Raw genomic sequence first — 57671 nt, forward strand, 5'->3', positions numbered from 1 at the left:
AAAAACTGTTTAATGAAAAAGATACCATGTTCTAGGGCTTTTATAGAATTAAACAAACCAAGACAGTAAGTGTTTGAGAAGTAGCTGCCTCAATATTTTATTTTGAAACAGCTACTTTTCTTATAATATCTTCCCTATTTCATTCCAATCCTCTATTATCCCCGTAGGCTGAAAAGGAAACTTTGTCGTTTTATTCACATTATAAAATATCTGTCCGAGTCCTGCATCTTTGGCACCGACTACGTCATTTTTCCAATTATCTCCTATCATCAAGGAAGTATGCAATTCCGACTGCGTGGCCGACATCGCAAAATAAAATATTTCAGGAAAAGGTTTATGTACACCAATATCCTCTGACAAGACTACTTTCTTAAAGAATTTATCAACTCCTGCCGAACGCATTTTTTGCTCTTGTAACTCTCTAAAGCCGTTGGAAAGAATATACAGATTGTATTTTGAAGATAAATACTCCAATGCTTCAACAGCATGCGGCATTGTCTTTTTCTTATACACTATCTCAGCAAAGAAATCATCTGAATATGCTTTTACCAATGTTTTATCTTCCACACCGACCTGCTGCAGAGGGTATGAAAAGCGCATATCATTCAATTCATCTTTTGTGATATGTCCGGCACCATATTCTCCCCAAAGAATTTCATTTCGTTCACTATATATAGTATAAAACTGATGAAAAGAATCAAAGTATCGTTCAAAGTGATACTTCTCATACATGTCCTGAAACGTATCGCAGGCATTCTCGGAGAATGCCCAAACCGTATCGTCCAAATCTATAAATATGCTCTTATACATATACACTCAAAAAGATTAAAAAAGGGGTTGTGTCTGATGGAGACGCAACCCCTTTACAGGATAATTATTTATTATTTTATTTTACCTGAATAACAAGATATCTTGATACACTCCAAAACTGATTAGGATTGGTTATCTTCAGAATTAACTGACCTTTTGCATCTTTTACCAGTTCGTAAGAACCTGCAGGATGAGTAGTCAACAGTTCTGCGCGTTTTGAATACAATTTGATTTCCTTGTCTGTACGGATATCAATCTGAGTAAAATAATCTTTATTGAAATCGTCATTCTTTAGTACGTCACCATTCTTAAGAATCTTCTGATCTTTCAATTCCGATTTTGTACCAAACACAAACCATGCAGTGTTCAAAGCCTTATCCTGACTGGCAACAGTGGCAGATTTAGCTTCATTTTCAGCAGTTAAATCACTTACATTCTGACTTAAACCGGCTACTGCGTCATCCAATTCCGCTATACGAATATTCTTTGAAGCAAGCTCTGTCTGCAAAGTTTCAATTTGTTGTTGTTTAGCTTCCAACTCCTTAGTCAAATTAGCAATAGCTTTCTTCAACTGTGCGGAATTATACCTGCTGTTCTTCAATTGCTCTTCCAACTTAGCAATCTGTTCGCGATTAGCCTGCAATTTTTCACTAATAAAACGAATATCATCTTTTATCTTATCTGCACTATTTTCACGAATAGAACCACTCTGCAAGTCAACACGGTTTTCTGCTTCGTTTATTTGTCGAAAACCTTCTTGAACCTCATTGAATGCACCCATAATCTCGTCCAATTCAGCATTTCTGTTGGACAGTTCCACCATTAAAGAATCATTCTGAGCCTTCATAGCCTCATTTTTTGCCCCATTACCACAAGAGCTTAACAGGGCAACAGACAACAATGATAAAATTACTAACTTTTTCATCTGCTTTACTTTTTAAAGTTCATTATTTTTAGTCCTCTTTTCCACCGAGCACAATAACAATCTCGCCACGCGGTTCGTTCTCTGTGAAATGCGCTATAACTTCTGTCAATGTACCCCGTACACTTTCTTCGTGTATTTTAGAAATCTCACGACATACGGAAACAGGCCTTCCGGCACCGAAAAACTCGGCAAATTGAGTCAAGGTTTTCACTAAACGATAAGGCGACTCATAGAATATCATCGTTCTCTTCTCTTCCTGCAGAGACGTGAGTCGAGTGACCCGACCTTTCTTTTGAGGCAGAAAACCCTCAAAACAAAAACGTTCATCAGGCAATCCGGAGGCAACCAATGCTGGCACAAAAGCGGTGGCTCCCGGCAAACATTGCACTTCAATACCGTTTCTTACACATTCCCGCACTACCAAAAATCCGGGATCTGAGATACCAGGAGTGCCGGCATCGGATATCAATGCCACAGTTTCGCCCGCCTTGATTCTATTAACAACGCCTTCAACCGTTTTATGTTCATTGAATTTATGATGGGACTGCATTGCATTCTTTATTTCATAATGTTTCAAAAGAATGCCGGAAGTACGAGTATCTTCGGCCAATATGAGGTCAGCCTCCTTCAGCACGCGAATAGCGCGAAAAGTCATATCTTCCAAATTTCCTACGGGAGTAGGCACTACATACAGTTTTCCCATAAAACACTCCTAATTCTGTTATATGGTGACAAATGTAGAAAGAAATCGAATGTACAAAGTTAATTGATGCTATTATTTAACAGATGTTGCACATTCCTTTAACATTATATCTTTTATTAATAAAAATATTGGGGATTATAGTCCTTTTTTGGGGTACAAATAGTACATTTGCATTCATAACTAAAATCAATTATCACTATTTATCATGGTAGTTTTTTCAGAAGACCACATACAAGAGACACGTAGAAGAGGAAGGATAGAAGTAATTTGCGGTTCCATGTTCTCAGGCAAAACGGAAGAACTTATCCGACGCTTGAAACGCGCCAAGTTTGCTCGCCAGAGAGTAGAAATATTCAAACCGGCTTTGGATACCCGATACTCGGAAGAAGAAGTCGTGTCACACGATAGTAACTCCATTGCCTCCACTCCTATCGACACTTCTGCCAGTATATTATTATTCTCTTCAGATAAAGATGTGGTAGGTATAGATGAAGCACAGTTCTTCGACGATGGTTTGGTAAGTGTATGCAACCAGCTGGCCGACAGTGGCATACGTGTTATTGTAGCCGGACTGGATATGGATTTCAAGAGAATCCCATTCGGGCCTATTCCGGCTCTTTGTGCCATTGCCGATGAAGTGACCAAGGTACATGCCATCTGTGTAAAATGCGGCAATTTGGCTTATGCTTCGCATCGTATAACAAAAAGTGAAAAAAGAGTACTTCTCGGCGAGAAATCCGACTATGAGCCGCTATGCCGCGAATGCTACCGGAAAGCTATTGAAGAAGAACAAACCATCAAATAAGTCCATACAATTATGTTACAGAAGAAAATAACATTTGACAGTTTTATCCGTGGAATTCTAAGCGGAATTGTCATTATAGGGATACTCTATTTGGTCAATCGTTTAAGCGGAGTGTTACTCCCATTTTTCGTTGCATGGCTCATTGCCTACCTTATTTATCCTATGGTTACTTTCTTCCAATATAAATTGCGTTTAAAGAATAGGGTTATTTCTATTTTTGCAGTCATGCTGGTATTAATATGTATCGGTGTACTGGCATTTATCGGACTGGTCCCTCCTATTGTAGAAGAATTCGGGAAATTAAAAGAATTGCTTGCCGATTACTTTGTGGAAGGCTCAAAACAAGCAGCCATTCCCGGCACTGTGGCCAATTTTATCAAAGAGCATATCGATATGCTCAAAATAAATGAGGCATTGAATGAAGATCGTATTGCTCAAACCATGCGCGACGTACTGCCACAGGTATGGGCTATCTTTACGCAATCTGTCAATGTTGTCGTAAGCGTATTCACTTCTTTCATAATACTGCTTTATACCTTTTTCATCCTGCTGGATTATGAAGCTATTGCCAAGGGCTGGATAAAACTGGTTCCTGTAAAACACCGCGATATGACCGTTAAAATAGTAAATGACGTGCAAGAAGGTATGAACAAGTATTTCCGCGGACAAGCAGTGGTAGCTTTTTGTGTAGGCATTTTGTTCAGTATCGGTTTTCTGATTATTGACTTCCCATTAGCTATCGGCTTCGGATTGTTTATCGGTTTACTCAATATGGTACCTTATTTACAACTCATCGCTTTTATCCCTACTATATTATTAGCACTACTCAAAGCCGCTGATACCGGAGAAAATTTCTGGTGGATATTATTCTGTGCATTTTTAGTCTTTTGCATTGTACAAATAATACAGGACGGACTGATTGTTCCCAAAGTAATGGGGAAAATAACGGGTCTGAACCCCGCTATCATTCTCTTGTCCTTGTCTGTTTGGGGAGCATTGATGGGAATTGTAGGAATGATTATTGCCTTGCCATGCACCAGCTTAATGCTTTCCTACTACCAACGATACATCCACATAAAAGAAAAAGAATTTTCGAGAGATGACAATACGCCTGATAATCAAGGAGAAAACAAATTAACTGAAAAATAATTCAAAAAAATTAGGTAGTATATTTGGAAGTTTAAATAAAAACCTCTATCTTTGCACTCGCAATTCGGAAGAAAAGCAATAATAAAGGATTGATTCGCTAGCTCAGCAGGTAGAGCACAACACTTTTAATGTTGGGGTCTTGGGTTCGAGCCCCAAGCGGATCACTGAACGAAACGGCATAACGCCGCAAATCGCTGAAACTAAAACAGTTTCAGCGATTTTTGTAATACCCCTATCCAGCAGAATAGTGAACATTGTGAGGTTAAGCCGTGTGCAATTCGTGAACAGCCACGACCGTGAACAGTTTTGTTCACGATTTTGAGTTGCGGTTTGTAACTTGCTTGTATTCTGTGTTTTTCTGCGATTTGACAATTAAAAAGTGGGGCTTTGATACGCCTGCGCAGGTTCAAGGCCCCACATTTGAGTGAAAAATGGGCAAAATCAGATGAAATTTAACTTTCATTTTTAATTTTAACTGTTATATCGGCTCAAATCGCCTGTTTTTAACTCTTTTCACGTTGGATTGCCATTCTCCATTCGTGAACAAAACGGTAAAAATGGAGAAAAACGATGAAAATGCACCATCTTAAGCCGTGAACAGTTTTTGAACGACCGGCCGATGTTCACGGTCCTGTTCACGAATTCCGACATACGGCACTGATTTCCTTGCTCTTGCCTATTGTGTAATCGGGAAATAATGATTATATTTATGTAACCATTAATCCACAAACAGTATGTTACACGATTCTTATTTCACCCTCTCCTTCATCGCAAGGAAAGCCCGTGCGCTCCGCAACGGGGAGTATCCAATCTTCGCCAGAATATCAGTCAGCGGTCAGGTGGCGGAGATGAACATCGGTCGCAGTGTCGTTCCTGCTAACTGGGACCAGAAACGCGCCATGTCAACCGGTCGTGGCAGGCGTGACCTTGAACTGAACAAGTACATCGAGGTCGTCCGCGCCCGCTTCCTTGAAATCCACAATATGCTCGTACGCGAGGGCATGATGGTAAATCCGAAGATACTGCGTGACCATTTTCTCGGCACTGTGGAGAAACCAAAGATGCTCTGCGAAGTGTTCCGCGAGGCCAACAAACAACGCCGTGCTGAATACGAGCGAGGCGATATGGGCAAACCCACATACGAGCGGTGGGTGCGCTGCGTTGTCTATCTGGAAGAATTCATGCAGTTGACACGCAATGTGAGCGACATCCCGATAAAGGATGTTACCAAAGGCTTCGTGCTGGACTTTGAACACTTCTTGAGGATGAACAAAAATGCCGCCAATAATACCGCAGTACGTTATCTGCGCTATCTTAAGAATGTGATGCAGTATGCCATCGCAAACAAATGGACGACTGAAGACCCGTTTCTCGGAAAGCGTTTCAAACGCACTGTCGCTGACCGCGAGGCCATTACGGAAGCTGAGTTGAAACGGATGATGGAGCTTGACCTGAAATCGTTTCCACGGCTTGAAGTCGTGCGCGACACGTTTGTGTTTTGCTGCTTTTCGGGCCTCGCGTTCATTGACATACAAACACTTAAGCGAAACGACATCTCAACGGATGCAAACGGGAATATGTGGATACGCAAGAAACGCGAGAAAACCAATGAGTTGAGCGTGGTACCTCTGCTTGAAGTACCGCGACAACTCATGGAGAAGTACAAAGGGCATCCGAAAGTGATGCTTGAAGGTGTGGTCATACCTGTAATCTCCAACCAGCGCACAAACGCATATCTCAAGGAGATTGCCGATCTAGCCAAAATTGAACGGCACTTGACCACACATCTGGCGAGGCACACGTTTGCCTCCATGTCGCTGAACAACCATGTCCCGATTGAAACAATCTCAAAGATGCTTGGCCACAGCGATATCAAGACGACGCAGATCTATGCGAAAATGATTGACAGCACAATTTATGAGGATATGGCAGCAATGCGTGACAAATTTGATTGCGTGATGATGAACTGACATCATCTGACCCACTAAGAAAAATGGCAACCGGGCGATATTGTTGCTCGGCAGCCATTTTCTTTTTGGTGGTCGCCCGTCAGGCAAAACGCGGACAATAGTTGGATTGGAGGAATTTTTCTATGTCGTCCTCGGCATAGAGGATTTTACCGTCGATACGGTAATATGGTATGTAACCTTTATCGCGGTAATCCTGAGTGGTACGTCGGCTCACTCCGAGAGTGGCGGCGAGTTGTGCATCAGTGATGAAGCGTTTGCCGTTGAGCAAAGGATGATAATTCTCCCTCAAATCCCGGCATTTGGCCATTATGTCATCGGCTTGAGTGTGGAAACGCTCTATGCGTGGGTCTTTGGATGTTATCAGCTCCTTCATACGCTATTTGTGCATTTGGTTATCAATCCGACCACATCTGAGCCTCTGAATTGTGTCAGTCGGCCAGTATGCGAATAGCCAATCCTGCCGTGTTCTTTCAGTGAACGCAACTTGCGCTCCGAGATATGCAGGAATTCACAGGTCTGTTCTGTTGTAAGCCATTCCGACAGTCTGCGGTCGCGCAGTCTGTCGTGAAGAGCCGTAACTGTTTTATGCAGGATGTCAACCCGGTCAAGCAGGGAGAAAAACACATCCTTTTCGATTTCAATTGTTTCCATAATTTATTGAGTGTGGAGTTAGTGGGTGCTTGGGATATTATATGAAAAAGCAGGCGGGTATCCCTCCCGCCTGCCACCACTAAATCCACAATCAAATGTTTGAAAAACAATATATGACTGCGATTCAGTGGCAAAGGTACGGATTTATTTCGGGATTTTTTCTCGGTGGTGTCAGAATCTACGGCGCATACCTTTCTTTTTTCGCTGCAAACGGCGGCGGAAATCTTCCTCGTCGGGATTTACCGACTGCCCCGGCTGGAACAGGTCAAGACCGGGAATAATCGGGTCGTAATCGTTGGCGAGATTCTTAGCGGAACGGGGTTGCGCGGTGTTTGTAGTGTTTGCCGTGCCGGAGGTGGTATTGCTTGGCGAAGATGGCGGGGGGACAACAGTCGGTACAGATGTCGGCTGCCGGTTCGGTTGCTGTTGTATCGGCTGTTGTGGCTGAGCCTGACTGAAACGTGTCTGGAGCGCGTTTGCCGAAAACTCTTTGCCCAATCGTGAACCGTTCAAGGATGTCTGCGTGCCGTGATCCACGAAGGTAACTCCGTAAATCCTGCCCTCGTCGGTGTAGCGGAACACAACATCAATATTGCTCTCTTTCAGTTTGGCAATGAAACCATCCTTGTCTGATGATCGGGCAAGTGCGTCGGCAACACTGCGTCTGGTCGGTGCGATGTCGATTTTATCTTTTGCCCGTTCAAACCGGCTGTCAATGGCGGTACGGCTTGCGAATTTACCGAGGCGCGAGGCTTTCAAAGGTGTGACGATGACATTGCCGTTGTCGTCAGTGGCGAAGTAAACAAGTCCGTGATATTCGCGTCCGTTGACACGCCCGTCGGTCTGCTCACATTTGATGTTGTATAATCCGAGTATGGCGTTGTATTCGCCAATGCTCTGGAATTTCCAACGCATACCAACCATCTTGACCGAGTTGGCAACCTGTCGCTTGATGTCGCCGTCGGGGTCAACCTTGCAGATGGGAGTATCCGGTGAGAGCTTTTCGCGCTGTGCCTTGTGAAGATGATATTTTTCTTCAAGCTCGGTAGTAATCTTTTTGCTGCGACGGTAGAGAAAATCCTGATTGAGCCGCTTGCCTTCCTCGTTCACGTTGACAGTGACAATATGGATATGGTGGCGGTCAATATCCTCGTGCTTGTAGATTACATAGGGCTGCTCTCCGAAGCCGAGTCGGTCAATGTACTCACGGGCAAGGCTCTCAAAGTCTTGGTCGGATAATTTGTCGTCAGGGTGCGGGTTAAGGGAGATATGCAGCACCGGTTTCTTGGTCTTGCCCATTTTCGGCATGAACAGCCGGAAATTATCCGCCATCCTGCCTATGTCGGCACTGCCGTCAACCGGTACGACAATCTTGTTAGAGCCTAATATGCGCCCCTCGGTCTTGTTGATTTTCTCACCGTTGTAAGACAACGCCCCGTAGAGTGACGCTCCTATTGAGATTTTTGCAACCATCGCTCCTCGAATTTCTGCGACAACTTCATCACGTCATGGGTTATACCCACAAGCTCAAGAGTGGCTCTTTCCAGTCTTGAAACGTGTGCCGTTGCTTTCTTTTCTGAAAAATTTGCACGGAGTTCCTTTACGGCGAGGTCGTAATTGATCCCGACAGTGCGGTACTGGCTGAAAAATTCAGAGAGTTTTGCGCAGTATGCGGCAAGCGATCTGTCGGTGGTGAGCACCCGGAACGGCTTTCCAAAGATAAGCTGCTTGATGAAAGTTGCCTTCACGGTGGTGTCGGCTTTCTCCATCATGCGGGTAAGTTCATCCCATTCGGCGTTGTTGAAACGCACTTTGACACAGTGGTCGCATCGGTCGATAAGCGGCGGTCGTCCGCCTTTGTTGAAATCGGTCATATTATTAGTGGATTAAGTGGTGATGCCTCACGGGTTCTCATGCCAACGGCGGTTCGGTCGCGGGATATTCGACTTCGGAGTAGTATCCTTACATAGCAAGGTTGTTTTGTGGGAAGGCCGGTTCCCCAAAACCTTTTCGGTTCCCGAAAAGACACCTTGCTATGTCCATGTGGACATTCCTCATACTATGAAACTGCGAGTTTTGTGTCTGCGGCGGCCGGTATTGCCAACAGTATCATGCAACCCTGTGTTTCATCGTGCCTGCGGATTGAAATCTCCGTGTTGCCTACATAAATTTACGAAAAATCCGGCACAAATCCTAACCGATAAAAAGAAAACCGGAGATTTTTCGGCATGATATATCAGGATTATCGTGTCTGAAAATTCTGTCAAGAAAAAAATGATTGGCGAAATGTTAAAAATTAAACCGTGTTTTATGGACATACTCGGACATTCCCGGACATAGCCGGACAATCTGTTTCAGGGCCGGATATCGGGAGGTTCAAGGACTTGACAATCCGCCGATTTTTTTGTTTCTTTGTGTAAGGATTGGCTGATTTACCTGCCGTCAAGGAGTTCGGTTGACAGGTATATAAAGGAACATTCCGATGACCCGCCGGTCAAATCAGACACTCTTTCAGTAGTACATTCATTTATTCAACAGACTAACTTTACAGCAAGTCAATGAATATCCTTCCCGAAAGTTCAAATCATCTATCATATTACGGGGCTGTTCGCTGAATGATGTTTTCATAGGCTTAATGCATTGTTGTATTGATGATAGAATGAACGTATTACTAACAGACAGGCTTATCGCCGGATCATTCAATAAGCGACTGAAGGATCCAAGGCTTAATGGCCATTAGGCTTAAAAGCCGTGTCCGAAGGAAGCAAGCGATGATGCCGCGTAAGTCACACCACTAAATCCATATCCAAAAAATTAAAGAAAATGACTGACGACACCAACTATTCCGGCTGACAGAGCCGATGCCCTCCTCGCAGCGGAGGAAGGTCGCCATCCGCGACAGAGATAGCTGCACCTATACAATCAAGCATGGCAGGCAGTCAATGCGACTGCCACGGCAGGATAAAGGCCGGTATATCCCGTGTCAGGTCATACGCTGACAGCCATCGCCATGCGTTTTTTCAACATAAACACCTCCTATAAATAATGGCAAAAGTTTATGAGTCACAGGTTGACCCCGATGAATTCATACGGTCATTCCGGGAAGACACCTCACAACTCTCGAAATTGAAACGTAGTTCCAAACCGGAAACGACAACTGCCCCAACGTCCGATGCTACTTCACCAAGTGGTAGCGGGAGTCCGCCTGCGTCGGATCGCGAAAAAGAATACATTGAAAAGTTCGTCACCAACATGGCTTTCATGTCGCCGACCGAAAAGTTCACGACAGTGGAGATATGCCCCGCTTTCATCAAGAAAATCAAATACATTCTCTTGGCACAGGACGGACGCAAATGCTCACTGAAAGCATATATCAACAACGTACTTGCCGAACATTTCAAGCAATACGAGGACGTGATTGCAAAACGACTGTAATTAAACTTATAAGATAAGAACACTGATCAGACTTATAACTTGACAAGAAGTTATGCCTTGTTTTTTAGCACTGACTTAATCGGTGCTAAAAAACGCGATTTTATGATTTCCGTTGACGATACTCGGCTGGAGTCATCCCGGTCTGTTGTTTGAACAGCCGTGTAAAATATTGAGGATATTCAAATCCCAATTCGTATGCAATTTGGCTTATTGAATGGGAGTCTAATGCAAGTTTGTCTTTCGCTGTTTCAATTATCCGGTTTTGGATATGTTTTCGGGTATTCATCCCTGTTTCTCGTTGTAATATGGCTGTCAGATAATCGGGAGATAAGCTCATTCTGTCGGCAAAATATTTAACCGTAGGCAGTCCGTTTTGAACAAGTGCATTTGTGAGAAAATAGTCACGTAATAACTTCTCAAAATGGCTTACAATATCCATATTTTCACTATGTCTCATTTTGAACTGGCGGTCGTAGAATCTGCGGCAATAGCTCAATAACGTGCCTATGTACGAACACACAATTTCAGGGGTATACTCATCAATTTGTTTTTCAAGTTCCTGTCTGATATGTTTGAAAATGTCAAGAACTTGCTCTATTTCATCTTCTGATAAATGTAACGCTTCGTGAATCTCATAAGAGAAAAATATGTAATTCCCGATATCACGTCCAAGCGATGTTCCTCTAATGAAATCAGGATGCACCATAATGGCCCAGTTGTCTTCAGCCGGACAGAATGGCTCCCCATATTCTTGAAACTCCACTGTTTGCCCCGGACTCGTAAAAACCAGTGTGCCATCTGAATAATCATATTTGTTTCGGCCATACTTCACATCGCAAGATAAATTGCCACGGCAAAGAGCTATGACATAGTAATCTTGTTTCCAACCTTGCGGATGGCGGTATTCAGCGATCTGCGAGAAATCAATCACGGAAATAAGTGGATGATATGTCCTGATTCCTATAATGCGGTTAAAAGCCTGTGGTGTTTCGCAATGTATGATATTACTCTTGTCTTCCATTCGGCAAAAATAATGCAAAACCAATTCCTCTACAACATCATCTCGGATTTATATTATACAAACACGGATTTGTTTATGCAATATATTGGGAGTAAGGACTACTTTTGCCAAAATTTTATTAGCGGACAGGTTCATAAAGTAAAATAAGACATTATGACTCAGATTGAAAATAAAGAAACAGTGTCGCCGGTTACGATATTACTCTTTACCGGGGCTATATTGTTACAGATTATCGGTATGGCCTTATTTCCATTGACCGCGGGATACACAAATTTTTGGCCGACAATAGCATCTGTTTTGTCGCTGTTGCTCGGTTCGCTACTTTTCTGCCGTATGCTTTACAAAGGTGTCAAGCTCAGTTTACTTATACCTTTGGGATCTGCTGTGATGCCGCTTGCAGTAAGCGGATTGGGGATGATTGTATATGGAGAGAGTGTATCAGTATGGAAAGTTTCACTTCTTGTTGTGGCCTGCATTTTGATAGGGGTTGCTGGCAGAATGAAATGAGAAAATTATGGATAATATCTCAATAACCGGAGTTGTACTTTTTATAATCGCAACGGTGTTTTCACTTGGAGCGACAGCACTTTGGCCAATGACAAAAGGCTTTACCAAGCTTGTGCCAACAGTGTTGTCACTATTGATGCAAGTGGTATGCCTCATACTGATGAATCGCATTGTCTATTCAGGTGTTGAATTGAGTTTTCTGATACCGCTCAACGGGGCATTTTCTCCGCTTGTAATGATTTTTGTAGGTGTATTTTTATACAAGGAGAAAGCATCATTTGGGAAAATAGCCTTATTGACTGCATCATGCGTGTTGATTGGGTGTGCAAATTTTTTATGACATTAAAATTATGAATGACAAACTTAAAACAACCCACAAAGTATGGCTGATTACGGGAGCCTCGCGTGGTATGGGTCATGCAATCATGGAGGCTGCACTTGCAGATGGAGATTGCGTGGTGGCTGTTTCTCGAAGAGGAGATATCACAACAAATATTGAGGATGCTGCTTCACGACTGTTGCCGTATGCCCTTGATGTGACCAACACTGACCAGTCGGCATTTGACTGTATGGTAGACATGGTCATACAAAAATTTGGGCGTATAGACGTATTGGTAAATAATGCGGGACACGGGCAGTTCACCTACTTCGAGGAATCTGATGAAAATCAGATACGCGATGTGTTTGAAACCAATCTTTTTGGATTGATGCGTGTAACTCGCGCTGTTTTGCCTGTTATGCGCCGACAGCGTTCGGGCCATATTTTCAACGTGTCTTCCGCAGCGGGATATTCGGGAGTCGGACCATCAATATATCATACGAGCAAGTTCGCGGTAACCGGTTTCTCAGAGTCGCTTGCTTTTGAAACGGAGCAATTCGGCATCAAAGTAACGATAGTTGCCCCCGGTTTATTCCGCACGGACTTCATGAATTTTAATTCATCGTATCATATTCCTGCCAATCCCATTGAGGATTATAACACGTTCAGAGAACGTATGAGCGGATTTGTGAAGTATATGAACGGGCGAGAGCCGGGCAATCCCGAAGCATTGGGGAAACTCATTGCGAAAGTCGCGTGTTGTACCAATCCTCCTTTACATCTGCCTATGGGTGCTGATGCAATTGAAACACTGGAAAAGCATCATGCAGCCCAATTAAAGGATGTGGAAACATGGCGTGCTGAAATCTGCGGCACTTCATTTCCTCCCGAAAATACAGATGTCAATACACAGGCATTCTTTCAGTAATCCGATTTTGGCATTAAATATTAGCGTAACCCACAAAGCATAAATGAGAACGAATCATTTTTGATTATAATATTTTATGAATAAAATCCTTATCGTAGATGCTTCCGCATCCGATAGCAGGGTCATGTCAAGTCTGCTTTCGCGGGCTGGATATGACCCCGTTTGTGCGGAGAGCATTGAAGCCGGGAAACAAGAGGCGGTGGAGCTGCCACCCGGTGCGGTCATCGTCACGGCCTTGCGCCTGTATGATGGAACTGCAAGAGAGTTGATAGACTGGTTGAAGACCGAAGGATACAAATTCCCGGTCATTGTCGTGATGGATCTGCTTAATCCTGCCGACCTGCTGGAGGTAATGAGCGGAGGTGGTGCTGTCGATGTGATACAACGTCCGGCCATTGACAAACAACTTGTGGAAACCGTTGGCAAGTATGCCCGACCAGAGCATATCGTGCTGACGCTTGACAACCAGCTGATACCGCGCATCAGTGAGGCATGGAAGAAGGTGGAGGCAAGAATTGACGCGATAGCGGCCACTAATGCCAACGCAATTATTTTCGGCGAATGCGGCACAGGCAAGGAACAGATTGCACGGCAGATATATCAGCGCAGCTCACGCGAACAGAAACCGATAACTGTCGTGGAATCAGGAAGCGCGGCATTCATCGGTGTGCATAGCCCATCATCTGACAGAAGCGAGATGTATAACCGCATCAAGAGCTATTTCTCAAAATCGGCAGGCGGCACAATCATAATAAAGAATGTGCATCTTCTGTCAATAGACAAACAGTCAGTCCTGATGCACATTCTTGAAAACGAACACCCCGATGTGCGTGTGATATGCACAGCCGAGCCGGAGTTGCTGAAGATGGTAGCCAACAAGTCTTTCCGTCCGAACCTGTTTTTCATTTTAAGGCAATCCGACATAGCCGTGCCTGCCTTGAAAGATGATACGGAGGATATTCCTGTTATCGCGGACTACTTTCTGAAACGCTACGCCGCTAAGACCGGCAAACAGCGAAAGAGGCTTGACGCATCCGCAGTCAAGGCATTGAAACTCTATCCGTGGCCCGGCAATCTTCGGGAATTGAAAGATGTTGTTCTTTTCGCCGCCTTCCATGCCAAAGATGAAACAATCTCGGCTGAGGATATAAACTTCAATCTCTCTGAGCCTGAAACCGTCGATGAATTGAACCGCAAGAATCCACGGCAGGAGAAGGAAAATATCATCAAGGCATACCAGCGTGCAGATTCATGGACAGGAGCGGCGAAACTGCTCGGCATCTCCGAAAGGGCTCTCCTTGAACTCCGTAAGAAGCTGGGAATTGACAAGAACGGCCAACCGCTCCCTTGAAATATCGCTAAAAATGCGTAACTTTGCAGCGCAAAATAGCAAAGATACCGTCTGAAGAGTCAGACGGATACAACAATATAGGATAACATAACTTCCGCATAAATTCTATTGTAAATCTGGACCATTTATAAAAGACGAATTTGGCGTGATGCTTATGCTATGCTCTCAGCATAGCGTGCATACACACTATATCGTCTTAGGCAGTCCAGAGCCATCAATAGAGATAGCGTGAATTGCACGCTATTTTTTGTCTTTTGAAATACACATTTTTTCTTTTCTTAATCTATATTTCAGTCATTAGAAATGTTGTATTGAATAAAATACACACTTTTTTATTCAACACAATGATTTGATTGAATAAAAAGAGCTATATTTGCAGTCTAATATAGCGACAATGAAAAATATAATCTTTAATCAGAAGGCAGAGCGTGATGAGCTGATGGCACGTCCATATCAGCAGCGGCATACTAAGTACAATGTTGATGAATTACTCGCCAATCCGCTTATCAAACTTATTACCGGACCTCGGCGTGTCGGCAAGTCTGTGTTTGCGCTGTTGATGCTGCAAGGCAAAAACTTTGCATATCTGAATTTTGATGACAGCCAATTATTAGACAATTGGAATGAGGATTTGGTAATGGCCGTTCTTGATGACGTATATCCCGGTTACGATTATTTGTTGCTTGACGAAGTCCAAAATCTTCCTGATTGGGATTTGTGGGTAGGCAAGTTGTACCGTCGAGGAAAGGACCTTATTATCACCGGCAGCAATGCAAAGATGCTGAGCAGTGAGATGGCAACTGCACTTACAGGACGTTATCTTCAAATTGAAATGTTCCCGTTCAGCCTTGACGAGGCTATGCGCTGGAATGACATAGACATCAGCAATCCGAGAGAAGAACAGGCTACAAAGGCTGTGGCATTGGTAGATGATTATATGCGTAATGGCGGTTATCCTGAAACCATAAAGGCGAGGAATATAACAAAGAGTTACCTTTCGACTCTGTTTGACTCTATTTTGCTGAAAGATGTTGCGAAGCGTCATAAAGTAAGGAATACATCAGACTTGTATAATCTTGCATCCTATCTGCTCGCCAATTTCTGCAATCCGATATCTGCCAATGATCTCGCATCAGAATTAGGGTTGTCAAGCGTGGCTACAACAAAGAAGTTCTGTGACTATCTTGCAGAGCCGTATCTGTTTTTCTATCTTCCGCGTTTCAACAACAAACTGAAATTGATGAATAAAGCTCCGCGCAAGGTCTATGTCGTGGATAATGGATTTGTGCAGAGTACGGCTTTCAATCTAAGTGAAAACCTCGGAAGACTATTGGAAAACCAAGTGTTTGTCGAACTGTTGCGCCGTGGATATGAGCCGGGCAACACTTTGTTCTACTACCGCACCCGTAACGATAAAGAGATTGACTTCGTTACTCGCCGAGGTACAAAAGTCGAGCAACTGATCCAAGTATGTTACGATATGACCTCCGAGAAAACCCGCAAACGCGAACTCGATGCCCTCGTCGAAGCCGCCGATGAACTCCACTGCGACAACCTCCTCGTCATCACTAATGACCAAGCGGAGCAAATCGAGTGGAAAAGTAAATTGATTAAAATTATTCCAGTTTATAGAATTTGAAGATTGATGCAAAAGAAAGAAAAGATAGATGTCTATTTTAGAATGAACAACAGGTACTACCTTTTATTTAGTGTGATTCAAATGAAAGGAAATGGAGTTGTTGATCTTAAAATCACTGATTTTTATAATGGATTTGTGATAGAAACTCCAGATAAGTCCCATGAAGATGGATGTTTGACAGAGCAGGAGATGGATAAAGCTAATTTTATATATAACGCTGAAATATCCTATCATGCAGACGGTTCTTTTCTGCGAAAAAATAAAGATTATAGTACCCCCAAATATTATAATCCATATGGAGAGGGTGTCAGATGGACTCCAACTGATAGTATTGCAGACTTTCAGCCAATTATGAATATAGCAATTAGGCGAATGGAGATTTACAATAAAAGTATTTCAATCATTCCTGAAGACACTGCAAAACGTAAGTCACATATTTGTTTATGTGATGAATTGTTTGACTTGAAAGGAAGTTATTACCTTGTATTGTTTATTAGAAATAAGTCTTTGCCGTTCTGTTTGTGTGGCAATAGTCAGAACTATAGCAATAAAATAGCTGAGTTAAATAATGAATTAGATTTGTGTATATTTATACAGCGGCATTCTTTTCCGCATCCAAGTCCCTACTATTCTAAATATTTTAAGGGATGGATAACTCCATATGCACAGAACTCAATAAACTTCTGTAATAAAGACAGTGCTAAAGATGAAATGATGGATAAATTGGGCAAAACGATGTTTGACCCTCAGTTTTATGCTTTTCTCCAGATGTTAAATGATGGGGAGTATTATTATTTTTCTGAAAACAAATTGAAAGTTATTGATGAAATTGATCAATTTTTTCATGGCTTTGAAAATCGAAGAAGTCTTCCTAAACCATTATTTATTAGAGTAGTTTTTCAATTATTGGGAAAGGAGATTGATTCATTTAATGCGTTAGTGGCAACAGAAAAAGCCCTACTGTTGTCCCAAATTGACACCCATATCAAACAAATAATAAAGAATTCAAATAATAAAGAATTCGAATAAACCATCCAATTAGAATCCATAAAACATTGTGGAATTAAAGAAAGTTTCGTACCTTTGTAATACCCCGATGGCATAATTGGGAAGAACATTGAAATAGTGCCGTGTGCAATTCGTGAACAACGGATGGCGTGGCATTACAACAATCTGAATGCTACTTAGTTAAAGCGATAATCCGCAGCCCCAGGCGGATCACCAGAAAATCAAGCGGTTATCTAAATCAGATAATCGCTTTTTTCTTTCCATATACTACCTTTTGGCGCATTTGTGTAAACCAGTGTGTAAACCGGAAAACCGAATGAGCGAAACAATTAAGGTACTGTGTTATAAATCAAAAACTCTTAGTAATGGAGAACATCCTCTGATGTTATGCGTCTGCAAAGACCGCAAAAGAAAGTTTCAAAGCCTTGGCATATCCATAAAAGCGGAATTATGGGACTTCAAGACAAACCAGCCAAAAGCTAAATGTCCGAACCGTGAGAGAATCATTCTCATTATAAACGAGAAGATTAACGAAATACAGAAAGCCGCATTGGATAAAAGGATAGCAGGCAAAGACTTTACGGCTACTACTCTCATTGAATCCACCAATAACAATGTCAGCTGCAAAACGGTGGGCGAATACTATCTGACCTATATTCAAAACTTGCGGAAAGAGAACAGAATCAGATACGCAGGAATGTTCGAGGTCTCCTATTCGTCCTTTATAAAGTTCAACAAGCGTCTTGATATTCCATTTTCTGATATAGATGTCGCTTGGTTGAAGCGGTATGAGAAATGGATGAAAGAGCAGAATCTTTCAGTAAGCACCATAAGCACACGAATCAGACACCTGCGAGCCGTCTTTAACTTGGCGATAACAGAGCATTCTATAAAAAGCGATTGTTATCCGTTCCACTCCTACAAAGTCTCAAAGTTGAACAGGCAGACCGCTAAAAGAGCATTGACTAAGCAAGACATACTGAAAGTCATGCAGTACAAAGGGACTTCCCCTATGGAATGCCTTGCTATTGACATATTTATATTCTCTTATCTAAATGCTGGCATTAATTTTATTGACATAGCCAAATTGAAACACTCCAATATAATAGAGAACCACCTCACCTATAACAGAGAAAAGACAAAGAAACTGATAAGCATACCCCTGCAAACGGAAGCATGGGAGATAATAGCCAAATACAAGAATGTGAAATCGCCGTACCTGTTTCCTATACTCTCACCGTTCCACAAGACAGAGGTACAGGTTGCCAACAGGCTACATAAAGTCTTGGCAAAGGTAAACAAGCATCTGAAAGAGATAGGCGAAAAGTTAGAGCTACCTATACCGCTTACGACATACATAGCAAGACATAGCAAGTTTTCTTTTTTGCTAAAATTCAAGCACTTGCAAAATATTTCAGCTTAATAGGTAACGATGTGGAAACCAGCGAAATTCTGTGTTTCACCTCGTTTTGCAGTAATTCAAAAGAACGCTTTTCCTAAATGCAAAGATAATATTATTTTTTGAATAATAAACCTTTGCAGATAGTCAAATTCAACAAAATCGGCTATGGTTGCCTGAATTTATATTTAAGTCCATACTCTTCAAGTTTGCCGTATAGAGTTGTTCTGCTTATTCCCAACAGCTCGGCGGCGGCACACCGATTGCCGTTTGTCTGTTTCAACGCACGCATTATCCGCTCCTTATCCTCCGCGTCATTACGCAGGGCGAAGCTGACGGGTGAGGTCGGCTTCGGCACGGCAAGTTCAAGATGTTCTTTCGTGATAACTCCTTCATGAGCCTGCAACACGGCTCCCATGATTTTCTGCCGAAGCTCCCGCACGTTGCCCGGCCATGCGTGGGTCAGCAACGCTTTTCGGGCTTCGGGACAGAAGCCACTTACACTGCACTCCAGTTCCTTGTTGGCTACCTCACGGAAAAACTCCGCCAGCGGCATGATGTCCTCCTGACAGTCACGCAACGGCGGAACGGTTATCTCGAAATCACGCAAGCGGTAGAGTAAATCCTGCCGGAAACGCTTTTCGCTCACTGCCGCCTCCAGATCCTCGTTGGTGGCGGCGATGATGCGGACATTGAAACTTCTGTCAGATTTGTCACCGACAGGGCGATAACGCCTTTCCTGTATGGCACGGAGCAACATCTGCTGGGTTTCCAACGCAAGGTTGCCCACTTCATCTAAAAATAGCGTACCTCCTTCCGCCTCGTGGAAGTATCCTTTCTTGGTGCTATCTGCACCTGTAAACGCTCCTTTGACGTGTCCGAAGAAAGCCGATGGCGCAAGTTCTCTGGAGAGTGACCCGCAGTCCACCGCCACGAATGGTTTGCCAGCCCGTTTGCTTTTTTCGTGCAGGTGGTGGGCGATATGCTCCTTGCCCGTGCCGTTCTCCCCGAATATCATCACGCTCATGTCGGTGGCGGCTACCAGCCTTATCCGATGCATGATTTTCTGAAAGGCGGAACCTTCACGGGCGAATACGGGCATCCGGCTGTGTCCAGACTGACGCTCCTTTTGTATGGAGCGGACAAGGGGTACGAGTTTGTCCTCAATCAGTTTTTTAGGTATATAGTCTATCGAACCGAGTTTCATGCTTTCCACGGCGGTATGCACTTCGGCGTAGTCGGTCATGATGATGAACGGCTGCATCCTGCCCTCCTTGCGCATCCAGCGCAACAGGTCTATTCCATTGCCATCGGGCAAACGTAGATCCGAAACAACTATATCATCATCCGTCGCCTGTTGCAGATGTTTCTTCGCTGTCGAGAGGTGGTAAGCCTGTACGGTATCGTATCCTTCCCGTGCCAGCATATTGCAGATATACTCGCAATACACGATGTTGTCTTCCACAACGATTATTCTTGTCTTATCCATTTTCGTATTTTCTCCTTTCTTCTTTTGCTTGTTGAACTATCTCCGCACCTCTATCAAGCACAGAATTAACCGCTTGCTGAATGGTGTTATCATCTGGCGTTACCCCATTGTGAAGCACTCTATAAAGCACCCTTAACGGTTGGTCGGCGCGAAGTATCTCCCACGAACTGCGCAGATGGTGTGTCAGGGCATCCAGTTTTTGCAGGTCTTTCTCTTTTGCTGCATCACGAACCGCCTGCATTTCTTTCTCGGTTTCCGTTATCAACTTTTCCAACATGATGGCTTCATTGCCGTAGGATAATAAAGCAGAAAAATCAATCTTTTCATTGGGAGTTGTTTTTATGGCGCATCTGTCGGAAACCTCCATCAGTTCCAATATGGAAAACGGCTTGAACAGGCATCCGGCAAAGCCACGTTCCAAAAGTTCTTCCGCATCGCAACTGCCCGAAGCGGTTGCCACAACCACGGGGATTGTCTGTGAATTGCCTATGTTGGACGAGCGCAAAAGTTCCAGCAACTCGAAACCGTTTATACCGGGCATATTCAAATCCGTCAGCAACAAGTTGTATTCTTTCCGGCGTATCATTTCCATCAGTTCCGCCGCATCGGTGCAGGTATCGCAGTGTATTCCCTCCTGTGCGTACATCTCTTTCAGCATCAGGAGCAGCACCTTGTCATTGTCGATGGCGGCAATATTGAGGTTTCTATCCTTTTGGCGAATATAGGTTTGTATTGATTGGTCTTGAACTTCCTCGGCAATCTGCATAGGAATTTTCACCGTGAAACGGCTTCCTTTCCATTTCTCGCTTTCCAGTCGTATTGTTCCGTGGAGCATTGTCACGATGTTATGCACGATGGCAAGCCCAAGTCCGAAGCCGTCTTTTGCGGCGGCATTTGAAAGGCGTTCAAACGCACCGAACACTTGTTGCTGTTCCTCTTTTGTCATGCCCGTACCCGTATCCTCAACGACAAGGGTCAAAATTCCGTTATTGTAGTCTGTTGCAAGTGATACACCACCTTCCTCCGTGAACTTAATAGCGTTTGACAGCAGGTTGTTCCCAATTTGGATTATCCGCTCCTTGTCGGTCAGTACAACAGCATCGCTTACATTTCTCACGGTCAAGGAAAGTCCTTTGTTCAGGGCTATAGGCATAAACTCCGTTTCAAGGGTATGTGTGATTGCTGAAATGCGGCAGGGTAACAGTTTAGGCTGTTCCTTGCCGTTGTCCAAACGGAAGAAGTCAAGCAGTGTGTTGAGCATATTCCGCATACGCCCGGATGATTGCTGTATGCTTTGGATGTATTGTCCGTTATTACCACTATTGCACTCTTTCTGCAACAGCTCGGTATAACCTGTTATTGCCGTCAGCGGTGTACGCAATTCATGGGTGATTGTATGTACCGCTTTCTTTCTTGAAGCTATCAATGCCTCGTTCCATTGTACGGATTGTTCCAATTGCCATATCAAATCCGTTGTCTTTCGTTTGTATCGTTTGATTCTCTTTGCATCACGATATATGATGATGTAGGAAATTAACAACAGCAAAAGAACAAATCCCATCAGACCGCCTACTTGCATGAATGACTTTTCACGCATAGCGATTATTTCGTCTTCCCGTCCTTGCAGGTCGGCTTGTACCTTGTTTTCTATTTGACAGATTAGCCCCTTCAACTGCCTGTTAAAATCTGCATTGCGGGCTGCAAGACTGTCGGCTTGTTCCGACAATCTGCGGCTTTGCTCTTTCTGTTCGCTGACCATGCTTCTATTGGGTGAACGAAGCGTCGTCGTTGTTGTCGTTGGCTTCGTTTCCTCTTTTTTGCCGAAGATGCCCAAGAAACCTTTACGCTTGGGTTTCTTGGGCTGTTCCTGCACAATCTTCTGCACAATAACCGGTGCTTGACTGGCTATCTTCCTGTTGATGGATTGTTGCTCATCTATTAACCGGACTATCTGGAACATCTGTCGTTCCTTATCCTCTAAAAGATAGCGTACACTATCAACACGCTCAATTGGATAAGTTACATTGAAACCGCATAATATGCTGTCCAATGCTATACGTTGGGCATGATAATTCTCCAAATCCGTTTCATTCCAATCCAATACAGTTTCTCCTAACAAAGAAAACTCTATCAACCGGATATGAATACTGTTCACCTCTTTCCTGAACTCATCTATCTGTTGATTGCCAACCTCCAATGCTTCCACCTCCTGCCATTCATTATGCCAAGTGTAAGCTATTCCACCTATTAGCAATGCTATTAACAGATAACCAGATGTAACTATTTTCCAATGATATTTCATTACTGTGTATTTCCAACTTCTGCTCTATCTAAATGTCGAAGATAACCAATTGGGTAAAACCAATATTGATAAGTTGAATCAAAAAATAGTATTACCATATTTACTATCCGTTCTTTATTCGATTATAATTAACAAGCAATACCTCCATCTTACATAGTTACAAGTACCGAATGGAGGATAACAATTCCTATTAAAATAACGCTACAATGTTTAACTTGTCAAAAATAGTAACAGTGCATAATTTTAGTTGATAAGGGATATATGTATATTATACATATTGATTCTAATTTCGTAAATACTGGAAAATTATAAGGTTAAGATAGAAGAAAACTCTTCTATACATTTACTTACTTCAAACTCTATGATTTGATATTTTGCTATTTGATGAATGAAAAACGGATCTTGTGAAATGATATTTTCGACATCTTGTTTATTAGATGCTTTGCACAAAATTACGCCACCTATTCTAGGATTTTGTCTGCCAGAAGCAATAAAATCTCCTGTCTCATAAAATTTATCCAAATATTCTTTGTGAACATCTAGATATTTATCAACCTTATTTAGTGCTTTCTTATAAGTAAGTATCAATATAAACATAACTTAAATTTTATAAATGAAACATTTTATTTATATTCTCTTGAATGTTCCGCAAAATTATAATACCTTTGATATAAAATTAAACCTAAAATAATACTTTATAGGTATGAATAGCAATAATCTATTATATTTTAGCGTGTTAGCAAAAGAGTTGCACTTTGGAAAAGCTGCACAAAAGTTACATATAACTCAACCGCCGCTAAGTAGAGCCATAAAACAATTGGAAGAGGAGCTGGGAGTAAGTTTACTTGAACGTAATCAACGTACTGTTACACTGACTACTGCAGGAGAATATCTAAAAAGGAAAGCTGATTTAATTTTACAAAATATAACGGCAGCAGAAAAAGAAGTAAAACGAATAGCAAAAGGAGAAATCGGAGACTTGCGTATTACTTATGTAGGCTCAGTACTACATTCCATATTACCACCGTTGAGAAGTTTTACTCGCTTATATCCAAATGTACATTTACATCTATCGCAATATACTGTATATGACCAACTCAAAATGCTAAAAAATGAAGATACTGATATTGCTTTCCTACGTACTCCAATACATGCAAAAGGATTACATTTACGTGAAATTTATACTGAAAATTTTGTTCTAGTTACCTCAAAGACACAGCCAATTATATCCCTAAATGAGAATAAAGCATTGTTTTTGTTGTCAAAACTTCCTTTCATTTTCTTTCCTCAATATTTGGCAAGTGGGTTATATGAGCAGATAATAACAATTTGCAATACAATTGGATTTTCTCCTCTTATTGCACATGAAGTATCTGAATTAGATTGCATTGTGCGTATGGTCGAAGATGATATGGGAATAGCAATATTACCTAAATCGGCTTTATTGGGAGTAGAAAATAGGGTTCGTTTATATGAATTGGACTTTATAAAAGTACATTCAACCATATCTATATGTCATCGTTGTGAATACACCAATCCTGTTCTTCAATCATTTATTAATTTTATAGTACAAAATAAATCTCACTGAGGTCGTAGTTGATTAATCTTGAAAAGACAGAGTATGCATAACCATACCCTGTCTTTCAAATTAGAGTTTCACACCACTACTCACAATTATAGAGTTTTCAGACATACATCGGCTTTACAACATAGACGTGATTACGAATAAATTTCTTTGATTTGTTGTTTTGGCAATTTTCGGCATTCATTTCCTTTTTTCATTATTATCTATTTGTCCGATTTCCAGCACTACGTCCACTTATCAATAATTCATTGAGGATGGAATTGCAGGCTCTATCTTTGTTGCCACTTAGCCTCCATCTCCCTCGAAAGTTCCACAATCTCCCGGCTCAGCTTCACAAGGTCGATGGTGCACTTCTCCAGCTTGTAGAGCAACGCCATCGCCTTCTTCTCCGAAAAGTGGATGCGCAACTCTTTCACAACCTGATTGTAGTTCGTGCCTATGCAGCGGAACTGGGCGTGGAAGTCCGACAGTTTGGTGTAATAGTCCACCAGCGTCTTGTCCACCTTCAGCACCTTGAACTTCTGTCCGAAGAAGTGCGCCTTGAGAAAGACGGCTTTCGCGTACACGTTAGATTCCTCGTACATCGTCAGGAACCTGTTCCATTCCACATCATCGAAGCGCACCATCACGCAGTGCGTCTTCGGGTTCAATTTGGGATTTCTCCCGTACTTGCTCTTCTTTTTCATTCTTCTTATTCTTTCAATTTTATGGCTTGTCCATTGCTTAATCTTTGATTAATGAACCCCGAAATTATCCGACTGCGGAGGATAATTCTGCCCACGGCGGTGAAGGCATTTTCAGTTACTTAGAATTATTCGGGTAACTGAAAATATATCTTGCTGTGTCTTTGAAGACACAAAAATCCTCCGTCTGTCGGATTGAGGGATACCTTTCAGGACTCCGGCTGCGCCGCCATCAACGCCTCCTATTGTCTGGGAGTAAAGTTAAATCATTAATACAGTATTGAACAGGCACTTAACCCAGTCAATGAGTGCCAATCTGCGCAACGTACTGCCACTTGCCGGAGAAGTTATACAAGTTCCAATACATCGTTGTTTATTTGCAGCATAATTCAAAAAACTAACGATTTAAAGATATGAGAAACGGAATATTAAAATACCCCGAAAACTGCTTCATCGGACACTTGCCGAAGCGGATACCCGAACCGTCGGAAACCCGGTTATCCGACAATTCGGTGACGTATAGATTCAATGACTTCATGACGCAATGTCGTCATTCATTGCTTATCTGTAACATTGATTCGGCACTGAACCTTATAGGAGGTAATCTGCCTATATGTGTAATTATGGAAACGAAAAATCATCAATCATTAAAAAAGAAAGACTATATGGAAATCGTATCAATCGAGAGAAAGACCTTCGAGGAACTGGTCGCCAAGTTCGACCGCTTTGTCAGCCGGATGGATGCCATCTGCCATCGGCACGGCGAAAAGAAAATGAGCGAGTGGATGGACAATCAGGACGTGTGCCGGATGCTCAACATCAGCCCACGCACGTTGCAGACGCTTCGGGACAACGGAACTTTGGCATACAGCCAAATCAACCACAAGACCTATTACCGTCCCGAAGACGTGCAGCGTATCATCTCCATTGTGGAGGACAGGCGAAAGGAAGCAAAGTTCAGAGGAAAAACAATCTGAGAACTAAGTAGAGTGATAACAATAATACCCACTAAATCCAGAGTAATATGAACAAACTGATTAACAAAGACAACGAGTGGATAATCCACTTCATAGGCAGCCTCGACCGCCTGCTGGACAACGTTGAGCATCTGACCGCCAACTACCGCCCGACACTGAACGGGGAGCGTTTCTTCACAGACAAGGAGGTGTCGGCACGGTTGAAGGTGAGTCGCCGGACGCTTCAGGACTACCGTAACGAGGGGCGTATAGCCTACATTCAGTTGGGCGGTAAAATCCTCTATCGTGAATCCGACATCGAAAGGATGCTGGCTGACAGCTACCGCTCTGCTTACCAACTGACGGCAACCTGATTTCCCGTCAGTCGCTTGTTTCCGTTGCCGGATGCCTTTCAAGCGTGTGGCTGGCAGTGGCAAGATTTTCGGGCGGAATACGCTCAACCCCGTTTGAGGAAGATTCTGCCCGAAACGGCTTTTGCCGCTCGACCTTGCCAATGCCGTCAAAGCCACACGCTACCTTTGCATACGAGCATCGGGAACGGGTGGCTGACGGGATGAACCTCAACTATACCATAGGTTGCCGCCCTTGCCATAGGAAACAAACAATGTGACCGGGCTTCCTTTCTTGGTGGTGCAGATTTCATTTATTACGAACCGTCTGAACAAAAGGGTCCCTTTGCTACATATTTTGAAAGCGATGGCTATAATCATTTCAAGGTCATACACATCATAGCTGATGCCGTCAAGCTGCTTGATGTATTTCATCGTATCAGCCTCGCTTAACTCCTTGTTTTTGTAGATTGCCCGTATCGCCTTACGGATGTCGCACGAGAATACCCCGAACAGGTCGGCTATCTCAAACTTGGTCATCCACACGGGAGCGGTTGGGATTGTAATTGCGCCTGTTTCACTGATTGTTATTATTCCTCTGTTCATAATTCCCTTATCTTATGATGATTATTTATGATTTTTTCTTTTCGCCAGCCGATATTATCTTTCTTCGTTCCATCAGTTTGTCCATATCTTCCGAGATTTTATCGTCAGTAACTCTGGCATAGCCTTGTGTCGTTCGGATATTCGTATGCCCCATCATCTTGCTGATACTCTCTATCGGCACACCTGCTGATAACGTCAAAGTTCCGAACGAATGGCGGCTCGCATGGTAGCTGAGGTTTTCTTTGACGCCTGCCACAATGCCAATTTCGTGGATGCAGTACCACAGCATATCACGTTTAGGCAAAGGGAATATCGGACTGTTATCATCAGTAGTATTATACAGTGATAAAATTTGCTCTGCCACTGGGTGGAGTGGTATAAAGGACTCTACGTCTGTCTTTTTCCTGTTGATACGGATGAAACGTCTTCCGTCCGCTGTCATTCCGATATGTGAGGGATAAAGCCTTTTCACATCGACATACGATAACCCGGAAAAACAGGAAAAGATGAACGCCCTTCGTGTAAGTTCCTGCAACCTTTCCGGCATGGGCTGTTCCATAATCCGTTGCAGTTCGGCTCTGCTTATGTGTCTTAGCTTGTAGTCTGGCTTCTTTTCATAAGGGACATCCGAAAGCGGATTGAAACGGATAACTTCTCTGTCAACGGCAATATAGATAAGCCTGTTCAGCCATGTAAGGCAGTGGTTGATATGTCCGGCTCCGCAACCTTTGGCTTTCAGGTATAGTTTATAGTCCCAGCCGAAATCTTCGGTGATATCCTCGAAAGCGATGTCACGCCTGTTCAATGACAGGAGGTATTCGTGAAGGTATGCCTGTGAGGATCTGGACTGGCGATAGGAAGAAGTGGAGTTTATCACTTCGGAGCGTATTCTGAGCCTTTCCTGTTCTTCCTCTCCGGTTTTAAGCAGTGTGACCGGTATGTCTGCTACACGGGTGATTTCATTCTTCAGTATCTCCGCTGTAACCATTCCGGTTTCCTTCAGCAGATTGGCATAGAATGTTTCTATCTTGGTGCGCAATTCTCCAAGAAGGTTGTTTGTCCTTATATTTTTCACCTCTCCTGTCTTGGCTTTCCAATCTTCGGGGATGCAATAATAGCCTGTTGAAAACACGCTGTTTTTGCCGTCAACCGTGATACGGCACATAATGGCGGTGGTTCCGTCAGCTTTGACCTTGCTGCGGTTAATGTAGTATAGTATTGAAAATGTACTTCGCATAATTATCTTGTTTTAATGTGATTAAAGGATGAGTTTCAGATCCTTTGTCGCCTCGATGTATTTGTCCATATCCTCAAAGAGTTTCTTCGGGGTCACACGGGCATATACTTGGGTAGTCCTTATATCTGCGTGTCCCAGCATCTTGCTGACTGTCTCTATAGGAACACCGTTTTCGAGTGTCATCAGGGTCGAGAACGAGTGCCGTCCCATATGGTAGGATAACCGCCCTTTGATTCCGACTTTCATCTTGATGCTTGTCAGACACCATTTCAGGGCTTGATAAGGAATGACGGGGAACAGGGTGGCTCGCGTATCGTCACGGTATTTCTCTATGAGGGCTATTGCCTCAGGCAACAGTTTAACCCGGCTTAACTGCCCGTTCTTGCCCCTGCGGTATTTCAGCCATAAAGCCCCGTTATCATCCTTTGAGAGGTTGTCGGAAGTGATGGCGACCACATCCACATAAGAGGTTCCGGCATAACAGGCGAAAAGGAACAAGTCCCTGACTATGGAATGTTCCGGGCGGCATCCGGTAAGCTCGATGTCCCGTATCTTCTCAAAATCTTCCCTGCACAACGCTCTCGGCGGTGTCTCTTTCTGTTTGGGTAATTTGTAATGTTCAAAATACAACTTGTCCGAGTATCCTTCCTTGAATGCGATACGGCAAATCTTTTTCAGGATAGCCAGATAGTGGCGTACCGTCTGGACTCCCAATCCTCTTTCAATGACGATATACTCCTGAAATTCCCGTATGAACAGTTCGTTGAGCTGGCAGAAGGCAAGGTCGGACACCTTGAACTTGCTTTTGACGAAATCAGCAAGACGGCTACGGGTATAAAGATAGTTCGGGAGTGTGCGGTGGGACACGTCTATTCCCACACGCGCCCTGATTTCCTCGATATGCCTGTCAAAGAGTTTGAACAAGGTCATCTGGGTGTCCATACTGCCTTGAAACGTATCCTTGACCGCCATAGCATCAAACTCCTGCTTACGTTCCAGCAAAGCATCAAATGCCGAATTGACGGCAAGCAACAGTTTTTCAATTTTGGCATTGGTTTCCACCGCCTCCTTGCTCTTGCCGTTCAGACGGCTTTCACGGGGATTCCACAGTTCGGGAGGGCATGACAGCTTACAACTGAATTGCGCCATCGTGCGGTTCACCGTGATGCGTCCCATGATGGGAGCCTTGCCCGACTTGTCCAGTCCGCTCTTTTTGAGGTAGAGCAGCACCTTGAATTTTTCTACTTTCATACGCTTATATTTTAAGTGCAAATTTACTTGCCATATAAGCGTCCCTTGATACGCAAAACACTGTGTATTAACGCAAACAAAACGGTGAGGATTTCTTTTCATCGCTTGCCGTTACCTATTCCCGTTTCGGTAACTGCCCGACTAACGATTTGGTAACTGAACAACCTCAATATTCTGTTGTAGTTTGCATTTTCTCAACTTCGCAAAATGCCGAAATATCGCTTATTCCTAACGGTTTACATTTTATCTTTACCTATCCACAGTCGCTTGCTTTGGCTATTCTGTTGCACACGGCCCGCCACAGCTTTGCCTGCACAGTGGCACTCAGACAAGGTATTCCCAAAGAGGTATTGCAAATCATGATGGGGCATACTTCTATCAAAACCACTGAAATCTATGCGAAGCTGCCCATGCAAGTGGTTTCGCAGCAACTGGATAAAAAGTTATTCCTTACGTGGAAGTAATGGAATTAGTACAAAAGGGGATTCATGTAAGATTGTAATCGTGTATAGGTATAAGAATAAAAGCTATGTATCAAATTATCAACTATTTAATTTTTATTTCCCTCTACATATACATATATTAAATCATTATTGGAGCTAAAACATGATAAAAACCTATCTTTGAAAAGAAGTAACAAATTAGCCCCCCTATAATGATATCCCTATGGGGGACTGATTTGTTACTAAGAATTCATATTGACGGTTCAAATTTAGTCCGTATAAAAGAGACTATAAAAACATAAAAGCGGATATAAGTAGATTGATTATTGATACTATCCCCAATATCCAACACCATAAATTTAGTGTAGAAGTCTTTTTTTCTAACATTTTTTTTCTTCGTATAGCCTTTTCTCTGAATCTATACGAACTTTATCCACAAGCGATTCTGTATAAACCATCGCATCAGAAGCAGAACCTATTTTATCGTAAGTGTTATTTGTTCGTTCAATTTCTTCATTAATTTTGATGTTATAATATAATTTCATTTCATGCAGAAATTCAAATTTTGCAGAGTTGGTTTGTGTATTTATCTGTTTGAGTAAAAGATCATGGCTTTCTTGCATTTTTGTGATTAGTCCTGTTAAACTTAATTCATTTGATTGGGCATTTTCTGTTCCTTTTATAGATAGAATTTCTTTCTCTAATAACTTACATCTATTTGAAAGCTTTTCTACCTTATTAAATAAATCTTCTTGGGCTTTCAACTGTTGCACAACACCTAATAAGGATTCTTTAGCCCTTTGGCTTATTTTATGTTTAGAAGCGTCCTTCAAACCGGATGTGATTGTGTCTATGACCACCCTTGTAGTAGCAATATTTGCGACACCTAATCCAAAAAGATATTTTGTTGCATCTGTAATATTTGTTAAATTGTCAAACATTACTTTTTGAGCGTCTGCTATATTTTGAATACCAACAGCCAACTCGAGACCAGAATTTTGTAGAGCTTCAATCGCTTCTTTCTTGTCTTTACCGGTTAAACTCCAACCTGCACTTTTTTTACTTGCAGCGTCAGCACTATCCTTAGCATTTCTAGCTGCTTCTAAAGCTTTTTCTACATTTTCAGCTGATTGGCTTATTGTTTCGATTTTTGAAAGAACAGTAGGAGCTAAATTTGCAGGAACCAACTGAATATTGTTATTTATATTATTATCCATTAGTTGAGTATATCTTTAATTTCGTCTATTAGGTCAGGATTATTTTTTTCGATGTTTTCTTCATTATTTGATATAGAATTCAAGTCCTCAGATATAGAATCCCAAGAAGTTGTAAAATATGATATAGATTGTTTAGCAATTGCAGTTGTTTCCTGTACGGCTATACTTGCGTCTTTTGCAGATATCCACATATCAGCATTTTTATACATCATCTTGGCATTGTAAAGCTCTATTTGCTGCTGGTATAACAATTGTCGTTCTCGGTCTTTTTTTTGTTTTTTAAATTCCATTTTAGTGTCTGTCCAAACAGCAATAGCAAAACGTCCAATGCCTACAAAATTTATATGCAATATAAAATTAGAAGCAAATACTGCTGGTTCACCTCCAGATTTCATACCTGAGCGAATAGCTGCATCTGCCATATCAACTGCCATAAAAGTACCTGATGCTATTGTTAGCATTCTATTGATTGTGCGATTATTAACCGGTATAACATTTTTCCAATTAACATCTGCCCATTTTTCACATTTTTGTTTTTCAATGATTAGTCTACGTACAAAATAGAAAGTTCTGACAATAATCTCATTCAGAATAATAGGAATTGCCTGTTTTCCAAGATATTCAACGACTGCAACCTCTGCTCTCATATCAAACTTGTCTTTTGAATAAATATCACTGACAATTCCTGATAAAGAAGTCATATTTAATGGGGGAATAGAAGCTATTTCTTTCAACAAAGAAAGAAATAAACCAGGCACCCCCATTCCTTCTCCAGCAGTATTCTTGGAGCCTGCCATATCGCTTGCTAAATGCCCGAACCAATTATAAGCAATTAGCACAACCTCAATTACCGCAGGAGATGCAGCTAATGCAAGAACCAATTTCTTTATTGGTTTTGGTAATTTGCTGTAATTATCTGAATTTTTAGATTTTGCCAAATGAATGAGCCACAATAATATACCCGAGATTATGATGGGAAGCCAAATTTTAAGCCATTGTTTAGGACTTGTATCTATTGTTTGGAAATGCCAATTTCCCTTTTTGTCTACAAATATACCTAGCCGCAGAAAAGATACAATAATTGCTGCAAGTAACCCAATAGGAGTAGGGTGATGCGCAATATCTTCAAGATGATGAAGTCTGGAACTGCTAATTCCAGTTGCTTTCCAAATGTTATCTTGATCAACATGGAATTTGCCTTCTAAAAAACTAATAGCACCTTTTAATCGCCCATCGCCACTATAACCATTCTTTTTTGCATAAGCTTCGATAAACTTATTTATATGTTTATGGCTGTCAGCTTTAAATTCCGCAAAATTAAACTCTCCAACAAAAAAAGAATCAATAAGAGCACATAAAACTCCACTACTAACCGCAACAAGATTATCAAATCCGTCTGTATGATTTGTTAGTTTGTCAATATCCTTATTGATTTATCAATCAAATTTTGCACATTAGAAATTCGACTATTGATATCAGAGAGACTTTCTTCAATTATAGCCCGTTGGTTACTTAATTTTTCATCAATAAGAGAAACTACAGAATATTCCACCTGCGTTTCGTCACTATCTAATTTAAAATTGATAAGATCTTTCATTTATAGTATACATTTTGAAATATGTTACAGTATATTTATTGCAAAATTAATCATTTAATTGGATTGTTGAATCTTGTATAACTAAAATTACAGCTTGAATCCTCTACTTTTCCTCGATTCTTTTGCTTTATTGCGTAAAACTTGCTGTAATCTCTCCATTTGCTCTTTGAACCATTCACCTATCGGCTGCTTGTTTATGGTCAATACAAGTTTGTCTTCATCGGTCGGATTCCTCTCCACCTTGAAGATGCCATTTCTGACTTCAAACATTCTCCTATGTCCCTCGGAATAAACATTTCCATTGCAGTGGATGGCTTCTTTCTTTACCAAAAGGCAATCCACCGTATCCTTGTTTAGCCCAATGGTTGTGCATAGTTTTTCCATACTCAATATTTCTTTGAACATAGGAAACCATTTGAATGCCTTTTCAAGCAGAGTATTCAGTCGTGATATTTCCTGGTCTTTGGCTTCGAGTTCTTGGCTGTGTATTCTATGATGATTGTGTATCTGCTTGTTATGGAGTTCTTGCATCCGTTGGATTTGAATGTTTAGTTTATCAATACTTTTGTCACGAGTAGCTATCTCCTGATACAACTCTTTAATGCTATGTTCCAGCTCTTTCAATTTTCCACTTCCGAAAAGAGAACCAACACCGCTTGCTATAGCAGTAGCAACATTAGTGGCGGCGCTTTTGAGTCTATCGGTGCGTATTTCAGATTTTATCTGTTTGAGTTCCAGCTTGGCAAGTTTTACTTGATATTCCTTATCCTGCTTGGCAGCGTCTATGCGTTGCAATTCGGATTTCTGTTTCGCTATAATGAAGTCGTTTCGTTCCAAATGTTCCTTGCTTGTCTGCCTTTTCGAGATTCCCCTCTGCATTTCCAAACACTCAGCCAAAACGGTCTGCATTTCGCACATGGCTTTCTCGTTCAGTTTGCATGACTTGCCTGTTTCGTGGTCCATCCAGTCCCAAACGATATGCGCATGAAGATTGGGCTTCCAAGTGGCAATGTCTTGGGGATTGCTGTAATGCCCCTCATCACGGTGGATAAACACTTGCAGGGGTGTGATACCCCAGCGTTCCTTGCACACCTCACAAAAATGTCGCAACTGTTCCATAGTGGTGTCTTCCTTGATTACCACTACACCCTCTTTGAGCGGAGTGCTGCCACGGACAACGGTCACCTTTCCGGTCTTCTTGTTCACTCGCTCACGGTCTTTGGTCTGCATCGCCCGACCTGTCTTTTCCTTGACCATCGCAGCTATCTGATTGTAGCGTTCTTTGAGCGATGTGCTGCCCAAATCAGATGCTACCCACATTTCGTTGTTCGCCATCAGGTCGGTGCGTATGTATAGCCTTTCCTTGTTGATACGGGCAAGATATTCTGCTTTCCGCCTGTTGTGTTCTTCGCTGCTGCCGATGTTGCAAGGCTTGATATTGATGGATGTCTTCTGTGTCATAAGCTTACTTTATTCGGGTTTCACAATGGGTTCTTAGGGCAGAGCCATAAGCCCCTCGGGAGAGCCCACAACTACTTCAAGCGAAGCGTGTAGTTATAGTAGGCTATAACAGAGCAGGCTTTCTGTTCATGCCTACCGTAAGTCCTCACCTGCAAATACCACCAGCCGGGTAGTTGCTTTCAACCGGGAAAGGGTACGTTCTCCATATTTCTCCGCCAGTTGTTCCTTGGTGCAATTGGTATTCGTGATAAGGAATTTGCCCTTGCGCTCGCAATCGTCCACGAAATCAGGGAACACATTGAAATGGTTGCCATACTCTTGGTACGGTTCTTCTCGCCCTATATCATCAATAACAAGCAGTTGCTTCTGCATCACTTCGCTATAATGGTGATTCATCTCACGTGCCAGACAAATGGTGAATATCCTACGGAAATAATGTTGCATAATGCAGGGAAGAATCTGTAAGCAGATAGTAGTCTTTCCCCTGCCACAATTGCCCATACAGAACAAGCCGAGACCTTTATTGTCGGTCAGCCAATCTGCCACTTCATCGTATTCGGATTGCCACCAGTAGCTATCCCCCAAGAAATATTTCAGTCCTGCATCCAACACCTCTTTAGCGTTAAGCAAACGGATATGCAACCGTTGGGGATACAGGTTTATCTTCCGTTCTGCAAAATTGCGTACGGCTGCGCTGTAATCTATCATGTCGTTTGAATTTGTATTTACCATCCTGATATGTTTTTGAATTTATCCGGGCTGTTGTCCGTCAACTTAACTCCTACTCTTTGAGAAGACAAAGATTCCTGCCTGTTGCCTTTGTTGTTTTCTTTTTTCAGCAGCCAATTCACAAAATGTTTTTGCGCATCGGTCACAGACTTGGATTTCGTTCCGTTGGTTTGCAGGAAAAGAAAGAACTCTTCCACTTTCTCCCTTATGTTTGCTGCATCCATTTTCAGCCCCAGTCTGCCCAAATACTCCTCTACATGATTCAACCACCCCTTGTCACCGCACAAGATATTTTGCAAACTATCCAAAGGCAAGAGTTTTCCCTTAGGAATAATAGATATATTGTCTTTTGTCTTATATGTCTTTATAATAGTTCCATCTTGTGTCACGTTTGGTGTTCCGTCCTGTGTTCCATTTTGTACGATTCGCTCGTCAGGCTTTATCAATAAAGTATAACCGGGAACAGCGGATTCATTCTTTCCCTCTTGGTAAGTGATGAGTCCGCGCTCCTGCAAACTTTCCCGTAATCGGCAAAGGGTTTGACGGCTTATGCCGAGGTTGTTGGTGATTCTTAGGGTGCTGCATCCGAATGGATTGCGCCAATACAGACGGTTACACTCTTCCAAAAGGAAGAAGTACAGTTGCGTTTCTCTTGCCGAAAACATCCGTACTTCGTTTTCCTTCCAAAAATGTTTCAGATACTCAAAGGCTCTTGCTTCCATACTATTTGCGATTGAGTAAAGCGGCATCCACCTCCAACTTGCTGAAATAAAGATGCTTGGCATTCAGATGATAGGGAAGTTGTTTACGCTGGCAGCGTTTGCGTACTGCATCGACCGACAAGCCCAGATATTCCGCTACCTGCTTCACATTCATCACCACATCGGTGTGTCTCTCCATACGATGAATCACATCGTTCACTACTTTGATATAGTTTTCCTGTTTCATGATCGTTTTTTTAAGTGAATCTTCTCCCGATTGCGGTATCTTCAATCAGGAAGCGACACAAAAGTACAGGGCAGGTCATGCAGAATACAAAATACCCAACACTTTTCTCCAAATACTTAACTCGTATTATAAGAAAAATCTACTTCATACTCGTTTTTCATACTCGAATGACACGTTTTCATTACCAAGTGACCAAAAATGTAACAATTAGAAGTCTTTGATTCTATTAAAAAAACAGAGTAACAAGAGAAAATAGCCCCATAGAATGAACTTAAATTCAAAAAGAAATGCTACTTTTGCAGGCAAGACGGGTGAAGAGTACCCTCTGTGTGAGTTTATAAATCTGTGTTACCGCATTGTGTTACTCACTCAAATTGAACGCTATAACAAAACATCGGAAGACTCTGATACAGAAAAGATAACGCTTGATATTTAGCGATAAAAAAGGGCTAATTTCAAATACCAAGCGGATCACTTGAAAGTCAGAGAGTTACATCAAAGTAGCTCTCTTTTTTTATACCCAATTTGCGTAGGTTTACATGGTTCAGTTAAATAATTGTGGATCAATCTGAAAACCCTGTGGGTGTTTCATGTAGATTATCAAAATAGTATTATCTTTGCGTATTAGACTAAATTAGTAGTGTATCAACAAATCTCCAAACTCAAGAATAAACAGAACATTCATTGAAGGTGAAACCATACACAGCTAATAGAGTTATTGCCATTAATAACAATCAAAAAATCGAACAGTAAATACATTATCTAAACAACATATGTTCAAAGAATATATAAATAAACAGTTTACATCATATCAAAATGCTGTTGAATACTATACTATTAATCCTGACTGCATAATTAATATTGAGAAATTTGTAATGAATGAAATTCGTCATTTTATTGATTTACATCTTCCCGAAATTAAAAGAGATTATGATGAGGCATCGTATTTGTATCCCTTTTGGAAAAACTATCCTCCCCTTGATCGTGGACGAGCTCCTATTGGAGACCAATATCCTTGGATTGAGGTTGGAGAACAGGTCTTTGGTAATAAACTATCCCGTTATTTCGCGTCAAATTTTGGAATCAAAGACTCTGGATTGCCTTCTGGTTCTGATGATAGATGTATTATATCTAGTGAACGAATAAAAAAAGATCTTAGTATTACTGATTCTGTTTGGGTTTTCATTGATATTAAATCTGCTGGACCTCGTGATGATTTCAACCATGCTGTTATGTCGCCATATCAAGTTTCCGGTTCTGGAGATTGGAACCAAACGGAGGATGGAGTTTCCAATAATCCTATTTTAGCATATGGTAAAATGGCATCACATGATTTTCGATGTTCTCTTTCACCTGTTTATGTTTTAAGTGATGGAACAATAGCTCCTTTAGTTACATTTGTTATTAAGCCTGTATATAAAATGCTTTATAATGGGAATGAAACAATCGGGCAACCACTTGAAAAGATTAAAATCGCATGTATTCCTAATGGTTTACTGCTGACCCATAATCCTAATTATTTAGGGAAATATCCTGGATTGTTTTTCCCGGGAAAAGATGATAAAAGCAAGGATGCAAGGAAAATTCGTGCACGAGTTTCTTTTGATATTCTTAAAAAAATTGACTCGTGGCGTGTTGAAGAAATTTATGTTTGAAGGAATTTATGAGCACTCTACAAATTAATACGGTTTATACAGGAGATTCTTGCGAATTGATGAAGAATATCAAGCCAGAGTCTCTTTCACTTTCTTTTTGGTCTCCCCCCTATTTTCTTGGCAAAGATTATGAAAAGGATGCTTCATATGAATCTTGGCAGTCTTTGCTAAAGACTGTTATATCCCTCCACTATAATGTATTAAAGCCTGGTGGTTTTCTTGTTATTAATATTGCAGATATACTTTCTTTCCAAGACGAAAATATGCCACGTATTATGGGACTTAATCCTTCCAATCGAAAATGTGCTGTTACAAAAGAAATGATTCTTAAAGTAAAAGAGGAACATCCTGAATTTAATAGAAGGCAGATTGCAACTGTATTAAAATGCAGTGAACAAACTATTGACCGAAGATTAAATGGGAATAATATTCGTGGCGGACGATATGCAACAGGAACTCATGTAAAACTTGTAGGTGGTAATCTTGAACAATATGCATATGAAGCAGGATTATTTCTTTATGACAAACGTATATGGAAAAAAGATCCGGCTTGGGCAAATAGCAAATGGACCACAAATACTTTAAAGGCCGTTAGTGAAACCGAAGATTTATATATTTTCTGGAAGCCTGGTGAATATTTAGTAAATCGGGATAGGTTATCGTCTACAGAATGGAAAGAATGGGGACATCGACAAATATGGGAAATTCCAAGTGTACGTGCAAATAACATACATCCAGCGATGTTTCCAATAGAATTGGCCCGACGAGTCATACGCTTATTTACAGATGAAGGTGATACAGTACTAGATCCATTTCTTGGCAGTGGAACTACAGCTATCGCTGCAATAGAAACGAAAAGAAACTTCATAGGTATCGAAATGATGAAAAAATATGCAGAACTTGCTATTGCAAATATAGAAAAAGCTAAAGTAATATACCAGAACAATCGATGATTTTAAATATTAGCTATCATTTTTAATGATATATCAAATACTGAAAGTTTATAGAATCTTGTTTTGTCTGTACGAAAACTATCTTTGCTTTCGCATGCTCCATGAACAAACTACAGCAAAAGCATGTAGCAAATTAGTGGGACAATTCATGGGATATGCTTGAAGCAAAAGACATAAAGCTCTAAATATCAACACAATAACTTAGCAAAGAAAATCCTAAGCAGATCACTGAAAGACAAGTCAAAACAATACTTTAAGAAAACAACTCCTGCAATACCTTGATATTGTAGGAGTTGTTTTCTTTGTATAGTGTCCGTGACCAAAGACACGATAATTTAAGAGAACTTAAAACTCATAAGCCGACTATGGCACTATAACACAATGTTATAAAGATAACCTAATACAATAATAAATAAGGTTATCAATCCAAAGAAAATACCAATCAGCCGCCAAGTCATTACTTTTTTCAACAGCGTAGCTTCGGGCAGTGATAGCCCAACAACCGCCATCATAAAAGCAATTGCCGTTCCTATAGGAATGCCCTTAGCTACAAAAACTTCAATCACCGGCACTATTCCGGCAGCATTGGCATACATTGGAACGGCCAACACAACTGATAAAGGAACAGCAAACCAGTTATCCTTAGACATATATTGTTCAAAAAATCCTTCCGGCACATAACCGTGCATAAACGCACCAATGCCAATGCCGATAAGGATATACAGAAGTACCCCTCTGACAATCCCCCAGGCTTCTTGCATAATAATCGGCAATCGTCTAAAGAACGGAGTATGCTCTTTTTCCCATGCTCCAGAGTCGGACGTTGAATTTTGCTGTATTTGTTTTACCCAATCACTCAAATAAGGCTCCAATTTCATCTTACCCAAAATAAGTCCGCCTGTCATACCCAACAGAATACCACTAATCACATAGATAAAGGTAATGCGTAACCCAAAAGTACCAATAAACATAGCAACGGCAACCTCATTCACCAAAGGCGAAGTTATCAGATAGGCAAATGTTACTCCCAAAGGAATACCCCCTTTCACAAATCCGATAAACAGCGGTATGGAGGAACAGGAACAGAACGGGGTAATAGCACCAAATAAGGCGGCAAAGAAATATTGCAATCCATATAATTTGCGGGAAGTCAAATAATTGCGCAAACGTTCTATCGGGAAATAGGCATTAATAACACCCATTATCACGCTGATAAAAAATAATAATATCAAAATCTTTATCGTATCATAAAAGAAGAAGTTAACAGCTTCTCCTAAAGCTGTTGAAGCATCCAACCCGAAGATGTCATACACCAGCCAATCAGCAAATCTTTGTATCATAACCTTATTGTTATTTGTAATAACACGAACAACCTGTCTAAGAAATTAGCGGCTACAAGCACATTCAGGCAATTCTTGTTTTTTTATCTCCGTAATGTAGAACTTGGTAAATTCATTCTTGATTTCATTACGCACTCTTTCAAATTCACTTTTGATAAAGTCAATTGTTCCTATTGCTTCCGAGGGGTCGTCAAAACCAATATGCAACCGTTTCCCTACATTACCTGCAAAAGCAGGGCATGTTTCATTAGCATTACCACATACGGTTATCACATAATCCCATGTGTCACTTAAATAAGTTGCCACATCGGTAGGAATATGCCTACTTATGTCAATACCAACTTCTGCCATTGCTTCAACAGCCCAAGGATTAACTTTCTCTGCCGGATGCGTACCAGCCGAAAGCACTTGTATATTCTTATCAAACGATTGCAGGAAGCCATGCGCCATTTGACTGCGGCAACTATTTCCTGTACATAAAATCAAAATCCTCATATTATACCCCAATTTATCAATCCATAATAAATGCCTACCAAGAGAAACAGTATAGCTACCACATAATTGAACCACTTCTGAAAAGTCTGCACCCGATTATAAAACTTTCCTATCCCTGCTACACTGTATGCCAAGATCCAAGCAACAAGCATAACCGGAAGCCCTGTTGCCAATGCAAAAATGACAGGCAACAAATACCCCTCACTTTCCATAGCCGACATGGGAATAAGCATACCAAAATAGAATAGCCCACTGGTAGGACAAAATGCCATGGCAAACAATATCCCCAGCAACAAGCTGCCCCATGAGCCTTTTAGTTTTTCTGTCTTTTCAGTAGCGGAAAATCCGAACCTGGGTAATTGCAATTTATCGCCGAATAGCATAAACAACCCTATCAACACCAAAGCAGGAGCAAGCAGCAGTTCTCCCCATTCGCTGATACCTTTTTGTATGGCAAACATATCCGCACCTTTTCGGAGTATTGCGATAAGTATTGCGCCTAATGCGGAATAAGCCAATACACGCCCTAAAGTGTATAGAATACCATTTGTAAATATCCGGTTGCGGTTATCTATATCCTTACTGATAAATCCGATAGCGGTAATGTTGGTAGCCAATGGACAAGGACTTACAGCAGTCAGCAGACCTAGCAGAAAAGCGGTAATAACAGGTATTTCACTATTATCCAACCATGTTTGTAAGTGTTCCATAAAACTGCGTTATTTTAGCAACTGATTGATTTTCTGCTTTAATTCTTTCTTGAATGCCACTGTATTGTTTCGGGCATTTTGAAAGCCGAAGCGTGTCATATCGTTACGTTCTTCTTTGCCGTTCTTCCATTTATTAACATAAAGAGATGACCAGCTTACACGATATTTCTCTGCCAGCTTTTCACCTTCAGGAGTTGAAATATCTATTTCCTTGAAACGAAGTTTGCCATTTTTGACCAATTCCGCCAAATCTGTATCAACTACTTCTTTCGTGTGTTTCTCAATGGCTTTACAAGTCACACAACGTTGTTTCCCATGAAAATAAAGAACTTCCACATAGGTATCTGTCGCAACCTGAGCCATTCCCCAAATAGAAAACAAGCAAGCAATAGTAAGGAACAAAAAGCGTTTCATCACAATCTGATTTACTTGGTTAATACTTCTTTTACCTCTTTGGCTGAAAGTTTGCCTTTTGCCACTACTTTACCATCTACTACAAGAGCCGGAAGTGTCATTACATTGTATTCCATAATCTTCATCAAATCTTCCTCTTTGGTAACTACCGCCTCCAAAGACAATTCTTTTACTACTTGCTCAACTGTGGCATACAAGGCTTTGCAACCTGCGCAACCTGTTCCTAAGACTTTAATTTCCATAATCTATAAATTTATCACATTAAACGTAATTCGCAAAACAACGAACGTCAAGATTAAAAAAAGGGGACTATCAGCAACACTCCCCCGATTTACAGATACATTGCCCGAAAAACTCCTTAAAGAGTTCACGAGCCAGCTGCCAATTCTCCCGGTTGATGCAATATTTCACTTTAGGCGTTTCCACCTCTCCTTGTATAAGTCCGGCATCTTTCAACTCTTTCAAATGTTGGGACACCGTTGCTTTAGCGATAGGGAGCTCTTCGTGAATATCCCCAAAATAACACGCTTTCTGCTTTGCCAAAAAGTGCATAATGGCAATCCGGGCAGGATGTCCCAATGCTTTGGCAAATCTTGCCAACTGCTCTTGCGTAACTGTATAGTCTTTCTTTTCTTCCATATTTTGTATATCGTTCGCAAATATACGAACAATATTAAAAGAAACAAATTCCATTATGCTTTTTCTCATTTTTTTCCCCTTTAATCACTTGGTGACAAAGCTCCGGTAGCCTTCAGATATTCCACATAACTCAAATAGAGTCGAAAATGAGTGTCCACTTGTGTACTATAGGCCTGTTGCCATAAAGTTTGAGCTTCAAGATAATCTGATAAAGTTTCCAAGCCCACTTCATACTGCTTCTTGCTGACCCTCATGTTCTCTTCCGCTTGTTGAAGGGAACGGTCGGAAAGTTCACTTTCCAAACGGGCCTCATCCAGATTGTTGACCGCCAAAGTCAGCTCCAACAGCATTTTCTCATTCATATCAGCCTGTTCCAAGCGAGTCTGTTCCAACTTAGCTTTGGCGGCACGCACTTTATTGATACGTTCGCCAAAGTGAAAAAGAGGGACACTGACATTCAGCAAGACAGAGAATCCTCCTTTATACAAGAATGTTTCATCATTCACTTCCAAACCGTGAATATAATTATATGAGCCTTTAACGCCAACCTTAGGCAACAGTTCGCTACGGTTCAATTTCACTTGCTGTTTTGCCATGTCTACTTGTTTGTTCAAGATACCATATTCGGGACGAGCTGTAATGTCTGACACCTGCATCATCATATCCTCTTTTACCTCAGGATAGTCTCCCGAAACCTGTATATCGGCTATCAAAGGTTTTCCTATGAAATGACACAAATTCATTGTCGCCAGACGCAATGCATTCTCCGCTTTTCGCATATTGAGTTCGCTTTCATTCAATTTCACCTGCACTTTCAACACATCATTTTGAGGCTTTAACCCATGACGGTATGCACTCCCCACATTCTTATGCAACTCGGTCAGCACGGCATGATACTTATCAGCCACTTTCTTCATTTCCCTTGCTTTAACCACTTGGGCATACGCCTTATCTGTATTTAAAATAACGGTAGTAGCGGTCAAGGTTTCGTTCATCTGTGCCATCTCCTTACCCAATACAGACATTTTATAGGCTGCCGTAATCTTTCCTCCCATGTAGAGGGGTTGTTCAACTTCCACGCCACCCATATAGACAAGCCCGATTTTATACTTTAAATCAATTCCCGGGAAATAGGCAAAACCACCATTCGGCAGAAATTGGCCGGATGCATTGGGCATAAATACCGGCAGATTTCCTCCTGCTATGCCATAATGTCCGTCGGCGCTGCTATATATACCGGTTCCACCCGCTGTAATATTCGGGAAAAAGTTTCCTTTATAACTTTTGACCATATATCGTGCACTTTCCGTCTGCCGGGCAGAAGCTGCTATTTCTTTATTGTATCGAAGAGCCATCTCACGGCATTGCTCCAAACTCAATACTTCTTGAGAAAAAAGAGGCAATGAGCAAATCAAAGCACCAATCAGAATAGATATCTTTTTCATTTGTCTGTCTGTTTTATATGAAAAAATAATGCATAAAGAACAGGAATAAACAGTAATGTTATGAGTGTACCAAACAGTAATCCTCCCATGATGGCGGCTGCCAATGAACCAAACATAGCATCTGTCAGTAGAGGAATCATGCCCAGAATAGTAGTCAGAGAAGCCATCATCACTGGGCGCAAACGACTTTGCGAACTATCGATTAATGCTGTCATCGGTTCAACTCCCCGGCCTATCTGCAACGTTATTTCATCCATCAGTACAATACCATTTTTAATCAGCATACCTATCAATCCCAGCGTCCCTACTATCGCAACAAAGTTAAATGTCTTTCCGGTGAGTAGCATGACTGCTACCACTCCCACAAAAACAAGAGGAATACAACAGAAAATAATAATCGGTTTACGATAATCCTTAAACAGCATAATCAAGATAGCAATCATCAGGATAACAGCTAATGGAAAATTCTTAAACAAATATTTCATAGAATCCGTACTGGCTATCTTTTCTCCCTGCCAACACAATGTATAACCTTCGGGTAAAGGAATGTTCTCTATCTGCGAAGCAACGGCCAATCGTGCCTGTTCGGTTTCAAGTCCCGGAGCCGGAGAACACTGCACACGCTGACTTCTTTGTCCGTTATAGCGCGGCACCACAGGGTCCTCCCATCTGACGTCTACCCCTTTGCTGATTTGTTTCAATGGAGTGCTACCCATGATTCCTTCCACAAGTTCTTCTTTTGACAGTGTACCCGCTTTTAGTTTTACCATCATTTCTTCATTCAGCAGGCCATTGAGCGAAGGCAGGGAAGAGAACACCTGCGTATTACCCAAGTCTTCTATCGGGTCGCCTTCCTCATTCAGACATTTCAGATAAATTGTATTGGCATGGATTCCCTCATAGAATGAACCGATAGGGATTCCACCGGTAGCAGTCAGCAGCGAAAGGCTGACATCATTACGGCTCAGTCCTAAAGCGCGCGCAGCCGGCTGGTCGTATTCTATAGTCAGCACCGGGACTTGCGGTTCCCAGTCTGTTGTCACAAGACGTACCTCGGGGGTATTCTCCATAATATGGCGTGCACTGTCTGCCAAACGATGCAATACTGCCGGGTCAGGCCCCATAAACTGCGCCTCGATAGGGTATTTCTTGAACATCAGATTATAACGCTTCAAATTGACATAAGCATCAGGATATGCCCGTGACAGATAAGACTGAATCTCATCCATATTCTCCACCAGTTCTTCCGGTGAAGTAAAATCCACAATCAATTCCCCATAAGACAAAGAAGGATTGGCGATACTCCGTACCAAATTATAACGTCCGGGAGTTCCGCCAACAGAAGTTGTAACATGGGTTATTTCCTCCCTGCCCTTCAAATATGCCTCGATTTCCTGCAAATCACGGACAACTTGTGTAGAATTAGTTCCTTCGGGCAGTTTATACTCCATATAAAGCTGATTGTAGACCATATCAGGAAAGAATCCCTGTCTCATATAACCATAGCCCCAAAGCGACAATCCCAACAAACCGACCATGGCAAATACAAAACTCCAACGATGAGCCAGGCCAAAGCGAAGGGCAGTCCTCAAATAAGCATAAACACGTCCTTTGTACACTCTGACATTCGCCTCCCCAGTCGTTTTCTCACTTTTCAGCCTCCGGTCCGCCATCAGGGGAACATGAATCAATGCCAATATCCAACTCAACAATAACGATACTGCCAATACAATGAAGAGGTCACGCGTATAGACTCCTGCCGTATCCGGTGACATATAAATAGGCAGAAAAGCAATGATGGCAATCAGAGTGGCCCCCAGCAATGGCATCACCGTTTGTTTCCCAATGGCTGTCATTGCCTCCATGCGGGACTTCCCAGACTTCAGGTCAACCAGAATACCGTCAATAATCACAATGGCATTATCCACCAACATCCCCATTGCCAGCACAAATGCCGCCAAAGACACACGCTGCATCGTGCCACCGGCAAACAGCAGGAACAAGAACGAGCCAAACACAGTTACTATCAGGCTTATTCCAATGATAACCCCACTTTTGAATCCCATTGCCAACATCAGAATGAGCACAACTATAATTACAGACTCTATTAAGTTGATAACAAATGTACCTAACGAATCCCCCACACGTTCCGGCTGATAAAACACTTTATGACACTCCACTCCTGCCGGCAAACGATTCTCTTTCAAATGTTCCAATTTCTTTGCTACCGCATTTCCCACCTTAATGATGTCCGTACCGCTGGAGGCCGCCACCAGCAATCCCAGTGCCTGTTCGCCATCATAAAACAATTCATTGCGGGTGGGCTTCTCATAACTTTTTTCTATTCGTGCGATATCACGCAGGCGCAACTGGTCATCATCATGCCCCTGAATCAGCATATTTCCAATATCGTCCACCGTTTTAAACTTATCATTGACCGTTACACGGATACGGTTATCTCCATTCTCATAGTATCCTGTATAGGTCGTTTTGTTCTGTCCGTTCAATGTGGCAAGCACTTCAGCAGGCTTCACTCCTAAATTTGCCATTCGATCCTGCAATAAAGAGATGTTGATACATTCCGGTCTTGTGCCGTAGAGCTCCACTCGGTCCACACCCTCCAAATCACTTACCTCCCTCTTGATAAGTTCTGCATAATCAGATAGTTCCCTGCCCGTCAGTCCGTCTCCGGTCAGAGCATAGAACATCCCATATACATTGCCGAAATCATCTTTCACCATCGGTGTACTTGCTCCCGGAGGGAGCAAAGCACAAGCATCACTCACCTTACGCCGCAACATATCCCAACATTGCTCCACATCCTCATCCTTAACCGTGCTCAACAATTCTATCTGAATAATAGACAAATCATTATAAGAATAACTCTCCACATTGTCTATATTGCCCATTGTACGAATCTTTTTTTCCAGCACATCCGTCACTTCCAATTCCACCTGATGTGCCGATGCTCCCGGATAAGTAGTGACCACCATAGCCAGTTTCACTTTAACTTCCGGGTCTTCCAGCTTACTCATCTCATAGCAAGAATAAACGCCCCCCAAAAGAAGCACAGCCACCAGAAAGTAAACCAAGTTCCGATTCTGAAAAGCCCATTTACTAATATCCATCACAGCAGCCCTCCTACATTAGTTGATGTAACTGGCGGTAAAGGTTTCACCGCTTCTCCGTCCTCTATGTGATGTGCCCCCGATGACACAACAAGTTCGCCCGGTTGCAATGCATCCGAAGTTATCACACTCCGTCCGTTGGTCAACAGCCTGAGTACAGTCACCTCACAGCTTCTTACCGTTCCTTTCGACGAATCATAAACAAACACCATTGCCTTTCCGTCTTTCCGCAAAACAGCCCCGCTCGATACAGACAAAGAACGAGTGTCACCTGCACTGCAGACAATAGTAACCATTGTATTCATTCCCGGAGAAGGAGAAGGACTGCCATCCGGAACAATTCTCAGTCTCATGGAATACAACTGATTAGCGTTTGCCTTAGGGGTAATGCTGATACATTCCAAAGGATAAATCTCACCCGGATAAATATCAAATGTAGCATGATAACGGTTGAACTGTGTGCGGCGGATATACTCTGCTGCCGGAAGGTTTATTTCCACCTCCGGCGCACCCAGACTAATCATCGAGATAACCGGCATCCCTGCCCCTACCGTTTCATGTTCATCAAACAAATGCTTTTGTACGAATCCGTCAAACGGAGCATAGAGACGCGTATATTCCAATTGGTCTTTGTGATGTTGATACTTAGCTGTTATCTGCTTCAGTCCATACACAGCCTTGTCATTGGCATTGGGTGTAGTGCCATTGTCCTTATAAAGGGCCATCACACGTTCAGCCTCAGCTTTGACCTGCTGATACTCGGCTTCAGTCGCTTCCAGTTGTATCCGATAATCAGTAGGGTCAAGCTGTGCCAACAACTGGCCTTTCCTCACCCGGGCTCCGTCTTCCACACATATTTTGCCTATCGTTCCGCTTACCCTAAAAGATAAGCTGACATCCTGAGCAGCTTTCACTTTTCCCGGAAATTGCAAAGTAGTTTGCCCTTCAGCAGAAAGGATTGTATCTATCTTCACTGTCTGCACTCTTTGAGTCTCTTTGGTATTATGACTGCAAGAAGCCGACATGACCATGAACGCACCTAATATAACAGGATAAAATAGTTTCATAGATTTAAGTTTTAGTGTTTTCCTGCAAATTTACCTTACTTAAATGAAGTAAAAAAGGTCTATATGCTAAATTAACTGTTCTATTTGTCAACTTCCCCCATAAATCAGCACAAAACAAGAAGAAAGCCCTTTCGATTTGCCTGTTCTATTTCACGCTTTTAAGTATAAATAATGCCGATATCTTGGTCATCTTTAGAATAATAGATACCTTTGCGACCTTAATTTCAAAAGCAATGAAAATCAATATAGCCAGGCATACTTATCTAACAATTCTTTTCATACTATCCCTTTCCTGTTGCGGAACAGTCCGTGCGCAAGAGGCAAGCAGCGATTCTATTGTAATCAGTTACCTGAAAGAATCAGGTATTCCCATCACCCAAAACAATCAACTGAAACTATTAAAAAGCGGACGTACCAAATTTATCGACCTCTTTGAAGAAATAAGGAAAGCCAAACATCACATCCATCTGGAATACTTTAACTTCCGCAATGACTCAATTGCCAATGCTCTGTTCGACTTATTGGGCGAAAAGGCAAAAGAAGGAGTGGAAGTACGAGCCATGTTCGATGCTTTCGGCAACCTGTCAAACAACAAGCCCCTGAAGAAAAAGCATCTGAAAGCCATCCGCAAGAAGGGAATTGAGATTGTGAAGTTTGATCCTTTCAAGTTTCCGTACATCAATCACGCCCTTCATCGCGACCATCGCAAAATAGTAGTAATAGACGGCAAAGTAGGCTATACCGGAGGGATGAATATAGCCAATTATTACATTAAAGGATTACCCGAAATAGGCGATTGGAGAGACATGCATGTCCGCATCGAAGGTGATGCCGTTAATAACCTTCAGGATATCTTCCTGACCATGTGGAACAAAAGTACCAAACAGCATATCGGAGGGCCGGCATATTATCCTTTGCGCAACGATTCCATTGACACAAGTGGCAAGAGTGTGGCGATAGTCGACCGGGTACCTCGGAAAACTCCCAAAATAATGCGCCGCATGTATGTCAAGTCGCTGGATGCCGCACAACATAAAGTGCAAATCGTGAATCCCTATTTCACCCCTACCCATAGCATAAAGAAAGCTATCAAGCGAGCTTTGAAACGTGGCGTAGAAGTGGAAATCATGATTCCGGGAAAATCAGATATTCCCTTTACCCCTGATGCGGCATTCTATACCTCAAACAAGCTCAGAAAAAAAGGAGCCGAAATCTATATCTACAACGGAGGGTTCCACCATTCCAAAATCATGATGGTAGACAGTTTGTTCTGTACCGTAGGCAGCACCAATTTAAATAGTCGGAGTTTGCGTTACGACTACGAGGTAAATGCTTTTATCTTTGACAAAGGAACAACCCATGAATTGAGCAACATGTTTGAAAACGACAAGAAAGACAGCACACTACTCACCAAAGAAGAATATAAAAAACGCTCCGGTTGGAAACGTTTTGTAGGCTGGTTTGCCAATCTGTTTACACCGTTCCTTTAAGCAGACCATAGTTTCATTCAGTTTTATCAGGTTGAAACGTTTCAACCTGATAAGGTTTTATTTACCCTCATGAAAACTGCAGTTCTGTGCCGATGATTTTTTCCCTACCACATGGTTTTCACATTATTATAAGGCAGAGATAAAATAAATCCCCTTTTCACCTCCTTAAACTACAATATTTTTCTTATTTTTGCCCAAATATGTAATTTTGCCGGAGAAGGCACAAGAGACGAGATATAAGAATGAGAGTAGTTGACTTAATAAAAAGTACCGATAAAACGGCTTTTTCTTTTGAGATATTGCCCCCGCTGAAAGGGACAGGCATTGAAAAGCTTTATAAGACGGTGGATACTTTGCGTGAATTTGATCCTAAATATATCAACATCACCACCCACCGCAGCGAATATGTATATAAAGACCTTGGAAATGGTCTCTACCAACGCGCACGGTTGCGTCGCCGTCCCGGAACGGTTGCGGTAGCCGCCGCACTACAAAATAAATACAATATCACAACTGTGCCGCATATCCTATGTAGCGGCTTTACCCGTGAGGATACGGAATATGTGCTGCTGGACTTGCAGTTTTTGGGTATTACCGACCTGTTGGTATTGCGTGGTGACAAAGCCAAGCACGAGTCTGCATTCGTTCCCGAAGGAAACGGATACAGTCATGCGCTGGAACTGGAAGGGCAGATTAATGATTTCAACAAGGGAGTATTCGTCGATGGTTCTCCCATCAAAGTGACAGGAACACCGTTCAGCTACGGAGTGGCCTGTTACCCCGAGAAACACGAGGAATCGCCCAACATGGAGCAGGATATTTATTGGTTGAAGAAAAAAGTGGAAGCCGGTGCTGAATATGCCGTAACACAAATGTTTTATGACAACCGTAAATACTTTGAGTTTGTGGAAAGAGTCCGTAAGGAAGGTATCAACATACCTATCATACCGGGAATCAAACCTTTCGGTAAGTTATCTCAATTGAGTATGATACCGAAAACGTTCAAGATTGATCTTCCGCAAGAATTGGCCTCGGAAGCCGTGAAATGCGAGACTGATGAAGAAGCGCGTGCCCTTGGCGTGGAATGGTGTATCCACCAATGCCGCGAATTGATAGCACACGGTGTGCCGAGTATCCATTTTTATACGGTAAGCGCCGTAGAAAGTGTAAAAGAAGTAGCAAAAGTAATATATTAATATAGACAGATGTTTTTTAAAGATGTAATAGGACAGGAAGAAGCAAAACAACGGCTCATTGCCGAGGTGAAGGAGGGAAGAATTCCCCACGCACAACTGATTTGCGGTCCCGAAGGCACAGGAAAGTTGCCTTTGGCAATAGCCTATGCCCGTTACATTTGTTGTGAGAACCGTGGAGAGCATGACGCTTGCGGCGTATGTCCCAGTTGTGCCAAGTTCAATAAACTGGCACATCCCGATTTTCATTTTGTTTTCCCTGTCATCAAGAAGAAAGCCGGAAAAGATACGGTGTGCGACGATTTCATCTCGGAATGGCGCCAGTTTGTGATGAACAACCCTTATTTCAGTCTTAACCATTGGTTAAAAGAAATGGGCGCTGAAAATCAACAGGCACAGATTTTTGTTAAAGAGAGCGACGAGATTATGCGCAAGCTCAGTTTGAAATCCAGTCAGGGAGGCTATAAGGTAATGATTATCTGGTTGCCCGAGAAGATGAATGTGGAATGTAGCAACAAGTTGCTCAAACTGTTGGAAGAGCCGCCGATGCAGACCGTTTTTCTCCTTGTGTCGGAAGAGCCGGACGCGCTTTTGCAAACGATTCAAAGCCGGACGCAACGGTTCAACATCCACGGTATCGACGAAGCAGAGATAGCCAAAGTGCTGCAAAGCAAATACGGATTGCAGACACAAGACGCCGATGATATTGCCCATCGCTCGGAAGGTAATTTCCTGAAAGCACTGGAAACCATTCACCTGAGCGAGGAAAACAAACTGTTCTTCGAACTGTTTGTCAGTCTGATGCGTCTGTCCTATCAGCGAAAGATACGCGACATGAAACGATGGAGTGAAGGAGTGGCAGGCATGGGACGCGAACGACAGAAAAACTTCCTTACTTATTGCCAGCGCATGATACGTGAAAACTTCATGTTCAATTTCCGCCAACACGACTTGGTGTATATGAGCAATGATGAACAAAACTTTTCCACTCGTTTCGCTCCGTTTGTCAATGAGCGTAATGTGATGGGAATTATGGAAGAACTAAGTGAAGCCCAGCAACATATAGAGCAGAATGTGAATGCCAAAATGGTGTTTTTTGATTTCTCGCTAAAAATGATTGTGCTGCTGGTGCAGAAATAACATATATATAACAACTATGGATAATGAGTTTAAATTGAAAAACGGAAGCGGCTGTTTGTATTGCAAAGGCTGCGGACGACAGGATAAACAACTGAATACCTACGACTGGCTGGCTGATATTCCCGGAAACGCCGAGGAACAGGAGATGGTCGAAGTTCAGTTCAAGAATACACGCAAGGGATATTTCAAGAACAGCAATAAGTTGAAGCTGGACAAAGGCGATATTGTTGCTGTAGAGGCAAGTCCCGGACATGACATCGGAGTAGTGACGCTGACCGGACGGCTTGTTCCGTTGCAAATGCGCAAGGCGAACCTGAAACCGGATGTCGAAATCAAACGTATCTACCGCAAAGTGAAACCGGTGGATATGGAGAAATATGAAGAAGCGAAAGCCAAAGAACATGATACGATGATTCGTTCGCGACAAATCGCGCTTAATCTGAATCTGAACATGAAGATTGGTGATGTGGAGTATCAGGGAGACGGCAACAAAGCCATTTTCTACTACATTGCCGACGAACGTGTTGACTTCCGCCAATTGATTAAGGTATTGGCGGAGACGTTCCGTGTACGCATCGAGATGAAACAAATCGGTGCACGGCAGGAAGCCGGGCGCATCGGAGGTATCGGTCCCTGCGGCCGCGAACTGTGTTGCGCTACATGGATGACAAACTTTGTCTCTGTTTCCACCAGTGCCGCCCGCTATCAGGATATTTCACTCAACCCGCAGAAGTTGGCAGGACAATGCGCCAAGCTGAAGTGCTGCCTCAACTATGAAGTAGATGCCTATGTGGAAGCACAGAAACGCCTGCCAAGCAAGGAAATCACACTGGAAACCATCGACGGCACTTTCTATTTCTTCAAGGCTGATATTCTGAAAGGTACCATCACCTACTCCACTGATAAAAACTTCATGGCAAATATCGTGACGATTCCCGCGCGACGCGCCTTTGAAATCATAAATATGAATAGACGTGGCGAAAAACCGGAAAGCTTGCTGGAAGCAGCCAAAAAGAATGAGCCGCAACAGCCTGTCGACTTAGTGGAACAGGAAAGCCTGACTCGTTTTGACAAACGTAAAGGCAATAATAACAACCGCAAGAAAAAGAGGAAAGGAGAGAGCAACGGCAATAACGAAGGTGCTACTACCAACGGCAACAAACCGCAGCAGCCCAGAGACAGTCAGCCGAAGGGAGAAGGTCGTCCGCCAAAAGCAGAAAACAGACCTCCCAAAGCAGAAAATAGACCTCCCAAAGGGGAAGGCCGTCCGCCAAGAGGCGAAGGCAGACCACCGCGTGAGAACAAAGAAAACAGACCTGAAGGAAGACGTAACCGTGAGGACGGACGTGAGCGCAACCGTAACAACCGACGTCCCGGTAATGGTGAGAACACCACTCCCACCAACAATAAAAACGGAAATAATAACGGTAACAATGCCCAGACTCCGAATGACAAACCCAAACCGCAAGCTCCTGTGGCCGACAAAGAATAAAATAGCCTGCCTGCCGATAGTATGTCTGCTATTGGCCGCATGTAACAGCAATACAGTTTATCACTCTTACCAATCCATCCCCACAATGGGATGGAGTAAGGGTGATACTCTTGTTTACACCCTCCCGACCTCAATACCCACAGGAACGTATAAGATGACTATCGGTATCCGACATCAGGAAAACTACCCTTATCGTGATTTATGGCTGGGTATCAGTCAAAGTGCAAAAGACACGCTCACCTATTCCACTGATACGCTGCAACTGTTCCTTGCCGACGAAACGGGAAACTGGAACGGAGACGGCCCCGGCGGATTGTATCAATTCACCCGGCTCTATACTCCTTCTTTTACAATCGCCCAAGACAGTGCTTCCAGAAGTATCCGTATCGTTCATATCATGACAGACAATCCACTGAAAGGAATCAGTGATGTCGGAATCCGTTTGGAAAAACCTTAATGGCTTCCTCGTGCCGAGTCAATGCGCAAGAACACAAAGAGTAGGATGGTAAAGCCCCACAAAGAAGAACCTCCATAACTGAAGAAAGGCAATGGAATACCAATCACCGGCGTTAATCCGAGTACCATTCCTATATTAATAAAGAGATGAAACAGGAAAATGCTCAGCACCGAGTAACCATATACACGCCCAAAACGTGTATGTTGTCTTTCAGAAATCACTATCAGCCTTAAAATTAAGGCCATAAAAAGCAGTAAAACAACGGCAGAGCCCAAGAAGCCTTCCTCTTCACCCACCGTACAAAAAATAAAGTCCGTATCCTGTTCGGGAACATATTTCAACTTTGTCTGTGTTCCATTCAAAAAACCCTTCCCCAACAGTCCGCCCGAACCGATTGCAATCTTGCTTTGGTTCACATTATATCCTGCCCCAGCCAAGTCCTCTTCCATTCCCAATACCACTTTGATACGCACTTGTTGATGGGGTTCGAGCACATTCTCAAACACATAGTCGGCAGAGAAAAGAAAACCCACAGAGCCAATGGCAAACAGGGCAATATAGAAATAATTACGCATACGCTCGCGCATGGAAAGAAATATAAGGTAGAAGACCAATGCCACACACAGTCCGTATTGGAACCACGTAATATCAAAAGGAATCACATAATAAGAAAAAAGTAATGCCAGTAGGGTACCTCCTGCACCAAAACCAAGAATATACCACACCACCGGCTTCTTTTTACAATAAGAATTAACCAGCAAAGCAGACAGCACGGTTATCAGCAACAAGACCGAAAACTCTCCAACCGATGTACAGTCATCCACCATCATCTCCTGACTGAAACGGATACCGACTACAAAATAAACCACGGCACAAATTCCGGCAAACAGAATGGAACCGGGCATTCCTTCTCTGTATAACATAAAGAAAAATGCCAGATAGACCAATGCAGAACCCGTTTCCCGCTGTAATACAATAAGCAGCATGGGCAACAATATCATTCCCACTACCGGAAGAGAATACTTCAACTTACTCATCGTAAACCCATAGACGTTCATAAACTTAGCCAAAGCCAAGGCTGTAGCAAACTTAGCAAACTCTGCCGGCTGCAAACTGACAGGGCCAAACTTAATCCATGAATAGGAACCTTTTGTATCCTCCGCCAGGAAGGGAGTGGCAAGCAACAGCAACATCATTGCCCCATAAAAGATATAGGCAAACATATCATAAAGCTTGTCTTCGAGCATCAACAAAATAAAGCCCAACCCCAATGAACAGGAAATCCACACCAACTGCTTGCCGGCACGCGTATCGAAGCTGAAGAAGTCCATCTCACCATAGTCATAACTAGCTCCGCATACACTGAACCATCCGAAGATAACCAATGCTAAATAGATACAAATAGTCATCCAGTCTATCGATTTCAACATGTTATCGCTCGTGTATGCCATAATCTATCCTCCTGTTTTGTATATCATTCGCTTTCACTTCACTGTCAGGCGACAATCCTCCTTTCAAATACTGTTCCATCATCAGTGCTCCGATAGGCACTCCATATACTGCACCAAATCCTCCATTCTCCACATAAACCGCAATGGCTATCTTCGGATTATTCATCGGAGCAAAGCCCATAAAAACAGAATGGTCTTTACCCCTGTTTTGTGCCGTACCGGTTTTACCGCAAACTTCTATGCCGGGAATATTGGCTCCCCGACATGTACCGCCCAATACAGCCGCACGCATACCTTGCACCACCGTTTCATAGTGTCGGCCACTCACTTTCGTATAATGTTTCGTGCTATACAACGTATCCAACGGTTCATCTTCCACCTCCTTCACCACATGAGGAGTAACATAGTAGCCACGATTGGCTATTGTCGCTCCCAAATTGGCTATCTGCAACGGAGTCAAAGTCACCTCTCCCTGCCCGATGGCAATACTGATGATAGTCAGTCCGTTCCAAGAGCCCCGATAATTCTTGTCATAATATTCAGCATTCGGAATCATTCCCCGCTTCTCTCCCGGAAGGTCTACACCCAACGGATATCCGAACCCCATCGAAACCATATAGTCACGCCAGGTAGACATCGCCTTCTGCACCGAACCGTATTTCTTCTTGGCTCCTATCATGTGATACAGTCCCCAACAGAAATAAGCATTACACGAAGTGGCAATAGCCGGAACCAATGCCAAAGGAGAACCGTGGGCATGGCAACCTACACGAAGACCCGCGTGTACAAATCCGTGATAACAGGAATAGGGTGTCTCGGGTACAATAATACCTTCCTCAAGAAAAGTGAGCGCCTGCGATGTCTTAAAAGTAGACCCCGGCGGAAACTGTCCCATAATAGCACGGTTCAATAGAGATTTCCAACTATCGCGCGCCAAATCCAAATGGTTTTTTCCTCGTTGGCGTCCCACCATCAGCCGAGGGTCGAAAGTGGGTGAAGACACCATACATAATATCTCCCCCGTTTCGGGTTCGATAGCGACAATACTTCCTATTTTCCCTTCCAAGAGTCGTTCGCCAAGCATCTGAAGCTCCACATCAATTCCCAATTTCAAATTCTTGCCCGGCACAGGAGTCTTATCATATTTTCCGTCCATATAACGTCCCTGAATACGCCCGCGAGCATCCCGAAGCAGTATTTCCACTCCTTTTTCTCCACGCAACTGTTTCTCGTAAGAGCGTTCCACCCCCTGTTTACCGATAAAATCACCACGCACATAATAATCATCCGCCTCTATATCCCGCTTGGAAACTTCAGCAATGTCACCTAAAACATGAGCGGCTGAATTATAATTATATTGTCGGATGGTGCGCCTTTGAATATAAAAGCCGGGAAATTTAAACAGCTTTTCCTGAAACACTCCACATTCTTCGGCAGACAGCTGGGTCATAAAAACCTGATGAGTATAAGGAGAATACCCCGGATTAGAACGACGGTCCCTTATTTCACGAATACGCCTTTTAAAGTATTCCGGAGTAATATTCAAGGTCTGACACAAGTCAAGTGTATCAAGATTTACCACTTCTTTCATCACCATGGTGACATCGTATGCCGGCTGGTTGTAAACCAATAATTTCCCATTACGGTCATACATCACACCGCGGCTAGGATATTGTGTCTTGTTCAGAAAAGCATTGCTGTCCGCATTCTTTTTATAGTCTTCGCTCATAATCTGCAAAGTGAAAAGACGTATCAGGTAAATCAGTACAATAACAACGACCGACCCACCAATCACATATTTCCGCTTCTCCAGATTATAATCTCTTTCCACTTATTTCTTCCTCCTTATTGCCTCTGCACATAATATACAAACAATTGTAATGGAGGCATCTGTCAATATTTTCAATAATAATACAGGCAGATTAAAGAACGAGAAAGTATCTATCACCAGCAAGATGGTACAAAACAAGAACGTACACAACAGAATATACCGGATGTAAGGAAAAATGCCCATACTCTTAACGCCCGGCTCAAAGTCTTCGGCACTGTCACGCAATGTCACCAGCCTGAGGATAGGCTCACGCATAAAAGCCAGTACCGTAGCTGCAGCAGCGTTCATACCGGGAGTGTTACTGAAAATATCGACAGACAATCCGAGCAAGAATGACCATACCATCAATGTATTACGGCTCACACCCGAATTATACTTCAAAATAAAATAAATAAAAAAGAAAGGAGTGGCATATCCATTTATATGCATACGATTTAACACCAGCACTTGCAACAGCACCAGCCCGACAAACCACTCTATTCTTTGCAGGTAAGTAATCATCAGTCCACTCTACTTATTCGTTTTAACCTGTTTCTCTAACTCCAACTGTTCTTCCTGCCCTTTCTTCGCAATGACACGGACGTCATTCAGACGAGCAAAATCAGTAAATAGCTTAACTCTCAACAAGTAAGACAGGCCATCATGACTATCGGCTATATCATCTACCGTCCCAACCGGAATTCCTGACGGAAACACGGCACTGTGTCCGCTTGTCACAATGGTATCTCCCAAAGAGAATAATGAATGACGGGGCATATCTTTCACATAAGCATACTCAGACGAGCCGCCGTCCCATTTCAAGAAGCCGAAGTAATCACTCTTCTTGATTTTACAGCTAATGCTGCTTTTCGAATTCAAAACAGGAATAACGATGGAGTGATGAGAAGAGGTAAGATAAACAATACCTACCACACCACTTCCGTTCACTACACCCATTTCACTGCGCACACCGTCTGCCGTTCCCTTGTTTATAGTAATATAATTATCGGCATGGGTAATGCTATTATTAATAACACTCGCCTTGAAGATGTCATATTCCTGCAAGGCTTCCTGCTTCATCTGTTCGATGCCACTGCTGTCTCCCGTCGCTTCCGTCAGGGTTTTACGGAGGCGTTCCACTTGCAGTTCCAGTTCTACATTTTTTTGTACCAATTCATCATTGATGGTTTTCAAATGAAAATATCCGGTGACATTATTGGCTGCATCATACACCGCACCGGCAAGCCGATTGGCAGAGGTAAAGAATGCACTTCCCTGATAACTGTTGAAACGGAATAATAAAGCAAAACTGATTACC

The 57671-nt window shown here is 42.4% G+C and carries 59 protein-coding genes and 1 tRNA gene (1 of these 60 running past the window's edge); 24 read left to right on the top strand and 36 right to left on the bottom strand.

The window, feature by feature from the left end; all coding sequences use genetic code 11:
- Positions 1-120: 120 nt before the first annotated feature.
- The 3 genes from QYT14_RS13785 to rsmI form a co-directional block, all read right to left on the bottom strand.
- Positions 121-810: a YjjG family noncanonical pyrimidine nucleotidase gene (locus QYT14_RS13785; protein ID WP_237040652.1), complete on the bottom strand. Its 690-nt coding sequence runs from the start codon at positions 808-810 to the stop codon at positions 121-123.
- 76 nt (positions 811-886) lie between these two features.
- Positions 887-1735, bottom strand: coding sequence for a hypothetical protein (locus tag QYT14_RS13790; protein ID WP_237040653.1), 849 nt, complete (start codon positions 1733-1735; stop codon positions 887-889).
- 28 nt (positions 1736-1763) lie between these two features.
- Complete coding sequence (rsmI, locus tag QYT14_RS13795) at positions 1764-2438, bottom strand: 16S rRNA (cytidine(1402)-2'-O)-methyltransferase (protein ID WP_237040654.1); 675 nt, start codon at positions 2436-2438, stop codon at positions 1764-1766.
- 205 nt (positions 2439-2643) lie between these two features.
- Here rsmI and QYT14_RS13800 point away from each other — a divergent pair, with 205 nt between their 5' ends.
- The 4 genes from QYT14_RS13800 (at position 2644) to QYT14_RS13815 (ending at position 6362) form a co-directional block, all read left to right on the top strand.
- Positions 2644-3243, top strand: coding sequence for a thymidine kinase (locus QYT14_RS13800; RefSeq protein WP_237040655.1), 600 nt, complete (start codon positions 2644-2646; stop codon positions 3241-3243).
- 12 nt (positions 3244-3255) lie between these two features.
- Positions 3256-4392: an AI-2E family transporter gene (locus QYT14_RS13805; protein WP_288325732.1), complete on the top strand. Its 1137-nt coding sequence runs from the start codon at positions 3256-3258 to the stop codon at positions 4390-4392.
- Positions 4393-4483: 91 nt separating this feature from the next.
- A tRNA-Lys gene (locus QYT14_RS13810) sits at positions 4484-4556 on the top strand.
- Between the two features lie 570 nt (positions 4557-5126).
- On the top strand, positions 5127-6362 hold the full coding sequence (locus QYT14_RS13815) for a site-specific integrase (RefSeq protein ID WP_288325731.1): 1236 nt from the start codon (positions 5127-5129) through the stop codon (positions 6360-6362).
- Between the two features lie 79 nt (positions 6363-6441).
- Here QYT14_RS13815 and QYT14_RS13820 read toward each other — a convergent pair whose 3' ends face one another.
- The 4 genes from QYT14_RS13820 to mobA (QYT14_RS13835) form a co-directional block, all read right to left on the bottom strand.
- The gene (locus QYT14_RS13820) at positions 6442-6735 is read right to left on the bottom strand and encodes a helix-turn-helix domain-containing protein (protein WP_288325730.1); all 294 of its coding nucleotides are present in this window, start codon (positions 6733-6735) and stop codon (positions 6442-6444) included.
- Positions 6732-7013: a helix-turn-helix domain-containing protein gene (locus QYT14_RS13825; RefSeq protein ID WP_288325729.1), complete on the bottom strand. Its 282-nt coding sequence runs from the start codon at positions 7011-7013 to the stop codon at positions 6732-6734. The genes QYT14_RS13820 and QYT14_RS13825 overlap by 4 nt, the downstream gene beginning before the upstream one ends.
- 171 nt (positions 7014-7184) lie before the next feature.
- Entirely contained in the window at positions 7185-8486 is a 1302-nt protein-coding gene (gene mobB / locus QYT14_RS13830) for a conjugal transfer protein MobB (RefSeq protein ID WP_288325728.1), read from the bottom strand.
- On the bottom strand, positions 8465-8887 hold the full coding sequence (mobA, locus tag QYT14_RS13835; protein ID WP_288325727.1) for a conjugal transfer protein MobA: 423 nt from the start codon (positions 8885-8887) through the stop codon (positions 8465-8467). The genes mobB and mobA (QYT14_RS13835) overlap by 22 nt, the downstream gene beginning before the upstream one ends.
- Positions 8888-10058: 1171 nt before the next feature.
- On the opposite strand from mobA (QYT14_RS13835), the gene QYT14_RS13840 reads away from it, so the two are divergent.
- Complete coding sequence (locus QYT14_RS13840; RefSeq protein ID WP_288325726.1) at positions 10059-10448, top strand: DUF3408 domain-containing protein; 390 nt, start codon at positions 10059-10061, stop codon at positions 10446-10448.
- Positions 10449-10548: 100 nt separating this feature from the next.
- Here the strand turns inward: QYT14_RS13840 and QYT14_RS13845 are convergent, their stop codons facing one another.
- Positions 10549-11469 (bottom strand): helix-turn-helix domain-containing protein, encoded by a 921-nt coding sequence (locus QYT14_RS13845; protein WP_288325725.1) that lies wholly within the window; start codon positions 11467-11469, stop codon positions 10549-10551.
- Positions 11470-11622: 153 nt separating this feature from the next.
- Between QYT14_RS13845 and QYT14_RS13850 the strand changes: the two genes are divergently transcribed.
- The 7 genes from QYT14_RS13850 (at position 11623) to QYT14_RS13880 (ending at position 18644) form a co-directional block, all read left to right on the top strand.
- Complete coding sequence (locus QYT14_RS13850; protein WP_288325724.1) at positions 11623-11976, top strand: hypothetical protein; 354 nt, start codon at positions 11623-11625, stop codon at positions 11974-11976.
- Positions 11977-11983: 7 nt separating this feature from the next.
- Entirely contained in the window at positions 11984-12316 is a 333-nt protein-coding gene (locus tag QYT14_RS13855) for a hypothetical protein (RefSeq protein ID WP_288325723.1), read from the top strand.
- Positions 12317-12326: 10 nt separating this feature from the next.
- The gene (locus tag QYT14_RS13860; RefSeq protein ID WP_288325722.1) at positions 12327-13223 is read left to right on the top strand and encodes an SDR family NAD(P)-dependent oxidoreductase; all 897 of its coding nucleotides are present in this window, start codon (positions 12327-12329) and stop codon (positions 13221-13223) included.
- A 76-nt stretch (positions 13224-13299) separates the two neighbouring features.
- Complete coding sequence (locus QYT14_RS13865; protein WP_288325721.1) at positions 13300-14574, top strand: sigma 54-interacting transcriptional regulator; 1275 nt, start codon at positions 13300-13302, stop codon at positions 14572-14574.
- Positions 14575-14968: 394 nt separating this feature from the next.
- Positions 14969-16213, top strand: coding sequence for an ATP-binding protein (locus QYT14_RS13870; protein ID WP_288325720.1), 1245 nt, complete (start codon positions 14969-14971; stop codon positions 16211-16213).
- Positions 16214-16219: 6 nt separating this feature from the next.
- Entirely contained in the window at positions 16220-17242 is a 1023-nt protein-coding gene (locus QYT14_RS13875) for a hypothetical protein (protein WP_288325719.1), read from the top strand.
- A 295-nt stretch (positions 17243-17537) separates the two neighbouring features.
- Positions 17538-18644, top strand: coding sequence for a site-specific integrase (locus tag QYT14_RS13880; protein ID WP_288325718.1), 1107 nt, complete (start codon positions 17538-17540; stop codon positions 18642-18644).
- 142 nt (positions 18645-18786) lie between these two features.
- Here QYT14_RS13880 and QYT14_RS13885 read toward each other — a convergent pair whose 3' ends face one another.
- From QYT14_RS13885 to QYT14_RS13895, 3 genes are all read right to left on the bottom strand, one after another.
- A complete protein-coding gene (locus QYT14_RS13885; RefSeq protein WP_244058005.1) occupies positions 18787-20109 on the bottom strand; it encodes a sigma-54 dependent transcriptional regulator in 1323 nt (440 codons plus the stop codon).
- Complete coding sequence (locus QYT14_RS13890) at positions 20102-22411, bottom strand: ATP-binding protein (RefSeq protein ID WP_288325717.1); 2310 nt, start codon at positions 22409-22411, stop codon at positions 20102-20104. Before QYT14_RS13890 ends, QYT14_RS13885 begins: the two co-directional genes overlap by 8 nt.
- Positions 22412-22717: 306 nt before the next feature.
- Positions 22718-23008 carry a YciI family protein gene (locus QYT14_RS13895; RefSeq protein WP_244058007.1) on the bottom strand — a complete coding sequence of 97 codons (291 nt, stop codon included), beginning with the start codon at positions 23006-23008 and terminating at the stop codon, positions 22718-22720.
- Positions 23009-23114: 106 nt separating this feature from the next.
- Between QYT14_RS13895 and QYT14_RS13900 the strand changes: the two genes are divergently transcribed.
- Positions 23115-23999, top strand: coding sequence for a LysR substrate-binding domain-containing protein (locus tag QYT14_RS13900; protein ID WP_244058008.1), 885 nt, complete (start codon positions 23115-23117; stop codon positions 23997-23999).
- A 266-nt stretch (positions 24000-24265) separates the two neighbouring features.
- Here the strand turns inward: QYT14_RS13900 and mobA (QYT14_RS13905) are convergent, their stop codons facing one another.
- Entirely contained in the window at positions 24266-24682 is a 417-nt protein-coding gene (gene mobA / locus QYT14_RS13905) for a conjugal transfer protein MobA (RefSeq protein WP_244058009.1), read from the bottom strand.
- Between the two features lie 662 nt (positions 24683-25344).
- On the opposite strand from mobA (QYT14_RS13905), the gene QYT14_RS13910 reads away from it, so the two are divergent.
- Together QYT14_RS13910 and QYT14_RS13915 are read left to right on the top strand one after the other, a co-directional pair.
- Positions 25345-25656, top strand: a complete 312-nt coding sequence (locus QYT14_RS13910) for a helix-turn-helix domain-containing protein (RefSeq protein ID WP_244058132.1) — start codon at positions 25345-25347, stop codon at positions 25654-25656.
- Between the two features lie 47 nt (positions 25657-25703).
- Positions 25704-26009, top strand: a complete 306-nt coding sequence (locus tag QYT14_RS13915) for a helix-turn-helix domain-containing protein (RefSeq protein ID WP_244058010.1) — start codon at positions 25704-25706, stop codon at positions 26007-26009.
- Between the two features lie 207 nt (positions 26010-26216).
- Here the strand turns inward: QYT14_RS13915 and QYT14_RS13920 are convergent, their stop codons facing one another.
- Genes QYT14_RS13920 through QYT14_RS13930 form a run of 3 tightly spaced genes read right to left on the bottom strand, consistent with a single transcriptional unit; the run spans position 26217 to position 29079 of the window.
- Positions 26217-26591 carry a hypothetical protein gene (locus QYT14_RS13920; protein WP_244058012.1) on the bottom strand — a complete coding sequence of 125 codons (375 nt, stop codon included), beginning with the start codon at positions 26589-26591 and terminating at the stop codon, positions 26217-26219.
- A gap of 25 nt (positions 26592-26616) precedes the next feature.
- Positions 26617-27828: a site-specific integrase gene (locus QYT14_RS13925; protein WP_244058013.1), complete on the bottom strand. Its 1212-nt coding sequence runs from the start codon at positions 27826-27828 to the stop codon at positions 26617-26619.
- A 21-nt stretch (positions 27829-27849) separates the two neighbouring features.
- On the bottom strand, positions 27850-29079 hold the full coding sequence (locus QYT14_RS13930) for a site-specific integrase (RefSeq protein WP_244058014.1): 1230 nt from the start codon (positions 29077-29079) through the stop codon (positions 27850-27852).
- Positions 29080-29228: 149 nt separating this feature from the next.
- Between QYT14_RS13930 and QYT14_RS13935 the strand changes: the two genes are divergently transcribed.
- Entirely contained in the window at positions 29229-29543 is a 315-nt protein-coding gene (locus tag QYT14_RS13935; RefSeq protein WP_288325716.1) for a tyrosine-type recombinase/integrase, read from the top strand.
- A gap of 359 nt (positions 29544-29902) precedes the next feature.
- On the opposite strand, the gene QYT14_RS13940 is transcribed toward QYT14_RS13935, so the two are convergent.
- From QYT14_RS13940 to QYT14_RS13975, 8 genes are all read right to left on the bottom strand, one after another.
- On the bottom strand, positions 29903-30739 hold the full coding sequence (locus QYT14_RS13940) for a hypothetical protein (protein WP_288325715.1): 837 nt from the start codon (positions 30737-30739) through the stop codon (positions 29903-29905).
- Positions 30739-31677 (bottom strand): hypothetical protein, encoded by a 939-nt coding sequence (locus QYT14_RS13945; RefSeq protein WP_288325714.1) that lies wholly within the window; start codon positions 31675-31677, stop codon positions 30739-30741. The genes QYT14_RS13940 and QYT14_RS13945 overlap by 1 nt, the downstream gene beginning before the upstream one ends.
- Positions 31678-31796: 119 nt before the next feature.
- Positions 31797-31928, bottom strand: a complete 132-nt coding sequence (locus QYT14_RS13950; RefSeq protein ID WP_288325713.1) for a hypothetical protein — start codon at positions 31926-31928, stop codon at positions 31797-31799.
- Positions 31929-32147: 219 nt separating this feature from the next.
- On the bottom strand, positions 32148-32336 hold the full coding sequence (locus QYT14_RS13955; protein ID WP_288325712.1) for a hypothetical protein: 189 nt from the start codon (positions 32334-32336) through the stop codon (positions 32148-32150).
- Between the two features lie 87 nt (positions 32337-32423).
- The gene (locus QYT14_RS13960; protein ID WP_288325711.1) at positions 32424-33797 is read right to left on the bottom strand and encodes a mobilization protein; all 1374 of its coding nucleotides are present in this window, start codon (positions 33795-33797) and stop codon (positions 32424-32426) included.
- Positions 33798-33929: 132 nt separating this feature from the next.
- Positions 33930-34529, bottom strand: coding sequence for a hypothetical protein (locus tag QYT14_RS13965; protein ID WP_288325710.1), 600 nt, complete (start codon positions 34527-34529; stop codon positions 33930-33932).
- On the bottom strand, positions 34523-35248 hold the full coding sequence (locus QYT14_RS13970; protein ID WP_288325709.1) for a hypothetical protein: 726 nt from the start codon (positions 35246-35248) through the stop codon (positions 34523-34525). The genes QYT14_RS13965 and QYT14_RS13970 overlap by 7 nt, the downstream gene beginning before the upstream one ends.
- Before the next feature lies 1 nt (position 35249).
- Positions 35250-35474, bottom strand: coding sequence for a helix-turn-helix domain-containing protein (locus QYT14_RS13975; protein WP_288325708.1), 225 nt, complete (start codon positions 35472-35474; stop codon positions 35250-35252).
- Positions 35475-35739: 265 nt separating this feature from the next.
- Here QYT14_RS13975 and QYT14_RS13980 point away from each other — a divergent pair, with 265 nt between their 5' ends.
- From QYT14_RS13980 to QYT14_RS13990, 3 genes are all read left to right on the top strand, one after another.
- A complete protein-coding gene (locus QYT14_RS13980; RefSeq protein ID WP_288325707.1) occupies positions 35740-35910 on the top strand; it encodes a hypothetical protein in 171 nt (56 codons plus the stop codon).
- Between the two features lie 337 nt (positions 35911-36247).
- Positions 36248-37129 carry a BglI family type II restriction endonuclease gene (locus QYT14_RS13985; protein ID WP_288325706.1) on the top strand — a complete coding sequence of 294 codons (882 nt, stop codon included), beginning with the start codon at positions 36248-36250 and terminating at the stop codon, positions 37127-37129.
- The gene (locus tag QYT14_RS13990; RefSeq protein WP_288325705.1) at positions 37126-38082 is read left to right on the top strand and encodes a site-specific DNA-methyltransferase; all 957 of its coding nucleotides are present in this window, start codon (positions 37126-37128) and stop codon (positions 38080-38082) included. The genes QYT14_RS13985 and QYT14_RS13990 overlap by 4 nt, the downstream gene beginning before the upstream one ends.
- 371 nt (positions 38083-38453) lie before the next feature.
- Here QYT14_RS13990 and QYT14_RS13995 read toward each other — a convergent pair whose 3' ends face one another.
- The 9 genes from QYT14_RS13995 to QYT14_RS14035 all read right to left on the bottom strand — a co-directional run bounded on the left by QYT14_RS13995 (position 38454) and on the right by QYT14_RS14035 (position 47320).
- Entirely contained in the window at positions 38454-39422 is a 969-nt protein-coding gene (locus QYT14_RS13995) for a permease (protein ID WP_288325704.1), read from the bottom strand.
- A 45-nt stretch (positions 39423-39467) separates the two neighbouring features.
- Complete coding sequence (locus tag QYT14_RS14000; RefSeq protein WP_288325703.1) at positions 39468-39917, bottom strand: arsenate reductase ArsC; 450 nt, start codon at positions 39915-39917, stop codon at positions 39468-39470.
- Positions 39914-40627: an aromatic aminobenezylarsenical efflux permease ArsG family transporter gene (locus QYT14_RS14005; protein WP_288325702.1), complete on the bottom strand. Its 714-nt coding sequence runs from the start codon at positions 40625-40627 to the stop codon at positions 39914-39916. Before QYT14_RS14005 ends, QYT14_RS14000 begins: the two co-directional genes overlap by 4 nt.
- A 9-nt stretch (positions 40628-40636) precedes the next feature.
- Complete coding sequence (locus tag QYT14_RS14010; protein ID WP_288325701.1) at positions 40637-41041, bottom strand: nitrophenyl compound nitroreductase subunit ArsF family protein; 405 nt, start codon at positions 41039-41041, stop codon at positions 40637-40639.
- A gap of 11 nt (positions 41042-41052) precedes the next feature.
- Positions 41053-41283: a thioredoxin family protein gene (locus QYT14_RS14015; protein ID WP_237040661.1), complete on the bottom strand. Its 231-nt coding sequence runs from the start codon at positions 41281-41283 to the stop codon at positions 41053-41055.
- Positions 41284-41353: 70 nt separating this feature from the next.
- Entirely contained in the window at positions 41354-41680 is a 327-nt protein-coding gene (locus tag QYT14_RS14020; RefSeq protein ID WP_288325700.1) for a metalloregulator ArsR/SmtB family transcription factor, read from the bottom strand.
- An 80-nt stretch (positions 41681-41760) separates the two neighbouring features.
- Complete coding sequence (locus tag QYT14_RS14025; protein WP_237040663.1) at positions 41761-43125, bottom strand: TolC family protein; 1365 nt, start codon at positions 43123-43125, stop codon at positions 41761-41763.
- The gene (locus QYT14_RS14030) at positions 43122-46253 is read right to left on the bottom strand and encodes an efflux RND transporter permease subunit (RefSeq protein WP_288325699.1); all 3132 of its coding nucleotides are present in this window, start codon (positions 46251-46253) and stop codon (positions 43122-43124) included. The genes QYT14_RS14025 and QYT14_RS14030 overlap by 4 nt, the downstream gene beginning before the upstream one ends.
- Positions 46253-47320 carry an efflux RND transporter periplasmic adaptor subunit gene (locus QYT14_RS14035; RefSeq protein ID WP_288325698.1) on the bottom strand — a complete coding sequence of 356 codons (1068 nt, stop codon included), beginning with the start codon at positions 47318-47320 and terminating at the stop codon, positions 46253-46255. The genes QYT14_RS14030 and QYT14_RS14035 overlap by 1 nt, the downstream gene beginning before the upstream one ends.
- A 233-nt stretch (positions 47321-47553) precedes the next feature.
- Here QYT14_RS14035 and cls point away from each other — a divergent pair, with 233 nt between their 5' ends.
- From cls to QYT14_RS14060, 5 genes are all read left to right on the top strand, one after another.
- A complete protein-coding gene (gene cls / locus QYT14_RS14040) occupies positions 47554-48810 on the top strand; it encodes a cardiolipin synthase (RefSeq protein WP_288325697.1) in 1257 nt (418 codons plus the stop codon).
- A gap of 242 nt (positions 48811-49052) precedes the next feature.
- Positions 49053-50006: a methylenetetrahydrofolate reductase [NAD(P)H] gene (gene metF, locus QYT14_RS14045; protein WP_288325696.1), complete on the top strand. Its 954-nt coding sequence runs from the start codon at positions 49053-49055 to the stop codon at positions 50004-50006.
- A gap of 9 nt (positions 50007-50015) precedes the next feature.
- Positions 50016-51143 carry a DNA polymerase III subunit gene (locus tag QYT14_RS14050; RefSeq protein WP_288325695.1) on the top strand — a complete coding sequence of 376 codons (1128 nt, stop codon included), beginning with the start codon at positions 50016-50018 and terminating at the stop codon, positions 51141-51143.
- Between the two features lie 16 nt (positions 51144-51159).
- Positions 51160-52635 carry a regulatory iron-sulfur-containing complex subunit RicT gene (gene ricT, locus QYT14_RS14055; protein WP_288325694.1) on the top strand — a complete coding sequence of 492 codons (1476 nt, stop codon included), beginning with the start codon at positions 51160-51162 and terminating at the stop codon, positions 52633-52635.
- The gene (locus QYT14_RS14060) at positions 52592-53092 is read left to right on the top strand and encodes a gliding motility lipoprotein GldH (RefSeq protein ID WP_288325693.1); all 501 of its coding nucleotides are present in this window, start codon (positions 52592-52594) and stop codon (positions 53090-53092) included. The genes ricT and QYT14_RS14060 overlap by 44 nt, the downstream gene beginning before the upstream one ends.
- Here the strand turns inward: QYT14_RS14060 and rodA are convergent.
- The 4 genes in view from rodA to mreC are tightly spaced (at most 9 nt apart) and all read right to left on the bottom strand, a layout consistent with a single transcriptional unit that may run on beyond the window.
- A complete protein-coding gene (gene rodA / locus QYT14_RS14065) occupies positions 53089-54543 on the bottom strand; it encodes a rod shape-determining protein RodA (RefSeq protein ID WP_237040671.1) in 1455 nt (484 codons plus the stop codon). The two genes, QYT14_RS14060 and rodA, sit on opposite strands and share 4 nt — an antisense overlap.
- Positions 54524-56374, bottom strand: coding sequence for a penicillin-binding protein 2 (mrdA, locus tag QYT14_RS14070; RefSeq protein ID WP_288325692.1), 1851 nt, complete (start codon positions 56372-56374; stop codon positions 54524-54526). Before mrdA ends, rodA begins: the two co-directional genes overlap by 20 nt.
- The gene (gene mreD, locus QYT14_RS14075; RefSeq protein ID WP_288325691.1) at positions 56375-56875 is read right to left on the bottom strand and encodes a rod shape-determining protein MreD; all 501 of its coding nucleotides are present in this window, start codon (positions 56873-56875) and stop codon (positions 56375-56377) included.
- A gap of 9 nt (positions 56876-56884) precedes the next feature.
- On the bottom strand, positions 56885-57671 hold the 3' portion of the coding sequence (mreC, locus tag QYT14_RS14080) for a rod shape-determining protein MreC (RefSeq protein ID WP_288325690.1). 62 nt of this gene lie beyond the right edge of the window; only the last 787 of its 849 coding nucleotides appear in the window; its start codon lies off the right edge, out of view — the gene reads right to left on this strand; the stop codon is at positions 56885-56887.

It is taken from the genome of uncultured Phocaeicola sp. (assembly GCF_948499155.1).
Taxonomy (GTDB): domain Bacteria; phylum Bacteroidota; class Bacteroidia; order Bacteroidales; family Bacteroidaceae; genus Phocaeicola; species Phocaeicola faecalis.

Excerpts from the sequence above, each read along its gene's own strand:
- QYT14_RS13785 (WP_237040652.1), bottom strand. The coding sequence starts at position 810 with ATGTATAAGAGCATATTTATAGATTTGGACGATACGGTTTGGGCATTC.
- QYT14_RS13790 (WP_237040653.1), bottom strand. The coding sequence starts at position 1,735 with ATGAAAAAGTTAGTAATTTTATCATTGTTGTCTGTTGCCCTGTTAAGC.
- rsmI (WP_237040654.1), bottom strand. The coding sequence starts at position 2,438 with ATGGGAAAACTGTATGTAGTGCCTACTCCCGTAGGAAATTTGGAAGAT.
- QYT14_RS13800 (WP_237040655.1), top strand. The coding sequence starts at position 2,644 with ATGGTAGTTTTTTCAGAAGACCACATACAAGAGACACGTAGAAGAGGA.
- QYT14_RS13805 (WP_288325732.1), top strand. The coding sequence starts at position 3,256 with ATGTTACAGAAGAAAATAACATTTGACAGTTTTATCCGTGGAATTCTA.
- QYT14_RS13815 (WP_288325731.1), top strand. The coding sequence starts at position 5,127 with ATGTTACACGATTCTTATTTCACCCTCTCCTTCATCGCAAGGAAAGCC.
- QYT14_RS13820 (WP_288325730.1), bottom strand. The coding sequence starts at position 6,735 with ATGAAGGAGCTGATAACATCCAAAGACCCACGCATAGAGCGTTTCCAC.
- QYT14_RS13825 (WP_288325729.1), bottom strand. The coding sequence starts at position 7,013 with ATGGAAACAATTGAAATCGAAAAGGATGTGTTTTTCTCCCTGCTTGAC.
- mobB (WP_288325728.1), bottom strand. The coding sequence starts at position 8,486 with ATGGTTGCAAAAATCTCAATAGGAGCGTCACTCTACGGGGCGTTGTCT.
- mobA (WP_288325727.1), bottom strand. The coding sequence starts at position 8,887 with ATGACCGATTTCAACAAAGGCGGACGACCGCCGCTTATCGACCGATGC.
- QYT14_RS13840 (WP_288325726.1), top strand. The coding sequence starts at position 10,059 with ATGGCAAAAGTTTATGAGTCACAGGTTGACCCCGATGAATTCATACGG.
- QYT14_RS13845 (WP_288325725.1), bottom strand. The coding sequence starts at position 11,469 with ATGGAAGACAAGAGTAATATCATACATTGCGAAACACCACAGGCTTTT.
- QYT14_RS13850 (WP_288325724.1), top strand. The coding sequence starts at position 11,623 with ATGACTCAGATTGAAAATAAAGAAACAGTGTCGCCGGTTACGATATTA.
- QYT14_RS13855 (WP_288325723.1), top strand. The coding sequence starts at position 11,984 with ATGGATAATATCTCAATAACCGGAGTTGTACTTTTTATAATCGCAACG.
- QYT14_RS13860 (WP_288325722.1), top strand. The coding sequence starts at position 12,327 with ATGAATGACAAACTTAAAACAACCCACAAAGTATGGCTGATTACGGGA.
- QYT14_RS13865 (WP_288325721.1), top strand. The coding sequence starts at position 13,300 with ATGAATAAAATCCTTATCGTAGATGCTTCCGCATCCGATAGCAGGGTC.
- QYT14_RS13870 (WP_288325720.1), top strand. The coding sequence starts at position 14,969 with ATGAAAAATATAATCTTTAATCAGAAGGCAGAGCGTGATGAGCTGATG.
- QYT14_RS13875 (WP_288325719.1), top strand. The coding sequence starts at position 16,220 with ATGCAAAAGAAAGAAAAGATAGATGTCTATTTTAGAATGAACAACAGG.
- QYT14_RS13880 (WP_288325718.1), top strand. The coding sequence starts at position 17,538 with ATGAGCGAAACAATTAAGGTACTGTGTTATAAATCAAAAACTCTTAGT.
- QYT14_RS13885 (WP_244058005.1), bottom strand. The coding sequence starts at position 20,109 with ATGGATAAGACAAGAATAATCGTTGTGGAAGACAACATCGTGTATTGC.
- QYT14_RS13890 (WP_288325717.1), bottom strand. The coding sequence starts at position 22,411 with ATGAAATATCATTGGAAAATAGTTACATCTGGTTATCTGTTAATAGCA.
- QYT14_RS13895 (WP_244058007.1), bottom strand. The coding sequence starts at position 23,008 with ATGTTTATATTGATACTTACTTATAAGAAAGCACTAAATAAGGTTGAT.
- QYT14_RS13900 (WP_244058008.1), top strand. The coding sequence starts at position 23,115 with ATGAATAGCAATAATCTATTATATTTTAGCGTGTTAGCAAAAGAGTTG.
- mobA (WP_244058009.1), bottom strand. The coding sequence starts at position 24,682 with ATGAAAAAGAAGAGCAAGTACGGGAGAAATCCCAAATTGAACCCGAAG.
- QYT14_RS13910 (WP_244058132.1), top strand. The coding sequence starts at position 25,345 with ATGGAAATCGTATCAATCGAGAGAAAGACCTTCGAGGAACTGGTCGCC.
- QYT14_RS13915 (WP_244058010.1), top strand. The coding sequence starts at position 25,704 with ATGAACAAACTGATTAACAAAGACAACGAGTGGATAATCCACTTCATA.
- QYT14_RS13920 (WP_244058012.1), bottom strand. The coding sequence starts at position 26,591 with ATGAACAGAGGAATAATAACAATCAGTGAAACAGGCGCAATTACAATC.
- QYT14_RS13925 (WP_244058013.1), bottom strand. The coding sequence starts at position 27,828 with ATGCGAAGTACATTTTCAATACTATACTACATTAACCGCAGCAAGGTC.
- QYT14_RS13930 (WP_244058014.1), bottom strand. The coding sequence starts at position 29,079 with ATGAAAGTAGAAAAATTCAAGGTGCTGCTCTACCTCAAAAAGAGCGGA.
- QYT14_RS13940 (WP_288325715.1), bottom strand. The coding sequence starts at position 30,739 with ATGGATAATAATATAAATAACAATATTCAGTTGGTTCCTGCAAATTTA.
- QYT14_RS13950 (WP_288325713.1), bottom strand. The coding sequence starts at position 31,928 with ATGTTGATCAAGATAACATTTGGAAAGCAACTGGAATTAGCAGTTCCA.
- QYT14_RS13955 (WP_288325712.1), bottom strand. The coding sequence starts at position 32,336 with ATGAAAGATCTTATCAATTTTAAATTAGATAGTGACGAAACGCAGGTG.
- QYT14_RS13960 (WP_288325711.1), bottom strand. The coding sequence starts at position 33,797 with ATGACACAGAAGACATCCATCAATATCAAGCCTTGCAACATCGGCAGC.
- QYT14_RS13965 (WP_288325710.1), bottom strand. The coding sequence starts at position 34,529 with ATGGTAAATACAAATTCAAACGACATGATAGATTACAGCGCAGCCGTA.
- QYT14_RS13970 (WP_288325709.1), bottom strand. The coding sequence starts at position 35,248 with ATGGAAGCAAGAGCCTTTGAGTATCTGAAACATTTTTGGAAGGAAAAC.
- QYT14_RS13975 (WP_288325708.1), bottom strand. The coding sequence starts at position 35,474 with ATGAAACAGGAAAACTATATCAAAGTAGTGAACGATGTGATTCATCGT.
- QYT14_RS13980 (WP_288325707.1), top strand. The coding sequence starts at position 35,740 with ATGAACTTAAATTCAAAAAGAAATGCTACTTTTGCAGGCAAGACGGGT.
- QYT14_RS13985 (WP_288325706.1), top strand. The coding sequence starts at position 36,248 with ATGTTCAAAGAATATATAAATAAACAGTTTACATCATATCAAAATGCT.
- QYT14_RS13995 (WP_288325704.1), bottom strand. The coding sequence starts at position 39,422 with ATGATACAAAGATTTGCTGATTGGCTGGTGTATGACATCTTCGGGTTG.
- QYT14_RS14000 (WP_288325703.1), bottom strand. The coding sequence starts at position 39,917 with ATGAGGATTTTGATTTTATGTACAGGAAATAGTTGCCGCAGTCAAATG.
- QYT14_RS14005 (WP_288325702.1), bottom strand. The coding sequence starts at position 40,627 with ATGGAACACTTACAAACATGGTTGGATAATAGTGAAATACCTGTTATT.
- QYT14_RS14010 (WP_288325701.1), bottom strand. The coding sequence starts at position 41,041 with ATGAAACGCTTTTTGTTCCTTACTATTGCTTGCTTGTTTTCTATTTGG.
- QYT14_RS14015 (WP_237040661.1), bottom strand. The coding sequence starts at position 41,283 with ATGGAAATTAAAGTCTTAGGAACAGGTTGCGCAGGTTGCAAAGCCTTG.
- QYT14_RS14020 (WP_288325700.1), bottom strand. The coding sequence starts at position 41,680 with ATGGAAGAAAAGAAAGACTATACAGTTACGCAAGAGCAGTTGGCAAGA.
- QYT14_RS14025 (WP_237040663.1), bottom strand. The coding sequence starts at position 43,125 with ATGAAAAAGATATCTATTCTGATTGGTGCTTTGATTTGCTCATTGCCT.
- QYT14_RS14030 (WP_288325699.1), bottom strand. The coding sequence starts at position 46,253 with ATGGATATTAGTAAATGGGCTTTTCAGAATCGGAACTTGGTTTACTTT.
- QYT14_RS14035 (WP_288325698.1), bottom strand. The coding sequence starts at position 47,320 with ATGAAACTATTTTATCCTGTTATATTAGGTGCGTTCATGGTCATGTCG.
- cls (WP_288325697.1), top strand. The coding sequence starts at position 47,554 with ATGAAAATCAATATAGCCAGGCATACTTATCTAACAATTCTTTTCATA.
- metF (WP_288325696.1), top strand. The coding sequence starts at position 49,053 with ATGAGAGTAGTTGACTTAATAAAAAGTACCGATAAAACGGCTTTTTCT.
- QYT14_RS14050 (WP_288325695.1), top strand. The coding sequence starts at position 50,016 with ATGTTTTTTAAAGATGTAATAGGACAGGAAGAAGCAAAACAACGGCTC.
- ricT (WP_288325694.1), top strand. The coding sequence starts at position 51,160 with ATGGATAATGAGTTTAAATTGAAAAACGGAAGCGGCTGTTTGTATTGC.
- QYT14_RS14060 (WP_288325693.1), top strand. The coding sequence starts at position 52,592 with ATGACAAACCCAAACCGCAAGCTCCTGTGGCCGACAAAGAATAAAATA.
- rodA (WP_237040671.1), bottom strand. The coding sequence starts at position 54,543 with ATGGCATACACGAGCGATAACATGTTGAAATCGATAGACTGGATGACT.
- mreD (WP_288325691.1), bottom strand. The coding sequence starts at position 56,875 with ATGATTACTTACCTGCAAAGAATAGAGTGGTTTGTCGGGCTGGTGCTG.